The organism is Acidicapsa dinghuensis (genome assembly GCF_025685685.1).
Classification (GTDB): Bacteria; Acidobacteriota; Terriglobia; order Terriglobales; family Acidobacteriaceae; genus Acidicapsa; species Acidicapsa dinghuensis.
In genome coordinates this window covers 57672-115342 of record NZ_JAGSYH010000011.1, presented here as the reverse complement: position 1 = coordinate 115342, position 57671 = coordinate 57672, and the positions used below count along the sequence as shown (strand labels likewise).

The window sequence follows — 57671 nt, the reverse complement described above, 5'->3', positions numbered from 1 at the left end:
TCCGGCGGCATGCGCCAGCGCGTCGGCTTCGCACGCGCCCTCGTCGTCGAGCCAGAAGTCCTCTTCATGGACGAGCCTTTCTCGGCCCTCGATGTCCTTACCGCTGAGAACCTCAGAAGCGAACTCTTAGAGCTTTGGTCGAACAAGACCATGCCCACTCGCGCCGTCTTCATCGTCACCCACAACATTGAAGAAGCCGTCCTGCTCGCCGATCGCATCATCGTTCTCGGCCGCAATCCCGGACACATCCGCACCGACTTCAAAGTCCAGCTCCAGCATCCCCGCGACCGCAAATCCGAGCCCTTCACCAACCTCGTCGACTACATCTACAAAGTCCTCACCCGCCCCGAAATCGCCGCCGCCGCACCCGACCAGACCACCGGCAAGCCCGTCCGCGATCAGCGCCAGATGCACTACCAGATGCTGCCCCACGCGCGTCCCGGCGGCGTAGCCGGTCTCCTCGAGCTCCTCATCGACAAAGGCGGCCGCGACGACATCTACCGGCTCGCCGACGACCTCGCCTTCGAAATCGACGACCTGCTCCCCATCGTCGACGCCGCCCAGATCCTCGGCTTCCTCAAGATCGAAGAAGGTGACGCCTCGATTACCCCCAAGGGCTCCGACTTCGGTAATTCCGAGATTCTCCGCCAAAAAGAAATCTTCCGCGAAGCCGCACTCGAAAACGTTCTTCTCCTTCGCCAGATTCGCCGCGCCATCGAAACCAAATCCGACAACACCGTCCCCGAAGAATTCTTCCTCGATATGCTCGACGAGCAGTTCAGCGCCGAGGAATCCCAGCGCCAGGTCGAGACCGCCGTCAACTGGGGCCGCTATGCCGAGCTTTTCGACTTCGACGCCGCCCGACGCCGCTTCACCCTGCCCGAAGCCGAACAGGAAGAAGCAGAAGCCGCCGACGCCGAGGACGCAGAATGAAGCTGCCTCAGCTCCCCGTACGTTTTCCCGAACGTCTCCAGCCGCGCTTTCAGCCCTTTGCGCGATCTCTGGTTATGGTGCGCTCCTGGCCCGTGGTCATTGACCTCGGCCTCGCCGCCTGCCTTCTCGCTGCCTTCTTCGCTCTCGTCCACACCGGCCACTATGTCTTCGGCACTCCGGTCCCAGTCGTTCCCATCTCGCATTCGCTCAGCGCCCTGCCCCTTTATTCCTTCTACTCCGTCATCCGCATTGGCATCGCCTACCTGCTCTCACTCGCCTTCGCCATCAGCTACGGATACACCGCCGCCTACAATCCCCGCGTTGAAGCCTGGATGGTCGCCACCCTAGACATCCTCCAATCCATCCCTGTCCTCAGCTTTCTCCCGCCTGTCGTCCTCGCCATGGTCGCGCTCGTTCCCGGCCACCAGCTCGGCATCGAGCTGGGCGTCGTCCTCCTCATCTTCACCGGGCAGGTCTGGAACCTCGCCTTCAGCTTCTATTCATCACTCAAATCCATCCCCAAGGAGATGCTCGAGGCCTCCCGCATCTACCGCTACTCCGCCTGGCAGCGCTTCTGGCAGCTTGAAATGCCCTACGCCGCCATCGGCCTCGTCTGGAACTCCATCGTCTCCGTCGCCGGCGGCTGGTTCGCCCTCATCGCCTGCGAGATGTTCACCATGGGCGACCGCAACTTCCAGCTTCCCGGCCTCGGCAGTTATCTCAGAACCGCCTCCGACTCGGGCGACGTCACCGCCCTTATCGCCGGCATCACCACCGTCATCCTCATCGTTGTAGCCACCGACCAGCTCATCTGGCGTCCCTTAATCGCCTGGTCCGACAAATTCAAATTCGAGCAAGTCGAGTCCGCCGACCGCGTCACCTCGCCCATCCTTGAGCTAATCCAGCGCTCTCACCTGCTCAGCACCCTGCCCTCGCGCCTCTGGTCTGGAATCGAAGAGCCCATCTACCGCCGCCTCTCGCGCAGCCGCGACTGCCGCGTCGTCCAACCCATCGATGAAGACGCCGCACGCAAAAAAGCCTCACCAGTCTTCTGGCTCATCAGCGCCCTCATCCTCGCGGTAATCCTCTGGGGAGCCAGCAAAGCCGTCGTCCTCCTCAGTCAACTCACCGGCAGCCAGATCGTCACACTACTCGAAGGCGCCATCGCCAGCTTCCTCCGCGTCAACGTCTCGCTTATCATCTCCGCCCTTTGGACCATCCCCGTAGGCGTCGCCATCGGCTTCAACCCCAAACTCGCCCGCATCATCCAGCCCGTCGCGCAGATCTTCGCCTCCGTCCCCGCAACCGCCTTCTTCCCCGTCCTGCTTCTCGGTCTCGTCAAAATCGGCGGCGGACTCGGCATCGGCAGCATCGCCCTCATGCTCCTCGGCACCCAGTGGTACATCCTCTTCAACGTCATCGCCGGAGCCATGTCCATCCCCTCCGACCTCCGCGAAGCCGCCTCACTCTACAAATTCACCCGCTACCAGCGCTGGACCACCCTAATCCTCCCCGGCATCTTCCCCTACCTCATCACCGGCATGGTCACCGCCTCCGGAGGAGCCTGGAACGCCTCAGTCTTCGCCGAATACTTCAAAATCGGCAACCAAACCCTGCAAACCCTAGGCCTCGGCCAGCAAATCGACATAGCCACCGACGCCGGCCAGTTCCCCATCCTCCTCGCCGCCACCATCTTGATCTCACTAATGGTAGTCAGCATGAACCGCTTAGTCTGGCGCCGCCTCTACCGCCTGGCCGAAACCAAATACAAACTCCTCGCCTAGATCTCAAAAGAGATTTGTCACTCGGTGGAGAGTTATCTCATATATAGAGTTCTCACCCTGTAGAAAGTTGTCATCCTGAGCGCAGCGAAGGATCTGCTGTCGTAGTTGCTTTTTGTCTTTGCTGTTGCCTTTCTGTCTGTCATCCCCGAAGGGGATCTGCTTCTCCATAAAGAAGCCACCACGACCGGCTCGAATCCCCACAACTAGGGGTGCCCCATTCATTTCGCGCCCTATGCGAAATGAGTGGGAAACCACCCCAGAGACTCTCAAAGCAAGTTATTATCCACGACACTCGAGATTTCCGCCCAAAAGCCAATAGGGACCACAGTATATAGTGTGCACCAATCGACGGATACTATTAATCGACACCATCTACATTTGCATGATCGGATTGTGGTATGATCGCTCATCCTCTTCGAAAAGCTTTATTGCTCGGAGGTTGAGGAGCACTGCTTGATAAGGTCAAGGAGGTTCATTCGGGCCTCTGCGCCACCTACCATTGAGTCCAGGATCACAGTGATCCAGTACACAATGTACGGTGTCGCGTTGAGTAAAGCGGTCCTGCAATAAACAGTGCGGATGTAGGCGTCGACATGAGGCCGCCACGAGCTTGCATCCGCTTTCGAAGGTATTGCTCAAGACCTGAGAAGTCATTAATGGAAGAATTCCGAGTCAAGAAATACCCTCATTTTGACGCCCCGCTAACAAAAGCCGAGGCAGAGAGCTTAGCAACTTCCCCTAAAAGAGTTATAAGCCATCCTTTTTATCCATTCATCGAATGGGAGCTGAAATGGTCTCTGTTCAACAAGAAAAACCAGCCATCGGATGAGAAAAAGCGCAGTATAAAGTATGCCGCCCGACGTGACTCATGCATTCTTGCCCACTATCGACAAAAACTCTATGAGCAATACCAGCTTGAACTCAGACGACTTTCACTCGACAATTGCGTTTTAGCCTACAGACACATCCCGATTCCAGGAACTAGAAGCGGAAAGTGCAACATCCACTTCGCCGCTGAAGCATTCGAGTTAATCCGAAGCCTAGGCGACTGCTATGCGATCGCCGTTGACATAGAACGATTCTTCGAAAATCTCGATCATAACCAGATCAAGCGAAATTGGTCTCGGCTCTTGGACCAAGATAACGGCAGCGCAAAGGGTGTCCTCCCCGCAGATCATTTTGCTGTGTTCAAAGCAGTCACACAGTATTCGTATATCGAAAGAGATGATGCCTATGAAGCACTAGGGTTCATCAGTCAAACACGACTGGCGAATGGCAAAAAACGAATCAAATATATCAAGTTCAAAAGAGATATCCCAATTCAAATCTGTAAACCACACGAATTTCGAGAGAAACTCAGCGCACTGATCAAACCAAATCCTTCTCCGTGGGGAGTTCCTCAAGGATCACCCATTTCAGATCTACTCGCCAATCTCTACATGATCGACTTTGACGCGCAGCTGAACACTCAAGTGACCTCCATCGGTGGGAAATATTTCCGCTATTCAGATGACATATTGATTGTCATCCCCAAGCGAGAGAAGGGATGGGAACAAATTCTCGAGGTAGTAGCATCAACATTAAAAAATACAGCACCCAGACTGAAGATAAAGGACAAAAAAACTCAAATTTACTCATATAGCAGAACCACGGACCGGTCGAATCAGACAGCCGAAAACATCGGCCCAACGAAGGGAGCACATGGCTTAGAATATTTGGGCTTCAGATACGATGGCAAAAGAATTTTCCTTCGTAATAGTACACACTCCGGATTCAGAAGAAGAATTACGAGAGTGTCGGAGAGAATGGCTAAGAATCATTTCTTGTTTAATTCTAATCTAGGCACGAGACAACTCATCGACTCATTCAACTATGACGTGCTCTACAAGAAGTTCGGCAGGGTTGCTAACATTTATTTCGAAGAACGTGAATACACTTCCTGGACGTTTTGGACGTACATACAGCGCTCCGTCAAAATTCTGGGCAAAATGAGCTCGCCCATATTACACCAAGTTAATAACTATAAGTCCTTCGCACGAAAGTGTGTCGTCGCAACGCTCGTAGATTGCGCAAAGCGTGCCGGAAACCCGTGACCTCCATTCAGCCATCAAAATGATGTCTCAGGAGTCAGCCGATATTAGCATTAGAGTGCATTAGCACTACATGCTCGTTCAGTGATAGCCGCGACGCCTCAATTTTGTGACGCCACGAATACGCATGAGAAACACGCTCCAACTGCCGACCAAATGCCGCATATCGCCAAAGCACAATTCCCCCGAATTCCCCGCATTCGCTGCTGGCCCGATCTCAATAATCTTTCCAAACCACCGCGCGGGTGTCCCGTCCCTCGCAGTTGGGGACCGGGGAGGAAAGTCCGACCTACCCAACTCATTCCTGCAGGTCGCCCATCTCCTCTGTTCCAGCCCCACCGAGCATGCCCCAGATCCGAGGTAGACATCTCGCTTTTGCGACCTGGAATTCACGTATCCATCAGCCTCCAAATTGCTCCACAACACCACCGGCGGGCAGTAATTACCATTCGCTGTAACAAGGCACAAATGCCCATAATTCTCGGCAACTGGAATCGCATGCAATCACGGTACTTCCAACAAACCTCGCCAACCCCTCGCAGTTCACCCAAAAGTGTTCTACGTAGAGCAATTCTGCTCCGCAAAACCCGGCCGCCAAATTGCTCCACGTGGAGCAAAATTTGCACCCGTAGCGAAGATTCCCCAATCACCAAAATTGCTCCACGTGGAACATTTCTCCACCCCACACCGTACCCACCTATGCAGCCCTTCAGCCCTGACCCGAAGGAGACACCATGCGCAGCTTCGCTCCAGCCTCCAAATTCGCCCTCGCATACGCCCTGCCCTTTCTCCTGGCCATCCCCCTCCACGCCCAGTCCTTCACCACCGATCATTGCCATGGGGACGAAGGCAACACCAGCAACAACAATTTCTTCGGCGGCCACGATAAGGCCTGCGAACTCCGCCGCGCCACCCTGCCCCTCGTCAACGGACAGATCAGCGTCTCCGGCAAAAACGGCGGCATCGAAGTCATCGGCGAAGACCGCCACGACATCGCCCTCGAAGCCCGCGTGATCACCCAGGCATCAAGCACCGACCGAGCCGAATCTCTGCAAAAGGAAATCAAAATCCTCACCGACGGCACCATCCACGCCGAAGGCCCCGCCTTTTCCAATGGGCTGTTTGGCTTCCTCGGCGGAACTAGCTGGTATGTGAACTACCGGCTCCACGTCCCACGCCACCTGGCTGCCCAGCTCCATTCCGAAAACGGCGGCATCGACATCTCCAACGTCGATGGAGAGATTCACGCTGAGACGACCAATGGCGGCCTCTCCCTCCACAACCTCGCCGGAAAAGTTCACGCAACCACGGTAAACGGAGGCCTCGATATCTCCCTCGAAGGCACTCAGTGGCAAGGCGAAGGACTCTTTGCCAAATCCACCAACGGCGGCGTCTCAGTCAAAGCCCCCGACGGCTATTCCGCCCATCTGATCGCAGCCACCGTAAACGGAGGCATCTCCGTAGCCTTCCCCATCACAATCCACGGCTCAGTCAGTCACCACCTCGACACACAAATCGGCCAGGGCGGCCCAACGATCGAGCTGGAAACCACCAACGGCGGCGTCTCCATCAATCGCGGTGAAGTGGATTAGTCCCTTCGTTTCGCGCTCTTTCCAAAGGGATGGGTGCCACGACTGAACGGGCTTGTCCCGGTCTTAAAGATTCGCGCCGAACGCCAGCAATCGCCCGTCGTAATCTTTCGCCACAAACTCACGCGCGCCCCACGGCGTATCGCCAAGTTCCCGCGCAAACTCCACACCCCTGCTCGCATACTCGGCATGCAGCGCCTCCACATCGTCGACCGCGAGATACGCATCCAGTAGCTCATCCGCATACTTCTCCGGATTGGCGGTCGGCGGTGCTGCGCATCGAAAATGAATCGCCTGCCCGTCCCGCGCCACAATCGCATACACCGGCGGATCCATCCAGGTCCCCTGACAAGCAAACCCAAGCTTCTCCTCGTAATAAGCAAGCGTGCGAGGAATATCCGTAGTAAAAAACTGAGGCGCAATCCGTCGAATCATGCACCAAGTCTACGGCTACTCACGATCGATAGCAGTAGCTTTTCCAGGTGATCTTAAGACTCCCGCACCGAACACTGGTCCCTGCGAAAACTACACCCCAAACTGCCGCAAATGATGATCCAGATGCTTATGCATCAGCTTCGACCACTCCTGCGGCTTCAGTGCCCCAAAAAACGCATGCGGATGATTCGTACACCCATTAGGCCCCGCAGCTGAAAAGCGATCGATCATCCCGCATAGCTTCCGCTGCTCCTCCGCAAGTTCCCGCTCGTCCGAGATCAGCAGTTCCTGGGCAGTCGGTGAATTGCGCCGCATTGGCTCGCCATCCTTCAGCGCCATCGGCTTTATCAGAGGACCGAGAATGCGCCCCATCGTTGCTCGCGGCGGCTTTACGTCGCCTAGCGCCATCTGCATGCTCACCGTACAATGAGCAAGCATCTGCGCCGCACTCATCTTTCCCCATTGCCGCTCGCACTGCGGCCCCAGCTGCAGCACACGCTGCTTCACCTTCTCGGCTTCGCCTACATCAAACATGCACTCCATAAACCCTCCGCCACAAACCTCTCAGCCAAACCTGCTCTCCATCCTTAAAGATTCGCTCCAAATGCCAGCAACCGCCCGTCGAATCATGCACCAAGTCTACGGCGTCCTGATGATCTGCAGGAACTTCTCCAAAATCGCACTTCTATCAGCCTCTGCACTCACCGTTACTCCAACACATTGTGAAGCCAAACCACGGACCAAAGGGTTTGTTCCGGTCAGCCAAGATGCGCCATGAGCAAACGCTATACTGAAAACAGGCGGCGGATCTTCGACGTTTTCTACCCCTGCGGAGCATGTGAATGGAGCAATCGCAGCACTCAGATCATCGCGTCTGCGCGATAGTTGTTACCTACCATCCCACTTCGCAGATGATCGATAATCTCACCGACATTCTCGCTCAAACTCAGGGGCTAGTCGTAGTCGACAACGGCTCTGGCGCATCCGCAATTCAGCGGCTGCGAGAAGCAGGCGTGAACCAGTCTTTTCATCTGATTGAAAATGACGCAAATCTGGGACTTGCTGAAGCCCTCAACCAAGGAGTGCGCTGGGCAAAGAACCAGGAATTCCCTTGGGTCCTACTCTTCGATCAGGACAGCAGAATAACCCCAGGGTTCGTGGATCAGATGTTTACTTCTTTGGAATTAAATCCGCAACGCGAGCATATTGGCGCAATGCATCCGAAGCATATCGATCCCAGTACCGGCATCGAGCCAAATGTTTTTCGCGCATCCGATGGAGGCCCTGTCATCTCAATGACTTCCGGCGCCTTGATGCCAACGTGGATTTTTGACAAAATCGGCTTGTTTTCGTCGGAATATTTTATCGATCAAATCGATATAGAGTACGGGTACAGAATCCGTGCCGCAGGTTATGTTAACGCTGATTCGAGAAAGGCTGTATTAATCCACAGTCCGGGACATCCGAAAGATGCATCTCTAATGGGCTTTAGCTTTAAGCCAACTTATCACAGTGCTGGAAGACGCTACTATTTAACCCGAAACAGGTTTGCCGTTTATCGCAAATATTTTCGTGTTTTTCCGAAGTTTATTTTGCGCTCAGCATATTTCGATATCAGAGAGACTCTGAAATGTCTTATTGCTGAACCTGATCGTTTTCGTAAGTTTCGAAATATCTTACTAGGAACTTACGATGGTATCGCCGGACGTATGGGAAGGCGCAACTCTCTGTGAGAAGCTCCGATATAGAGGTACGCCGCAAACCGCATGTTGCTTGCATTGTCCTGAATTGGAACGGCGGCCGAGATACAATCGAATGTCTTAACGCACTAAGCGGGTGCGCTTATCCATCGCTAACAGTCATTGTTGTGGATAACAATTCGACAGACGATTCTGTCGCCAGAATACGAGCTGCCCACCCTGATATTCCTTTACTTCAAAGTGGTGCTAATTTAGGTTTTGCAAGTGGCAACAACGTGGGGATCCGCTATGCTCTTGAGCAAAAGGTTGACTATTTATGGTTGCTGAATAACGACACCAAGCCGGCAGATAACGCATTGTCAGCACTTGTCGATAAAGCTCTGTCCGATGAACGAATCGGGGCTGTTGCTTCAGTGTGTTACTACGCTAACAACCCCTCTATGGTTCAAATCTGGGCCGGTGGACGTGCGAATCTTTGGATAGGTTATACACCTTACAGTACTCAACCACGCACCGATGATTGGTTTCATTGGCTTAACGGCACGAGCCTGCTGGTATCCGTAAAAGCCATAAAAAATACTGGCTTTCTAGATGAACGTTTTTTCCTCTATTGTGAAGATTCAGAATTTTGCCTACGTTTACGAAAAAGGGGATGGAAACTCGCAGCCGCGCCAACCTCTATCGTGCTCCACAAAGTGAGTGCGAGCACAGGCGGCAACAGGCTTCTGTTTGACAGGTACTCAACCGCGTCGACGCTGCTGATTTTGCAGCTTCATTCACCTGCGCCATATCTAGCGATGTCTCTGTTTCTTTTGGTGCGATTTGCAAAACGTCTCCTGAGATTTCGATTCAAGCGCTGCTGGAGTGTGTATCTAGGAATGCGTGATTATGTCAGGACTCTCTCAGCTTCGCCAAACTTTGTCGAGACAAGACGTCCTTTTTTAGCAGCACCAGCCACTAAGGATACTCAACGCGAGGCAGATAGATGAATGACGCGTATGATAGCCCAAGTTATCGTGTGCTTGTGCTATTTGAAGTAATTTTATTTTTGTTGGTTCTTGCCGATGGCCTGCTTCCTCAGATGCAGATGTTTCTATTGGGAGGACAGGTGCTGGTGGGCAGTGTACTTGTCAAACCGATTCTTTTGATTGGCTTAGTAATCGGCTGTCTTTATCGTCCACAATTAAATATAAGCAGCTTACCAATGATTTCATGGTTACTTTGTATTGGCTTCTTAGTGGCTGAAATCGCGTATTTAATAATTGCCTGCGACATATCCTTAATTGATATCCTTAAATCTTATAATTCTTATTACCTTTTGCTACTGGCCGGTCCGGCGGCAGTTGAATTTCGAAATATGGTTTCCGAAAAAACGATCAGCCGGTCGGTTATAGGTCTATTTCTGGTATGCGCGATCATTGGCATCGCCCAGCATGTGCTAAACAAACCTCTTCTCTACACTGAAAGCTCCAATGGCGCCTTTCAAGTACAGAGCTGGGACTTCTTTGGTGAAGTGAGGGCCTTTAGTTTATTCTCGTCGGGACTCAATTTTGGCCTGTTTTGCTCGTTGTGCGGCGCGTTAGGCGTTGCCTTACTCCGTAACAGCCCTTTAAAAGGATCCCTTCTCTGGGTCCTTGCCGCAATAGCATGCTACTCCACCCTGACGCGAGTATGCTATGTAGTCTTTGCTTGTTCGAGTGCATCCGCTTTCGTCTTGACTTTCGGCAAAAATAAGCGTCGTGGGCTTTGGCATCCTGCCCTATACTGCGCACTGGGAATTTCCACCCTACTCTATGGGTTGAATTCAATAGCTACAGGCAACACTGGTGACCTTGGCAGTAGCATATCATTAATAGATCGAATCAATGAGTGGACTTACTATACTGATCTTATAACACATTCAACTCTTTCTCATCGCCTCCTGGGTTTCGGGATATTTCAAAGCGATAAGCTAACTCAATTAACCCCAATGGCCATCGATAATTTGCTGCTGGGGCTGGTTCTCCATATCGGCATGTTGGGACTCTTGTTATTTGGGGTTCTCATGACCAAGATGTGGCTTTACCTGCGCCACAAAGCAATCACTGATCGGCAACCATTCGTCATTGCGGCAAGTAGTATGTGGGCAGCACTACCGTGTGCAGGTCTTTTCAACTTAGACCTGGCCCCTTTTGGCGTTGCGTTTGCTTTAGTGATTCTTTGCAGAACAGGAAATGGATACGATTATTTTATAGATATGAAGCCGCACAGATAACAAATACTGTCTATAGCATTACGTTGAACGGATAAATGGTACACACAACTCAAAATCTGAGGTACACTATTAGTCATGCGAATCGCAAAGCATATTTGCTTGGTGCGAAAGCTAGTAGGCGCGGCGATACTCCCTTGGTCTATCTGGAAAAACTGGCCCCTGGCAAACTCCTGCCGAAGGGACTTTGGTATATTCCTGAATTTGAAGATCTTGTATTTACCAACGGAGCCTGCAGTCTTTAGACGTATCTCACTTTACTTTCCAAAGCCCTTCCAGATGAATCGTGTTATTGACATTGCATACGAGAACAGACTCGATCTGAACATTCACAAAGGTTAGCAAAAATGAAGGCTCTCATTGTGAAATTTGGCCAGATCGGTGACGTCATCATGGCCATCCCAGCAATACATGCGCTTCACGAAAAGGGATTTGAAGTACATTGGGTGTGCGGTAAATCTGTTAAGCCCCTGCTCGAATGTTATTCGTGGATCACGCCGATCACGACTGACGATAAGGGAATCCTCTTTGGGAAACCTGTAGATCGGATTCGGGGTATTCTGAAGCTATGGCGCGAGATTTTGTTTCGAAGGTTCGATCTTTGCGTGACACTGTATTATGATCAGCGCTACCGCCTCCTCACATTGCCGGCCTGGGCGAAGCATAGGATTTCTCTCTCTACACAATTACGCTTCACTAATTTGATCGCTGGACGCCATCATACAGATGAATATGCCAGGATAGTTCTTGGAATCGACGACAGTTGCCGCGAGCAGAGTGCTCCGCCAGTCAGCCCCGACCGTCTGCCACCTTCACCACTTCCAGAAAAGACCGCGTTGCGGCGTATCGTTATTGTCCCCGGAGGCGTTCAGCATCTCGTTCGAGAGCAGGCTACAGGGCATTTGCCTGCGCAAACCCTCCGCCGCTGGCCTATCGAAAACTTCGTAGAGCTTGCCAGGAATTTGGCTGACCGAAATTGTGAAGTCGTGCTTCTAGGGGGGCCTGGAGATGAATGGATTAGACCATATTTCAATGACATCACAGCTATAGACTGCATCGGTACACTTTCGTTGCCTGAAGTTGTGAGTATGTGCAGTGCGAGTGATGCTGTTGTAACTCACGACACGGGACCTCTTCACCTGGCGGGCTTAAGCAACGCCTGTCTGGTGGGAATTTTTGGCCCCACAGATCCGGCAACACGCGTGCCACGGAGACCTTACACTTTGGGTATATGGGGGGGGCAAGGATTTGCTTGCAGACCTTGCTATGATGGTCGCGAATTCGCTCCTTGTACTTTCAACGGATGTATGCACCAGGTGACACCTGAATTAGTTCTGGAACAAATAGACATCCTCTTAAGCGCCAAATCGAGAGGCGTTGAAATACTTTGGCGAACCATTACGCCGGAATCTAATTTGATCCCAGTCACTAGCGTGAAGCAGAGCGAGCGGAGGAACTAGCTCTTTCTGATCCTGAAAGCGGCGCGCAATTCGTTCAAGCGGAAACGATTTAGAGGATCCGCGTTTAACCGTTCTTGTGCATTAAGCACAAAACACCAGCTACAGATCAGAAAAAAACCAAGAAATGTCGCTACGATAACGGTCAGCGTTCTCTTCGGAAAGGACCGCTTATCAGGAGGCACAGCCACATCGGCAACTTGAACAATTGCCCCTTGTTTTGCCTCATCGAGCTTGGCCAGCTCAAACTGTCTGGCAATAAGCTCTTCTATTGTTTCGTCATACTTCAAATCCCGTAATCTGCGTAAATATTCCATTTGCGCCTGCGGAATATTACCCTTCGGAACGATAATGTCAGAACTCGTATTGGAGTCCGACCCAGCAAGTTTCTCCAGTTGCCCCTTCAAAGCCGCGAGCTGTTGCTGTGCTATTAACACTTGTGGATTATCACCTGTAGCATAAGACTGCATAGCTTGCAGCTCAACTTCTTTTGCGGCAATTTGCCCGCGCAGCAGTGCGGCCGACTCAATCAAAGATCGAGCCTGGCTATCCATTTGCAGTACACCCGTTTTTTGCTCTGTCGACTTCATCGCTTCTTCAGCGTTGGTGAGATTATCGTTTGCCTCACGCAATTGCTCTTCAAAGAAGAGTCGCCGCTGCGCAGCTTCCGTCACCGCTAAGTTTGCCGATAGCCTCTTGTATTCCCCCACATAGCCATTGGCTAAATCAGCCGCAAATTTAGGATCTTTGTCAGTCACGTCGATTCGGATTAAACCATCTTTGGAACCTAAAGATACTTTTGCGGCATGTTCCAAAGCTTTGCGCGTATCGACCATTGTCTTTGTTTTATAACGTTGCATCAATGCAAACCGCTTCACTACGGACTCTTCAACCGTACGCGTTTGAAACAGTGACACATACAAGTCACCTGAATTCTTAATTCCCAAACCGGCCCCAGCCACGGCGGCCAAAGACGAACCACCCCCCATTTGACTAAGCAACGAAGAACTCAGCGATGAGTTTTGTGATGGCGGCAACACTACAGTTTCTGCTGTATAACGGCTTGGAAGAATAAGTACGATGATTGAAGTAAGTACAGCCACCCCAAAAGTCACCGCAAAAATGAGCTTACGGCGCTTTGCAAGGACAATGAGTATATCGAGAAAGTTAATTTCCCCAGCCTTCTCTTTCACGGCATATGCATCTAAAGCTTCTTTTATGTATACGTCGGGCTGGTCGCTCACGTTGGCTCCGTACCCTATTTTAGCAACGGACCGACGCACAAATTGAAGTCTTTTCTAATAAGGAATAGTCTCGACCGAAATACCAGAAAATTTGAATATTCCATATGCAGAACACGGCATCATCGCACAAAGGCTTTAACGGTGATGCATTGCATTCCTGACGACGCTCCACGCGGGCGGACGGAGTATTCGCTCACGACAGCAGGAATAATGAAGGTCTCGGCATAGTGCACGATAAACGGGTCGAATGCCTTCGTTGGGCTTTCTACAATGACCTCATCACCTTCGACGAGGTTGAGCACATTCACGGTTCCATTCGGCATATGCAAGACTGTGTCGCTAAATATGTGCCGTCGAGTCTCGATAAACTCGCTCTCGTGCAGGCCAGTTTTCTCCTCACGCCATCCGTTTCCCTCCTCGATCAGTTCGGTGCGATTGATCAGTTCCTTCCTTACCCATTCGGTCGTACGATCCCACTGAATATTCTTTAAGCCATCTTCGATATGAATCGGACGAGGTTTACCGTCGAGCCCCAACCGCCCCCAATCCCATAGCTTGAACGTGAAAATGTATGGCGTAGCGCTGATCTCAAGCACCATGCTGTTTGCGCCAGAACAGTGGATTGTGCCTGCAGGAATCAGAAAGTGATCGTGCTTTCGTGCCTCCCAGCGGTTCACATACTTTTCCGCATCAAATTGAATCCTGCCTTGTTCCGCTTCTCGTAGTTCCTGAGCCATCTCGGATTGAGAGATGTGTTCCTTCAGGCCAAGGTACACGCATGCATCTGACCCGGCATCGAGCAGGTAGTAGCTCTCGTCCTGTGTATAGGCCATGCCGTATTTCTTCTGGATATACTCCGTCAGCGGATGGACCTGCAGCGAGAGGTTGCCGCCGCCCATCGTATCAAGCAAATCGAAACGGATCGGGAACTCAGCGCCAAAACGATCCATGATCGCTCGGCCCAGAAGCGCCTCAGGCTCAGAAAAAACCAGATCGATTGCAGGTATTTGGACTCGATACTTCCCAAATCCCAATAGAAGACTATTCTCTTCAGGAACGCAGTCAAAGCACCACGCGTGGTTGGGCACATCGCAAGGAAGATCGCATACCTCTTCCATCCAGTGACCGCCCCATGGGCCGGGATCGAAGTACGGCACAACGCGAAAAGGCTGATGGGCAATGGTCTTCAGCGCTTTGCGAAAGGCCTCGCCAGTGATAAGTTTCGGTTCCAGTGGCTTATTTAGATCGAGTAGAAAATTCAGCGTCGGCAGCAGAGTTCTCTTGTGAGCATCAGCCGCTCGCCACTCAACGAAGTAGCCACATTTGTATTTGGCTGAGAACTCCTCCTCTGTATTAGCCAATCCCAGGTTGCCGATTTCGTTGCGGCGCCATCGCAGTTGAATTTCCCAGCGAGCGAGATCGGCATAGACAATCGGCGTTGTCTCGGAAACCAGAAACGCAGCGCCGGTTCCCACGACGATCACCGGGTTTCTGAGCATTGCCTCTTCGATTGCATCTCGTTTGGCGCTCAGCTCCTCATGATCAAAATAATTCTCAAGACGCAGATCGCTCATGCGTCCAAACACTCTATCTGTTCCAAGCAGAGGACGTAGCAATGTTTCCAGCTTTGCAGGCGATTTCAAACATTCTTCCGCGAGAAACACCGTTGCATCCGGTAGATGGTTTTGCAACGCCCGATGTATTTCCGCGACATTCGTGCCTGGATAGCATTCGATGGCCAGCACGCGATGCTCGCGTAAAGGCTCAATTATTCGAGCGGCAACCGCGCTCCAGCCAACACTGCAATCATCTTCTGAACCCACAGGTATATATGGAAATTTATCGTAATTCGATCGACGGCTCATACCAGATCCTCATTCAGTAGCGGAATAGCTCCAAGTAACGCGGCATCTGTTCCTAGTTCAGCCGCACAAACTTTCGGCGTACCCCATGTCGTCCATGCGTAGCTTTGAACATGCTTCTGCACATAGGGCACAATTACATCGCCGCTTTGCATCACGCCCCCGCCCATAACGATCACTTCGGGGTCATAGGCATGAACAAGTGAGACCGCATTCGCAGCCCAGACTTCAAGACAGCGCTGCCGTGTGGCAATTGCAAGCGCATCGCCGCGTTGCGCCTCTTCAAAGAGCATCCTGAAATCCAGGATCTCTGCTTGGGACAAAGAGCTTTCTTCAAAGCCCTCGTCTTCGCGGATGATTTGAGGCAAGGACCATCCGCTAGCCTCGGCCTCGGCACAACCGATGTTGCCGCATGCGCATTTTCGTCCGCGCCAATTCACGGTGAAGTGGCCTCCCAGACAGCCTCCCTGCGAATGTGCACCACGCAGCAGCCTGCCCTGCATCATGGCGGCTCCGCCGATTCCAGTGCCGAGAGTCATCATCACCACATCGTCTATTCCACGCGCCGCGCCTGCATGTTTCTCTCCGAGCAACGCCATGCGCGCGTCATTCTCGATCCGAAGCGGGATGCCAAACGCGTCTCTGCACCAGGCGTCAAGGTTCAGCTCCTTCGCGTCTTCGTATTTCTTGAGTGTTGAGATAATGCGCCCGGAGCGAATATCGATGATTCCGGGAAACCCCATAGACATCCCGATGCATGAAGATGCGTTGGCATTAGCTTCCTGCAATAGCGTCCGCAGGGTCTGCTCCATCTGAGGCAACAATGCTTCAAGACTGGCCGCGCCTGCGGAACTGATCGTTCTACTGGCGCGAATATGTTCGTCATCTACCACGGCGCATGCGATATGAGTTCCACCCATATCGAGGGACAAAGCAAGCATTCGATATACCTCTTACAACCTCAAATAACAAGCCTGCTTGAAAGAGCCAGGCAGAACACAGCAAACACCAGCAGAGATACGCCGATCCACTGAATGCGCAGTGGCGCGGCGCCGCTTCCTTTCCATTCGCCCGTAAAGATGCCCAGAAGACTCGCGGTGATCACAATAAGTGACATAAACAGCGGCCAGCCAAATACTGGCCCCCATGAGCCAAGTACAGTGATCGAGACCCCATATAGTACTGTGCTGCCAAACCAGAAAACCGCCATGATCAACGCCAGCAGCCAGTAGGCAATGCCTCCACCGCTAAACTTTGATGTTGTCTTATTCGCCCGCAGCAACCACAGGCAATAGAGGAGATTTGGAATTGCTCCCGCAAGCATGAGCGGCAGCCACACCGCATTCGATGATGCAAATGTACTGGCTCCGAGAGACCGCGCTGTTTGCATCAGTGGAGCACCAAAGGATATCCCAAAATTGACGAACGACGCCCCAAGGCCACAGAGCAACGCGAACACGATTCCCAGAGAACTACGACGATTTGGCAAAGCCTCCACGCGAGTTGCACGCTCACGCTGTTTGCCCGCAACGGCAGACACCGCGACTCCAGCAATCATCAACGCTACTCCGGCAATTACACCGTGGCCTGCAGACGTCTTGAGGCTGTCGTGATGCTGTTGCAATAACGGCACAAGCGAACCAACGGCGGCTGAGGTTCCCATTACCAGAGAAAATGTAAGCGCAATGCCTATTGCATCAATCGCGAGCCCGAAGAGCACCTGAGCGACTCCCCAACCTGCACCGAAAAGAATTACCTCGACTAAAACACCTGCGGGCGCCGAGGAATATAGCTCCCCAATTTTGGATACAGTGCTCACCGTGACGACAAAAGGAAGCACCAGCAAGGCAAAGATCGTCCACGCAAACCAGGTGTTTTCCCACGCCCATTTGCGCGTAAACTTCATGGGCAACGTAAAGCACGCATTGATTACCCCCGCCACTACCAAAAGCAGGAAGCCCATCACGAAGCCGTCGTTATTCACCTTCTTGTCTACCTCCTGCGATACACGCATCTGGGGGCATAACTCGTATAAGAACTTGCAACCAGCGCACTTTCACGAGTGATATGCTCTGGTTGTATGCCTCCCAAAACGGACAATCTTGTTGCGCGCCAGGAATATATTCTCCGCCAACTGCAGGAGACGGGCGCTGTAACGGTCGATAAGCTCAGCAGTCAGCTAGGGGCTTCGATCGCAACGATACGAAGAGATCTTGAAGATCTGGAAACACGGTCTCTTCTGCGACGAACGCGAGGCGGCGCCGTCGCCATTGGCCCTCTGTTTTATGAACCGTTCCGTCACGATGCCTCCTTTCAGGATCGCGTCAGCAGCTTTGCTGAAGAAAAGCGCCGCATCGGAATCGCAGCAGCGAAGCTGGTACAGACAGGCCAAACTGTGGCATTGAGCGGAGGCACAACTACAACGGAAGTGGTCCGCGGCTTAAAGGGGTTGAGCGGCATTACCATCATCACCAATACCGTCAACGTTGCAATGGAGCTTAGCAACAGAAAAGACATTGAAGTCATCGTGACCGGCGGACATCTGCGTGGAAACTGGTTCACTCTGGTTGGCCCTCTTGCAACAAACGCGGCAAAAATGATCTTTGCGGACATCATGTTCATCGGTGTCGACGGCATCGAAGCAAAACGTGGACTAACGAGCACAAATCCAGCAGAGGCAGAACTGCTGCGAACACTGGAAGAAAACTCGACGACCAAAGTTGTCGTAGCCGATCGCAGTAAGCTCGGCACAATCAGCAAATTTCTCATTTGCCAAAGCAGCGAAATCACGATGCTGATTACAGACTCGGGAGCAAGCGATAAAGCGATCGCTCCGTTTGCAAAACTTGGTATTGAAGTGATGCGAGTTTGATTGGCTCAAACCGCATCACTTCTATGCCATCGATCATGTTTAATCGTTTGTCTCGATGCGTAAGGTGATCAGTTCCAGCCCTCCTATCGAAACCTGTTTTCCTGCTGGCTCCAAAGGCTCTTCGCTAAGATTGCTGCGCGAAATTTTGATCGATTCATTTCCCTCCCAGGCAATCTCCGCAGTACGATCCTCACCTGAAGCGCCAAACAACCGCACAATCCAGGCGTTGCCATCGGCACTTCGCATACACTCCTGTACCAGCACATCCTCGGGAGTAACACGCAGCTTCATCGCCGAAGGCGAAACGATGCCGGCGTTGGACGCTACCAGCGGCTGCGACAACCCCGTTGCGAACCGGCTAGCCTCCGCGGCGTTATAGCCCGCATGCGGACGTACTGCATATCGAAACTCGATAATGCCCTGCTGATACGCGCGATAGTTCGTTCCCCAATGGTTATTGATCGCCCATGAGTAAAACTTCTGCGTTGGCTCGATGTGCTTTCGCCATATCTCAGGATGTGTTTGTGAACCAAGCATTGTCGCAGACACTTCACCGACTTCGATCAACGGTGCGTCGAGCGTTGCCCACGTAACACCACGCTCTCCGTTGGCAACATCTACCCAGCGCCCAACCGGAAGCCAGTTTTTGCAGGAACCCGGAAGCTGATCGATCTCTGGACGCATCACGCCGAGCGGAATGTCTACGTGAATCTGCCCTCCATCCACCGCAAACGGAAACGCAAACTGCACGCTTTCTTTCGACTCATGCTGCGCAAACTCTCCGCCCTGATTTCCCTCGCCTGGATGCGGATTGAGAGGCACGCGCTTCTTGTCAAGAACGTTGGACATTTCAACCCAGTCTGCGTGCGCCTTGAGAGACACCCGCCGAACCAAACTATTGCAACCAGGAGCCGACGACTCGATACGAAGCGTCGCGACCAGTGGCCCCGGCTCCTCCATCGAGATTTGCACTGCACCACTCGTCTGCAGTTTGGATATATCCTTCCCCTCAAGATAGAGATACTGATTCGCCGCCGAGCTTTGGCTTGTATCGATGAGATTCCTTCCAGTCCCACCGTGTACAAGCTCAACAATGTCGCCGGTCTTGCTATCCAGCCGCACACGCAGCAGGTCATTGTCCAACACGCCTTCATGCACGGCTACTTTTTTCCCAGCCTTATGTGGCTTGCCTGCCGACAGGTGATATCGCGCAGAGCCGAATGCTGGAACATCTTCGGCGAGGAAAGCGAGCTCTCCAGTCGAAAGACGCTGTGAAGGAACAGAAGCGCCGTGCGCGCTCTTGACATGATCCTTGCCAGCTGACATTTCTTTCGAAAGAAGCACCACATCGGTTCTTGGCCATGAGTTCGAATTGTGTATATCGATGGCCGAAGAATCCGCGCCACTCGCATAAGCCTGCAACACACTTTCCAGCAGCTTTTTTGACTGGCTGTCCGCGTCCAGCGCAAACTGGCGTTTCACCTGCCACTGCTTTGTCACAAACGGATTCTCCGAATCCGACACGCTGTTCCAGGCGCCCCATGTGTGCTCGGAATAAAGCAGCACATTTCTCCATGCCTCATGAAAATCTGCGGACACATACGCCTTCGGCGCGAGCATCGCGGCCAGAGTCGATGCCTGCGTGATGCGCTCCGCTGCCATGCGGCTCAGGCTTGTTTCTACGGCAGACGATCCAGCGCCATCCTCCCAGTACGGCGTCAAATCTCCTTTGCGCTCGGGAATCTGCGATCCATAGCGCTTTTCAAAGGCAGCAAAGGCATCGCCGGTTCTGGCAATCGTGAACTGCGGCCACTCGTACTCCGCATTCCATTTCTTTATGAACTCGCATATCTCCGGATCGGGCACTGCATTGTCCCCATGTCCCGACCAGCGAATGTAGGAGATCTCATACGGGAACGAGACTTCATCCAGCCTCGCCTGATATTTGCTCACCCATTCGGTATCGAGCTTCATGATGTGCGACATGGCATAGCCTGTCCACGGAACCCAGAAGAGCACCTTTTCTTTGCCCGAGGGTGATACCCACCAGAAAGGCCGGTCCTGCCACGCAACCATGAAGTCGCCAATGCGATCGAAAAAATTAGGTGCAGCGGAAAAATAACGGATGCCGGCCTGCACCATCGCTGTGACCGTGCCCCACGTATATCCAGGCACATCGCTGATCATCGCGGAATTCACAGGCACGCCACACTGCCTGCCCAGTTCATTGCCGAAGCGGAACAGTTGCACAAGCTCTTCAGGACGGCAAAGGCCGGTCAGTTCATTGGCATACATGCCATTGATACCGATCCATCCCTTGCGAATAGCATCGACCAACTCGTCGCGCTCTGCCTGTGACTTTCTGCGCATGTACTGATCCGCGCCCCAGAGCACTTCAAGATTCCAGATAAACCGCGCGCCTTCCGGATAGCTCGCTGTGTTTCGCGCAGCCTCAATTCCTCTGGTGATATTAGCCATCTGCTTTTCAACGACGTTGGCCTGCAGATCGGTATACCCAAGGTCATGATGCGAGTGCGGTAGAACGTAGATCTGCACTTTACGCACCGGCTCAATCTGAATCTCAGCAGACTGCGACTTGCCGCCGCATTCGCATGTAACAACAGCCTTGCGCGCGGCGCTGACAGCATCCGTATAGACCAGGAATGTCTGCGCACCCGCGGAGAGAGTTCGCCGATCTACCTCTTGCTGATCTACGCGCGTGATGCATTCCGCACTTGCTGCCTGCGCGTCCACGGTGATCTGTATCGGCTGCACCTGCTTTCCATCGCGGCGCATCAAACCGCGAATCGGCATCGCAAAGCTGGCCTTCTGCTTAGCGTCTTTGTCTTGCCCAAATGCAAATACGCGCGGTTGCCATGAGAAAACCCCAGCAGTCGCAGCAAGTCCCTTGATAACATCACGTCGTTTCATGGCTCGATAAGCCTCTCTCGTTCAATGCTTGAGGTGTGAAAAGCGGTTTCATCGAAACCAACCCGGGCAGCTCCGTTCAATCACAACGCTTCCGAGCAACTGCTCCCACGAATTCAATGAAGTAGCTTTCGAAACAGAATCCTAACGAGGGATATGAGCGATTGTCAATTAAATCATCACAAATCAAGCATCGATCCGCTTTTTTCAATCACAATCCTCTACGTCGCCCGTTTTCTTTTTCCGCAGGTATGTTCCGCCGTATAGCAAATGGGCCAATAGGTTTGGAAAGGATCACGGCAATGGCAACCGAAATTCAGGCAAATCTTTCAAACATTCCTTGCTTTACAAGAAGGCAGTTCGGGGGAAATCGATTACTTCACATTTGCTGTTGCCCGGACTTTGCTTGTGTTTTTGACCCGTATCGTTCGCATCAATCGCTGCATGCACCTGCTCAAAGTCCTGTTTCTTTTCTCGAAAACGCCGTGCACTTTGAACGGGATTCTTTCGTGTTCACAGGTTTTCTTCCATATCAGGCCAACAGACCGATACCAGATTCAGATCATTTGGAAGGAGAGGGATCGTTCCGGAATAATTTTGCAGCATGGGCTCATTGAGAACGACTGGAATCGCGAAGTTTTCGCGCCAAAGCACCATTCTTTGGCAATCTGCCAGCTCTTTAAACATAGGAGCGCCCTCATATTTTCAGATCTTCGGCACCAGCTTGCCGTGATCCTGGAAATAGTGCGCAGCTGCGGCAATTACATAAAGCTGGTAGGGCACTCTTTGCATGACATCAACCCTGGGCGTGGTCGATGCTTACAATTGATTCTTGATTCCTGCCAATTCGCCAAGTGGATGAGTGACTCAGCCTGTTATCGCTGGCCGGCTCTTGCAGGGTTTCCTCCGACCGTAGAATTTAGGTTTGAGTTTGCTGGCAAGGTGTCAATCTCATGCAGGCGTTCCTCGCTATGGCTAGTTCTCCACCCGCCAAGCCAATAAAGTCGTTTGCACCGCGCTGGCATTCATGTTCTGCGTGCCTAGCAATAACTCGAAGTGAGGAATGCTATGGTCGGGATTCTCGATCTTCTTCAGAAATGGGAGCAGCTCTGCATCGTCGTTGATAAAGTCCCATGCTCCTTCGGTGCCAGACATCGAGGTGCCCTCGATAATCAGCGTATTTCCGTCTCGCGAAAGATTGGGGAGATAGGCGATCAGGCCATAGACGCGTCGCTGGGGATCATTACGCGCGGAGTCCCATCGAGTTGGTTCGCCGTTCTTCGGAAACCGGTTCTGGACCGAAAAGACACCTGCCTGATAGTCGTTGTGAAAGGTGAAGTTCATGGAGCGTTCAAAGAGTGTAACCCAGGGATTAGACTCGTTCGCACCCAGCAAAATGGCGTTGCCCGACTTCAAGTCGTTAGGACGCACATCCCGCGCGTAGCGCACATGCATCTCACTGTCGAGAGTCTTCGCCTTTTGTGCCAGATTAAGGACGACATTGAGATCGACGATAGATGTATAGCGCCGACTGGCAATATCTGTCTCCCAAGCCTTGGTCGAAGCACCAGGAACGGTTGGCGGAGCGTTGGCCGGTGCAACGCGATAGCCGCCTTGCAGATACTCATCGAGCCCGAGCATCTTTCCCGTCATGTTATGGAAGATGACGAGTCCTGAGTCCGCCGGAACGACCATCGTTGGACGGCCCGCAATAAAAATTTGGCTCCAAAGAGGATGCGATTTTGAGACCACCGCATCCTCAGAGTGAAGCCTGTGCCGATCACGAAGTACTTGAGCGGCTACGATCACCATCAAAACAGCGCAAAGCGCCCATGGCAGCCATCGCCAGCCAGACCATCCTTTCGAGAGAGGTGCAGCCTCTTGCGGTGCTGCGATCGGCTGCGCTGGCAGGACTTCTGGGTTTGCCGTAGGCAACTCCGTTTCACTCAGAGTAGATATTTCTTTCGGCTGGAGCTCTGGCCGCGGTTCGAATACCGGCACATAGCCACCACGCGGAATGACGAGCCGCACCGGTTCATTTGCGCCCTCTTGCTGGAAGTAAAGATCGAGGCGCTGGCGCAGGCGGCTGGCCTGTGTGCGAACGATCCCATCGATCGTCGAATCGTAATCGCGCGGACGCCCAAAGACGGCGTGACCGATCTTCTGCTCATTGATTTCGGACTCACGCCCCTTGAGCGTCATATCGCAGACATAAGTAAGAAGCGCGATGAGCCGTGCGCTGCGAGCAAAGGTGGGCGAGACTACGATGCGGTCAACGAGCTCGCGATGCGCGCGCCTCTGCCAGCCAGCCAAGAGCTGCGAAGTCTCTTCGGCTGCCGAATCAGCCACATGCACTTCGCGCTTGGCGCCGATCATCGCAGTTCCTCGAACATCTTGTATTCAAACAAGGCTATGTGAATAAGAGATAAACGGATTTTGTAATCGTGCATTCACTGTATCGGGATACATGGGCAACAGGTAGGCATATGAGAACAATACGTTTATGCCATGTATCTGATAAGTCGCGGTGAATTCTGTACGGAGATTCTGGAATGCCTGTTAGTTGTAAACCTGCGCCGCGCAAATAACGCATCAAGGCCTGCGCGGATACGTCTGGAGAAGCCGTGGCTTATGGTCCTGCCTATATCCAGACACAAATTTGATGGCTGACATACATGGATCAACACATTTTTATGGAGCGCACGCAATGATCTTGGAGTCGCACGATCGAAAGAAAACCTGGGAAAAGGCGAGACTATCGACAATCGCTCGATTCGCTTTGCTTCTGTTTGGGTTCGTTGGATTTTTATTCAACGCCAGCGCGCAGTTTGATTCAGGCGCTGTGCTGGGAACCATTCATGATCCATCGGGAGCGGCGGTTGCCGGGGCAACGGTGGAATTGACGAGTGTTGCGAAGAGCGTCAAGGTCGTCCGTCAGACGGACGGATCAGGAAGCTATGAATTCGACAGCGTGCAGCCGGGCGAGTACACGATCTCGGTGACCGCAGACGGATTCGAGATATCGAAGACGGATGCCTTCACGGTGAACGTGGGTGCGCGTCAGCGCGTCGATCTGGCGCTTAAGCTCGGAGCCATCAGCGACACAGTTACAGTCACCGGAGCCGCCGCGCTGCTCGAGACAGATACCAGCGACCGTGGCGAGACGATTCAGGGCGCCGAGGCAGTCGCGCTTCCTCTGAATGGCCGATCCTATGCTGATCTGGCTCAGCTCACACCCGGCGTTCGCCGTTCGTTAATCGCCACAGTGGCCTCGAATCCGCCGCGCGACGCTTCCTATGACGTCAATGGCCTCACCTCCATGGATAACAACTTCACTCTGGACGGCATTGACAACAACGCTTATCAGGAAGCCAACCAGGGTTATTCCAACGAAGCGGTGATTCCCTCCCCCGATGCGCTGCAGGAGTTCAAGGTGCAGACGGACAACTATTCGGCCGAATACGGCCGGGCCGGCGGCGCAATCGTCAACGCCAGCACCCGCAGCGGTACGAATGCATTTCATGGCGGCGTTTACGACTACCTGCGGAATACAAACCTCAATGCTTTCGGCCCCTTCGAAGGAACTGGCGTAAAGCCCACGCTGGTGCAAAACCAGTTCGGTGCAACCTTTGGCGGTCCGGTACTTAAGGACAGGCTGTTTTTCTTCACCGATTATGAAGGGCTGCGCACCGTAGCGCACCAACTCACTACAGCGACATTGCCCACTCCCACGGAACTGACCGGCCTCTTCACATCGGATGGAACAGCGGGTGGCACACCTGTGCCGATCAAGAATCCATATACTGGGGTGGTCTATGCAAATGGCCAGGTACCGCTTGACGATCCGAATATCGATCCCGTGGCTTTAGAAACCTTCAAATATCTTCCTGCACCAAACATCCCGGGCGCCGCTCTAACCGCCGCTAATTTTCAATACCTGCCGGCTGCTACGACAACTGACGATAAGGGCGACGCACGCGCCGATTTCATTCTCAATCCGAAACAAAATGGATTCTTCCGCTACAGCCAGCGCGCCGTTACGTATTACCAACCCGCGCCGTTTCCAGGAGCAGCCGGCGGCAACAATAACGGAACCTTGTATGCCCGCACACGTCAGTTGGTAGCTGGATGGAACTGGGCTCTCACTCCCAACTCGATGCTCGAGCTTCGCTTCGGCCAGACATGGACGGACAGCGGCAAGAGCCCCATCTTCCTCGGCGCAACCAATTTCTACACCGCTGTTGGAATTACCGGTGTGAACATTCCCACAGATCCGGCCTACACCGGCGGCCTCAATGCCCAGGCGGTCACTGGCTTCACCGCCTTTGGCGAACAAACAACCAACCCGCAGTTCAACAATCCCACGCAATCGAACCCGAGAGTCAATTACACATGGAACAAAGGCCGTCACAGCCTCAAGGCCGGCTATGAATTCGGCTTGCTCAATCAGGCCATCTCGGACTTCCATCCCAAGTACGGCGACGATATTTACGCTGGCGCTTTCAGCTCAACTTTGGGGTCCACGGCGCAGGCAGCCAACCTCACTGACTTCCTCTTCGGAGCGCGCAATAACTACTCGCTCAACGCCTACAACGAGATCAACTACGAGCGTTATTGGCACATGGGCTATATCCAGGATGACTGGAAGCTGCTGCGCAATCTCACCATCAATGCAGGCCTGCGCTACGAATTCGTCTCGCCAAACTATGAGCAAAACAATGAACTGCTGAACTATGACCCCGTGAACATGCGGCTGTTGCACGCTGGCAGCGGCACAGATGTGACCAGTACCACGCCTGGACATATCTATACGTTGCACTATGTAGGCGGAAGCTCTCTCGCCGATCGTGGACTGGTCAACCCTGACTATCACGACTTCGGGCCGCGCCTTGGTTTTTCTTATCAGCCCTTAGCGAAAACAGTAGTGCGCGGCGGCTATGCAATCAGCTATGCGTATCTCTTCCGGTTTGGCGGAGAAGGCATGCTGGGTTACAACGGACCGAGTAACTATGATGCAACCATCAACCAGACACCAGGCGAAGGGCTCTGCGTCACCCAGGCAGGCTCCGTACAGGGTTCATTGACGCTCGATCCAAGCACCTGCTTCCGGCGCACACAGGATGGATATGAAAATAGCTTCGATGGACCGGTAAACTTCTCTACGCTGAAAGCGCAGACACGCTATCAGCTGCGGGATTTTAAGACCCCTTACGTCCAGTCCTATCACCTATCCGTGCAACAGGAACTGCCGTATCAGTTCACGCTGGAAGTTGCTTATGTAGGAGAGCACGCGGTACACGTTCCCGCTCTTGCAGACAGCAATCAGGCACGTACTTGCCTGCCGAGCGAACTTTCCGCCAATCCGTCGCTGCAAGGTGAGTGCGCAACCAATCTGCAGGGTCGCCGACCAATCTCAACCTTCACCGATATTCTGACCGAGACCAATCTCGGCTTCCTCGACTACAACTCGCTTCAGACAAAGTTGGAGCGCCGCTTCACCAACGGCGTCTTTCTCATCAATTCCTTCACCTGGTCGCACGGCATCAATAACTCGTCGGCTGATCTGGAAGCGCAAAATGGCGACGGTGCTGTTGTGAACATCTACAACCCCGCAGGCGATCGCGGACCTTCCGGATACAATCAGCCGCTCAACAATACAACCTCAGTCATAGCTGATCTTCCCTTCGGACACGGAAAGCGCTTTGCCGCAAACATTCCCGGCTGGCAGCAGCAGATTATCGGCGGCTGGCAATTAACCGGCATCAATATCGTGACCAGCGGTGTTCCTATTGACCTTACCTACTCTGCGAGCACAAACCAGATCGTATCAACCACCAGTTCGGCATACTCGTTGCGGCCCAATCTTACCAGCACACCTGGCGCTGTGTATGGCAAGACTCTCACCAAAACCACCAGTGCACTGAACGGCTATCTGGTTGAAGCAGGCGTATCCGTTCCATCGGGAACGCAACTCTTCGGCAACGCGGGACGCAACGATCTTCACGGGCCCGCCTTTGGTCAGTTCGACCTTGCCGCGCATAAGAAGTTCATGCTTCCCAACGATCGTTACAATGCCGAATTTCGCATCGAGGCCTTCAACGTTTTGAATGCAACCAACTACATCAGCCCTGGCTCTTCGGCAGGCAGCATCAACAGCACCTCTGGAGCATTCTCCGCCAGTGGCAGCTTTGGTCAATTCACTGGCGCAACAAGCGTCTATCCATCGCGTCAGGTGCAATTGGCTCTGCGGCTTGCATTCTAACGCCTTCGAATTGAGTAGGGGCGGTTGTCTGCATCTCACAACCGCCCCTCTCTCAGGCCTCAAAGCTTAGTGCCGGCAAGAACACAGCCCTACCGCTTCGGAAGGTTAAGATCGTTGAGACCTTTATATTTCTGGTATGCTTCAACCTTTTTGGCATCACCTGTATCGACAGCTATCTTTAGAGGAGCCGCCGTCTTTGTGACGTCCTGAGACGAAATGCCGCTGTCGATGGCGATCACACCTTTGCCGCCGGCATCCTTCGTATACGTGACTTGCCCCGTCCCGAAAAGCTGCTCCGAGCTCATGCTTTGTAGCACTTTGTCCATGTTGGCCGTCTGCTGATCGTCAAGATGAGAGACGACGTTCCCACCCTCAGCTTTGAAATGCATGGTCTTGGCGCCTATCTGCTCCTGAGCGGTGAGATTATCCATCGTGGCATTGACGTTCTGAATGAGCGCAATTTTGGCCGGGTCGCTTGTGCCGAGGTCCGTGTCTGCCGCACTTGCTTGTAGTGAGCTATAGAGTTTGTTGGCTTCGTCAGATTTACCCTCTGCCAGTAGTTTGATCACCGGAGCGTTCTGCTCAATCGTTCTCAAATCAGAAGGGTAAAGATTTGTTCCCTTGAGGTAATGATCTCTTCCACCTCCTGCCAGTTCATTCAATTTCGCAAACTTACCGAGAGTGCTGCTCGTGCTCTTTTCTTCCATGCTGCTTCTATTTTCCGGATCGTATGCCGTAAACTTCGGACCAAGTAAATCAGTTATCGTCAGGCCACTTGCGCCTTTAGCGTCATTGTTCTTCCGCTTAAACTTTCCCATGATTCCGCCGCCGACCTTGTCGCTGGCAAGAGCATTGTCCAGTCCAGATCCGGTGAGTTTAATCTGAACACCTGCTCCATCTTTCGATATCTCAAACTTAATCGGCTTGCCTTTCGAATCTGCGCCGAGATCCAATTGATCCAGTCCCTGCTTAACACCCTGTGCTTGCAGCCAATCCGCGCCGTTGACTGCGTCCTTAGGCGAAACAACCCTGTTCTGTTCAACAATGCTGGGCTGTTGAGCTTGCGCCGCGAGCATGACAGTGCCTGGTTGCAGCAACACGGTCAGGCCGTCATGCATGGCATGGACTCCGCTCGCAATCAAAATCGAATGCATTTGCGTGGGAATATCCGAGAGAACAGCGTGCTGCGCTTGCGTTCCCACTGAGAAGCTAAAAATGACGAGCGGCGTGAATGTGATGAATCGTGGAATGGGCCATTTCAGCATGAGCAACTCCTTAAGGGGCACTTGAGTAAACGCATCAGCGGCGATGGCGTTATCTGAATCCGTACGTCCCGTACATGAAAGTGTCCGGGGTTATTTGGTAACCGTCAGGCTGACCGATGTCATCTGCGAGACACCGCCTCCAGAAGCGGACACGGAGACACTGTAGCTCTGCGGTTTGGTTGTTCCGCCGCATCCGATTACGGTTAATCCCCCGATAAGCAGAAGTGCCAATACCAGGCGATGCCACGATCTGCGTTTGTTGAACGGCCACAGAACCAGCGCCAGAGCGAGTCCACCGCCGGCCTTTTCCCAGAGCAGTAATCGAGAGTTTGCGGCGTTTGAACTGGAAGAAATCGTCATGGTCGATGTGACCGCGGCGCCCGCTGGAGTGACCTGAGATGGCGAGAACGAACAGGAGTCGCCTGAAGGAAGGCCAGAGCAGCTAAAGTTCACTACCTGGTTGAAGCCATTCTGTGGCGTGACAGTTAGCGTAAATTTGGCCGACTGGCCGGAACTGATGGTTGTACTGGTTGGCGAAGCAGCCAGGGAGAATGTCGGCGAAGGCAGATTGATAGTGTAAGCAGCCTCTGCTACTGCGCTGTTGCTGTAGCCAGGTGCAACCGCGATAGCCTCAAGCGTCTCTGTACTACCGACGGTAATGGCCCCAGAATATTTGGTCGAGCTTGTTGTCGGCGTACTCCCATTAGTGGTGTAGTAAATAACTGCGCCTGAAGTGGAATCTGCGATCGTCACCGACTGAGCGGAGGTGTAGGTTCCAGCAGCAGGCGAAAAAGTGGGCATCGCTGCCGCTGACGGAGGAAGGTTGATCGTGTACACCGCGCTGGCCACGGCGCTATTGGCGTAACCGCTGGCCACGGCTATAGCTTCGATGGTCTCAGTGCTGCCCACAGTGATGGCTCCTGTGTACTTGGTCGAAGCCGCGGTAGGTGTCGTTCCATTTGTCGTGAAGTAGATAGTCGCGCCCGCTGTCGTATCGGTGATGGTGACGGATTGGACCGAAGTATATGTTCCCGCCGCCGGGCTAAACGCCGGGGACGCAACCTGGTACTGCACCGCGCGAATCCGGTTATTGATCGCATCGGCGATAAGGAATCCCCCTCCTGCGGGGTTGGCCACAACCCCTTCCGGCGTGTTAAGTGTCGCACTGGTCGCCGGGCCGCTATCCCCGCTGTATCCAGGTGATCCGCTACCTGCAACAGTGTTGATCACTCCCGTCGTTGCAGTCACCTCGCGCACCACGTTGGCGGCAACATCTGCGATATAAAGGTTGCCCGCACTGTCCAGAGACACGCCTTCCGGGAAACCGAGCTCGGAGCTGGTCGCTGAACCGCCATCCCCGCTGTAGCCATAAGTATGTTTACCTGCGACCGTGGTGATGATGCCCGTAGCCGCGCTCACCTTGCGAACGACGTAATTATCGGTATCCGCAATATAGACATTTCCCCCGCCGTCGACAGCCACGTCTACGGGGTAGTAGAGCGTAGCGCTGGTAGCCGGACCGCCATCGCCTGCATAACCTGCGCCTCCATTGCCTGCCACCGTAGAGATGACCCCTGTGGATGCGGTTACCTTGCGGATCACACCAGAGATCCAATCTGACGTATAAATATTGCCCGACGCATCGATGGCAATGCCATACGGATACGTCATTTCACCACTGGTAGCCGGACCGCCATCCCCACTGTTCCCGGCGGTTCCGTCTCCGGCTACAGTCGTGATGGTGCCGGTGGCTGCATTTACTTTGCGGATACGATGATTGCTCGTATCTGCGATGTAAAGATCTCCAGCACTATCCACACCGATACCGTAGGGATAGTCGAGTTCCGCGCTGGTTGCCGGACCGCCGTCGCCACTGTAGCCCGGAATCCCATTGCCCGCCACTGTGGTAATCACCCCGGTCGCCGCATTTACCTTGCGAATGCGGGAATTGAAGGTATCCGCAATATACAGATTGCCCGCAATATCCTTAGTCACGCGCCATGGTGTATTCAGTTCCGCTCCGGTTGCCTGTCCGCTGTCACCAGTAAAGCCCGCGGTCCCGGTTCCAGCCACCGTCGTGATGATCCCTGAAGGTTGAGTTGTCCCCGATCCAACGCCCGTAAGCATAAACTTCACAAAATTGTTAACGCCGCCGATGTTGGCCGTTACGGTGAAAGTTCCAGATGCGGTGGGTGTCGCTGTTGTCTCCGCAGTGCCGTTTGCGCCAGTTGTCACCGAAGCGCTCGAAAAAGTGATGCCGATGCCAATGAAAGAAACGCTCACGCCGCTCGCCGGGTTTCCACTGCCGTCCTTCACCACCACTACGAGAGGCGCTGCAAACGCTGTTCCCACCGTCGCGCTTTGTCCAGACCCCGAGACAATCGAAATGGTGTCAGGTCCTGAACTCGCGCCAGTTATACTCTCGCTGATCGATGCTCTGCTTGCTGTGTAGCTTGAGTCGCCTGAATAGCTTGCCATGATTGTGTGGCTCCCGACAGCAAGCGTGCTCGTGGAATAGGTAGCTTTTCCGCCGCTCAGTGTTTCCGATGTAGCGGCCCCACCATCAACGCTGAACGCCACCATTCCGGTGGGTGTTCCGGTGCCACTGCCGGGCGTCACCGTTGCAGTAAACGTTACGTCAGTGCCCGCCGCCGCCGGGCTTCCGCTCGAGACAAGCGTTGTCGTGGTAGAGGTTTTGGAACTACTCGTACCGATCAGAAATTTGGAGATGAACGCGCTGCCATTCGCAGGATTAGTGGTTTGAAATGCGCCGGAAGTTGTCGGAAAGTTTGACGAGACCGCGCTCCCGGTCAGATATGCGTTACCTTGAGAATCGACGGATATGCCGTACCCGTAGTCGCAGGTTCTAAAACTCGTCCCTTCGACCACACTCACGGGACCGCCTGTTCCGCCAAAATAGGTCGAGTAAAGAAGCGCAGTGCCGCTGCTGTTGATTTCTGAAAGCACCGGACTGGTGTACTCGGTCACAGATCCCGAGGTGGCGAGTGCGCACGCGGGAGACGTCTGATAGGCGTTGGATGAGACGGGAAAGTCGGTAGCCAATACGTACCCTGTGATATACGCGTCGCCGCTGGAATCCACAGCCAGACCGTTCGATCCTGGACTGAGGCTCGGCTGACTTCCACCCAGGTATGTGGCATAAACCAAATCCGATCCTGATGGATTGACCTTCGCGATGAAGTAGTTTGGGGCACCCGATGCAAAGGCTTTGTTCGAGGATTGAAGTACGCCTGCTGTAACCGGGAAATCCTGAGACGAAGTCAACCCGTAGACATAGGCGTTATTCGCTGAATCCAGCGCGATACCAAGGGCCGCATCGCCGTTGTTATTGCCGCTCGGACCGTTCGCATTACCCGAACCACCCAGATAGGTTGAATACACCAGGGATGACAGAGTCGAGTTCAGTTTCGTGACGAATCCGTTCGAGCCAACATCCGCCAAAGTTTTGTTGGTGCCTTGCAACGCACCAACAATAGGGAAATCCGTGGAATATGTAGCCCCGTCAACATAAACATCTCCACCTGAATCCACGGCGATGCCCGATCCGCCATCTCCTGTGCTTCCTCCCAGGTAGGTCGCGTAGTCCAGAGCAGTTCCCTGCGGATTAACCTCTGCGACAAACGCGTTGGGATGCCCTGTCGATGCACTCTTATTCGTGGCCTGATAAGCGCTGCCAGTCACAGGAAAGTTCGTCGAATACGCCGTTCCCGTTACATAAGCGTCCCCGGATGCATCGATGGCAATAGAAGCGCAACCGTCGCCTCCAGGGCCTGGTATATTCAACGATGCCTTGCCGGCATATCCGGTGATGCCGCTTCCCCCGAGGTAGGTGGAATAAACCAGCCCAGATCCAGCAGCATTAATCTTGGTCACAAATCCATTTGAGACGCCATTTGCGCCGCCTTCATTGGTCTTCTGAAAGGCTGTGCTGGTCACGGGAAAATCGACCGAGTACGCAATGCCGGCAACGTATGCCTCACCGCTGCCATCGACTCGAATCCCCGTAGGATAGTCCCCGTGATTCAACGTGCCGGCAACGCTAGTATTTCCGCTGCCGCCCAGATACGTCGCATAGACCAGCGCTGTGCCGGTTGGATTCAGCTTGGCGACGAATGCGTCGAATGTAGATGCGCTCTCATTGTTCGAGGTCTGATAGCTGCCGCTTGTCGCAGGGAAATTGGTCGCGTATACCACTCCTGTGACATAAGCATTGCCGCTGCTGTCGACAGCGATAGCCGTGCCGTAACTCGCTCCATTGCTGCCGCCAAGATAAGTGGAGTAAGACAAGGTCGGATCAATCACCAGTGGTTTCGATCTGTCATATGTACCAACCGCAAATCCGACTGCCCCGTCTGCCAGCAACGTGAAGTGGCCGTTGACGGGCAGCCGTGCTTCATCTTTTTGCTGATATGCAATCGGTTTGCGAAACGTTATCTGGCCATTCGCTGCGATGATCTCAAGATCACCGTTCGCGTCCAGCATTAGCCTCTTCGCTCCTGCAAAACGCAACCGTATCGTCTTCACATCCGCATTGGGCGCGACAACAAAGTCGTATTCCAACTGCTGCTGGTTGCCGTAGTAGACGAGGTCCACGCCGGGATACACGCCTTCGTACTCGACCTTGCCGAAAGTGGGCACGTCACTATGCCACTGCGCGGGATCATTGCCGATGAAGTAGTTAGCCGTTCCTGGCAGCTTATCCGCGCCCGCAACGCGTATACGGGAACGAGCCCCCGCCAGTTGCATTCGCACCACGTCGCTTCGGAAACTCGCATCGCTTCCCTCGTCCGCGTCTGCATGCGCAGGATTAAGCGAAGCTGCGGAATGAGCCATTTCCGTTTTCCGCAAAGTCAACACTGCTTCTTTGTCTGTAAGAAAGAGCGAGTAGCCGTTGCCTCGGGAAAGAAAACGCACCTGTGGATCGGCCTGGCCCTGGTTAACTTCGAAGCTGAGCGGAAGCTTGCCGTAGTTCTTGGCGATGGAAGGACTAGCTGGTTTTGTCTGTCCGCTCAAATGCATACTCGACAGCAGCAACAGAGTTATTACCGTCCAGATTGCACGGCTTGCAAAACCACGCGCCTTAAGCGGATGAACATGAGAACAGAAAACGCAGTTGCTCGAAAATAATGCCCGAAGATGTGGAACACGCACAAAGCCTCCGTAGCGGATAGTTTCTGGTTGAGTTTCGAGGGGGTTGGCTGTCAAGCCAGAGAGAATGGCCCCACACTTCCGGTAGCGCGAAAGCTTCTCTTTAGCGCCAAACTATCTTTCGAAGGCTTTTGCGGAAATCGATTTTCGAGCGGTTACAATTTTGTTACAAATTTTTCCGAATCCTCAATCGCACAGCGAGTTACCAAAGAATTCGAAAGTACTTTCCGAATTGAATTGAGTTGAAGCACGAGTTCTAGGTAAAGTGATCGCTATGCAGACAGCCTACTCATTAACTCGGCAGCTACGCCTTTTTTCCAACGGACACAGAGATGTGGGTGATTCCATGTTGCGCGAGATGTTTCCCCGGCTGAGGCAGATCGCGGCCCGAAGACTGGCAAAGGAGCAATATCCGTCTTTTACTCCTACCGAATTGATTGGAGAAACGTGGCTCACGCGTCTTCATCGGGGCGGATGGAAAGTCGAAAACCGGGAACACTTTTTTGGGATTGCGAACCGGGCCATGAGGAACGTGCTCACCGATGCGGCGCGTAAACGGCTCTCCGGTATTCGCGGCAAGGGCGCTGAACATATTTGTGTTGAGGAAGCAGCAACAGAATTGCGATCTTCAGCGCCGGACGCCGAGCAAGTTCTGGCCATCGGAATGCTGATGGAAAAGCTGAAGGAAGTCGATCCAGGAGTAGCGCTTGTAGTTCACCTGCATTACATAGCTGGCTTTGATCTGCAGGAGATCGCGGCTGAGACAGGACTCTCTCTTCGTCAGGTGAGGCACCGGTGGCATAAAGGCAAGACTTGGCTGGCAACGCGGCTGCTTTCCAAACGGCGGCAGGTCAGGGTAGCTGTTCCATATCTCGGATGATTGGTCTGGCAAACGCCCAGACATCCTTTGGCCTCTTTGCCGGGTCGAAGGCAATCGCCGATACGATTTGCTCGATAGAATCTGCGCAGAAGATATCTGAATTCTTCGAGAAATAGCCGGCAATCCGGTCGGGAAGATCAAGGGTCGCATCAGGAAATAATTCTGTCCAGCGCAAGCCGGTGAGCATTTCCAGTATGACCTTCGCGAGGCTGTAGATATCCGTCGAGGCGTCCGCGTAGCCGATCACTTGCTCCGGAGCCATATAGTCAAGCGTTCCCGCAACACGGGAGATGCCATGAAACGTCTGATTCGGGGACTTGACGATGGCGATTGAAAAGTCAATCAAAACGATCTCTGGCCGTCCGTCTGCATCCGAACGGATCATCAGATTCTCCGGTTTTAAATCTCGATGGTAGATCGCCTTTCGATGCAACGACTCAAGCGCTCCTGCGATTTGGCGCAGGAATACGCCGATCTGATGCGGCGGTATCGCCCCCTCTTGTAGTTGCTCACGCAGGCTGCGGCCTTGAATGAATTCCATCACCAGGTAAGGTGCGCCGGTATCGATCGCACCATGTCCGGTGATCCGTACGATGTTCGGGTGCGACAACTGCTCCAGTGCCGATATTTCTTGTTCGAAGCGATGACGGATCCAGGCCCTGTCCCCGAATTCATAGCGGAATATCTTCACCGCGCAAAGCGCGCCGTTGCGTTGCAAATCGCGCGCCCTGGCAACAGTTGCGAATCCTCCTACGGACAGAATGTGGCCAATCTCATAACGGCCATCCAGACAGGTTCCAGTCAGATGTTCTGTTTCCGGAGAGAGAGCGTTCATTCGCCACGCTGAAAGGTCTGGAAGTGTAAGTTCGCGCTGGAATCGCTGGTGCTTCCTCCATTGAGCAGCGCCCAGTCCGATTCCAGTTCCACCTGCGCCATAGAGCAGCAGCACCGGCCAGGAAAGCCAGACCGGCCACTCCACAGTTAGAGATTGCTCCACTACCGGAGACCAGGGACCATCGGCCAACTGCGCCTGCACCTGCAAGGTATGACGTCCCAAGGGCAGTTTACCCAGTGAAGGATCGAAACTCGTTGTCTCCGTCCACTCGCTCTGTTGAGGTAAAAGCCGGTAGCGGAAATGGAGTGCATTGCGGCGATCGAACTGCAGAGAGCCGAAATGCGCGGCGATAACATGACCACCGCGAACCTTATTTTCAATCGAATCGAAATGCAGGCCACTTCCGTCGAAAGTGAACCCGGTGATGAAAACCGCAGGAGCGAATGCAGGGTGCACAAGATCGTCCGGTGCAGTGAGATGAATGATGTCATTGTCGGCGCCGTACCAGATAGAGCCATCACGATCCTCAAAGAACGAATTCGCATTCGTATCAAGCGTCGGCAAGCCGTCGGTCCGTCCGAGTCTCAACCAATTGCCTTCGCGGGCCTGTTGCGGGGTAGCAACATAGAGCGCCTCAGCGCTGCCAAGCCATACCCACCCCTTCCGATCAACAGCAATAAAGTTGAAGTGAGTTACGCTCTCGGCATTTCCTTGAGGAAGAGCCCGTGCAACGAATTTTCCACTCGAGGCCCGCTCAACAAGGTAGGCCCGTCCTCTCGAATTCGACGTATACCATACCTTTCCATCCACGCCGACCGCCAGCGATGAACAACCGAGGTTTGCAATTTCAGATAGGACGAAGTTCCATCTTCCACGATCCAGCTGGAGCAAGCCACTGGGACCGCAGGCCCAAATACTTCCGTCAGGTCCCGCTTCCATTCGCACGATATCCGTGAGATTGCCAGCCGGTTCCAGCAATTCAAGTTCTCGTCCGCTGGTCCCTATCTTGTAGGTAGTGTCCCCTGAAGCCCAGACAGTGTTGTCTCTAAGGTGAAACACCTTACTCAACCCAGCAGGCCTGGAACGCTTCACAACTTGCCCACCGGGTGTGATCTCTTGCAGAGCACCCTCGCTGGCAATAAAAATTGACCGGTCGTTGCCCGGAGCCATGCTCTCAACAGAGCCCTTTACTAGCCGCCAACGATTTCGATCATCATCAAGCACATAGGCAGTTTCGTCGGCGAAAGCATACATTTTTGATCCCTGACGAAATACAGACCACGTGTTACCACCGAGCCCATCCGAATCAGCCCAATACTCAACTCCAAGGCGTCTTGGTAGATAAACAAGGTCATTCAGGGCAACGGCCAACACCCCGCCGTCCCGTAGAGGAATCACCGCGCCATGTGTGGTGATTGGCACTGTCTCCATTCTGTCGGGACGCCCAATAGCGATCTTGGCAAAGCTCGGGATCAGGATCGATCCGTCCTTCAGCTCATAAAGTAAGGGAATACCATTGCCGATCGCCGTAGAATCAAGCCGGGACACCGGACCATCCGTGCGGCATTGATAGATGACGGTTGTGTTGTCTCGGAGCCAGACACAACCATACCGGTCGCGCAAAACCGCAGCCGCACGGCGCATGTATTGTTGCCCTGTCCCCAGTCGATGACTCCGTACAGCGAGTTGTTGGCCCTGCCTCCATCGAATGATGGCCGAAGCCGGAAGCTCGCAATAGCCATCGTCGCAACCAAAGAGAACATTCCCTGACGCATCGGACTGAAACTTTACATCTCCAATGCTTGTAAGCACATTGTCAAGACGCCATCCCTCACCCGATCTGCTCACCCGTACTGCATCAATTCCGCTTTGCGATGTTCCGTCCTCGCGTTTCATCGCCAACAGAAACACATCTGGCGCTACATTTGTAATGCCAGATCCAGCTACCCCGTCAAAGATCTTGGCAATTTTCCCCTGGCTGATCCGAAATAATCCACGGGACGACGCGAGCCATATCCCTCCAAGCGTGTCCTCGACCATCCCCGAAACGGTTCCTCCACCAGCATCGCCCTCGGGAGACAGAAACCGCGAGCCATCAAACAAGTACACTCCCTCCCGTCCGGTCTCGCAGCCGGCCAGCCATAGTCTCCCTCGACTGTCCTGAAATGGAAACAGGCAACCCCGCGGCGAATCCGGTCCACTGATGGGCACAAGAGGGTGTTGTTGGCCGCCACAGACAGCTGCCGGCAATAACACGCAGCAGAACAGTCCGGAGAGGAATCGCCGGATTCTCTTGGCGTCACACATGATCTCGGTTGTCGCTTCGCCATCTTGCATCTCCGAAAAAATGCCCTGATGGGAACTTAGTACCGGTACGAAGTGGCGGCGTCGCACGGCGGCTGCTATCTCGGCCATCACCGTTTGCCATGAGAACCAGGTTTGTCGGACCCATCGCCACACTAACCGCATATTGGTTCTTGCGTAAATTCTGCCATTTTCCGCCAGCAATAACGATCACAGATGGCTCGCCTGGCTCCTCACACGCCAGTCCTGTTCAGGGACTTCGTCGTCGAGTCACCGTAACGATGAGCCTGATCGCTCGTATCTTCCAGTCCGTTCCCTCTATCGCCATCAAAATTCGGCAGCGTGAAGCTCTTCGGTCGAGTTTACGTCCATTTGCCTTGGCCTTCGACTATCGTGATGTAACGGTCGATGGGCAGATCCGTAAAGCGCTCAGTTTTACCGCCAGGCAGCGGCCACTTGATTTCAACCCAGTCCAACTTCGCGCGCTTGCCGATCCCCAGAACCATGCGTGGATCATGGCTCGAAAGATAACTGCCACCTCCCACTTTCATCCGGCTCTGTTTTAAGTCCTGCGCCTGATACGTGATCCGTGCTCCGACCGCGTCACGATTCGATCTGGTCCCGACAAGCTTGATTCCAAGCCAGTGATTCTGACTGCCGGCCGCGTTTCGCAGCAGGACAGGGGCGCCGTCATTCACTCCCAGCAGAACATCTATTGCGCCGTCGTTGTTGTAGTCACCGATTGCCAATCCGCGCGCCGCAAGCGGCCGCTCGAAGATTGGCCCGCTTTGCTGGCTGATATTGCGTAGCCCCTTACCTGTGCCCTGGAACAGCAGAGGACGCTCTTCATACGTCACTTGTGAGTGGATGCGGTCGATCAGATCGTCGGGGTTTCCGTTCGCTAAAAACAGATCCAGATTGCCATCGTTATCGAAGTCGAAGAACTTAAGCCCCCAACCACTCATTAGATAGGTAGCGTCGGCAATGCCGGTCTGACGGCCATTATCGTCGAAGGTTTCGTCGTGATTGTTGTGGTAAATCGAGTACTGTTGACGATCGAGGTTGGCTACGAAAAGGTCCATGAAGCCATCCTGATCGTAATCCGCGGAGTCTACGCCCATTCCAGATCGAGCGCGCCCGTCTGCGCTGTAAGCTATGCCAGCGATTTCTCCGATCTCATCAAACTTTCCTTTTCCACGATTGCGGAAAAGGAAATTTCGAACCGTGTCGTTGCCGACGAAGAGATCCATCAAGCCATCGTTGTTAATGTCAGTTGCAACCACTCCCCACGCTTTCCCCAATTGACTGGCGATGCCTGACTCTTTACTGACATCTGTAAACGTGCCATCACCGTTGTTGTGAAAAAGCCAGCTCGGCATGGGCGTGTAAACCGTAGGAATGCAGTAGTGCCGCAGGCCGTCTTCATGGATGCCGCAGGGTTTATTCAGCTCTTTGCTGAAATCGACAAACCGGCAGACAAAGAGATCCAGTAATCCATCGTTGTCGTAATCAAACCATACCGCGCTCGATGACCACCCCGGAGCCGCTACTCCCGCTTTCTGCGTCACATCGGTAAAGGTTCCATCACCATTGTTGTGGTAGAGGATGGATCTACCGTACTGCGTCACGTATAGGTCGGGGAGACCGTCGTTATCATAATCACCGACTGCGACGCCCTGGCCATATCCACCACCGCCAACGCCCGCTTTTTCGGTTACATCGGTGAAGGTTCCATCTCGATTATTGCGATACAGCGCGTTGCGAAGGGGCGAACTGGGTTTATAGAAATCGCATTTGCCGCTGTTCACAAGATAAATGTCCATCCAGCCATCATTGTCGTAGTCGAGAAAAGCGCAGCCCGGTCCTGAGCTTTCGGGAAGATACTTTTCGGGAGATTTCCCTGCAGTATGCATCCACTTGATGCCCGATGCTTGAGGAGGAACCACCACAAAAGGAAAGCGTGTTTCGTCGGGCAATGCGAAGAGCTGACGCTCCGAAAGCAAAAGGGTACTTGCAATCATCTGTGACACAAAACGGCGCCGTGTCAGCCTGGCTGTGCGAAATCGATTCATCGTTTGGTCGGTCGATACCCAGATATTCCCGAGTCTGAGACGAAATATACCGGAGATAAGAATCTTACTGCGGTGGACTCCCAGCTTGTGCGCCCGCGTGATCCGTAGAACTGAGACTCCTGAGAATCGCAAATTCCTTTTCTGCTTCGGCCTTGTTTCCGGTCCTCACCAAGGCGGTAGCCAGCGCATTGTGAATGTCGGGATTACCGGGTGTAAGAAGCTCAGCGTGCTTCAAAGGGGGGATTGCTTCTTCATACTTCTTCTCGCCGATCAGGGCAGCACCCCATCCGAGGTAAGCTTCTGCAAAATTCTGATTCAGTTTTGCTGCTTGCGAAAAACGAGCAATTGCTTCGTCAAAGTCTTGAGCACGTTGCGCGAGGACTCCGAGGACGTAAGCTGCATCCGCATTACTTGGGTCGATCTGAAGTTCTTTCAGAAACTCCTCTTTAGCGCGAGCCGGAGCGTCCGAGCCGGCATCGGGCCGCGAGAGCAGCAACCTGCCAATCAGAAAGTGAATACCACGGCTATTGGGGTCTTTCTTGAGTATCTCCTCATATTCAAGCTCTGCCGGTTCCCACTTGCCCTGTTCTTCCAGCGCTTCCGCGTTTAATTTGTGAGCAGCCGTGGATTGCGGCGCGCTTCGGCCTAGATCCAGCGCGGTGCGTGTCGATAAGTCCGAGTATGCATGAACGATGACATACAGCACATCGGGATCACGGCCAAAATCCCTGCTGAGTGCATGGATGAAATTCAGGGTGGCAGCCCGATCGTCGATGGCGAGAGAGCAGCGAATTCCAACTACGCCCGCGAGCTTTCGCGTCTCCGAAGGAACCTGAGCCGTCATAGCCCGCTCGAGGGCGGAAATCGACTCACGACAGTGGCCTTGGTTGGCCAGGGCGATGGCTTGTTCTGGGGAAATAGGAGTTGTTGCAGAAGCAGAACTAGCGTGCTGAGCGCTGGAACTAGATCCAGAAAGCGCGGCAACTAACGAGAAAAGAACGAGGAGTGATTTGACCGGGTAGCTGCCCATTTCTGCGCAATCTGCTTTTCAAAGGCGTTCCGATTCAAATTAACAAATCGCCGCTACAGGTGCAATCTGCACTTGCAGCGGCGATTTGCGATGTTTGATTTCTCAGTAATAGATTTTTAGAGCCAACTGGATATTTCTTGGGGGTTGAGAGCTGGTAATCTGTCCCATCGTTGATCCGATCGATGTATTCGGAGCATTGTATTGAACGTGGTTGAAGGCATTGATGAAGTCGGTGCGGAACTGCACACGGAAACGTTCCGAAATTGAGAAATCCTTGTGCACACTAGCATCGACATCGGTGTAACGCGGCGAGCGGAGGCCGGCAAGCTGCGGCGAACAATCTCCGAAGGTACCAACTGCCGGTTGAGTGAAGTTGCCGTCGTTGGTAAACCACTGCCTGCCAATCCCTGGAAGAAAACTATTCTCGATGGATGGCAGTGCGCCGCAATCTGCCCGTGCGCCACGGCTGAATGTACCGGAGTTATCCGACGCCCCAAAAATCGGCATTGGCCAGCCGGTACGGAACGAGACGATCGGGCTCACTGCCCAGCCACCGATAATTTCATCGACCGGCTTGCGGACGCCGCTGGCGAATTGCTTACCTTGCCCGAAGGGCAGTTGATATACCGAATACGCAGACAGCACATGAGTGGCGTCGTAGTAGCAAGGCGCCCACTCCGCCCTCTGGTCGTAGACATTCTGCCAGTACGCCGAAGCGCTCAAGGCATTATTCCACGCACCGTAATATCCGGTACTGTCAGACATACACTTGGAGTACGTATAAGAGAGTTGTCCCTGAAGCCCGTGAGACGCTTCCTTCTGCAGGATGGCTTGCAGGGAGTTGTACTCCATGTTCCCGTTCGATTTGGTGCCGGAGATGGTTGCCCCTTCGTTGATTCCATTATTTACTGATGTCAGAAGAACCTTTCCGCTAGTGTCCGTCAGACCCGGATTGCCTAGCACACTATAGAGACCCAGGTTCTTCGCAAAATAAGGGCTGTCGGTTGTACACGCCAGATCGGAGGGTAGAGTGCCGCAGGACGAACTGGAAGCCAATACTCTTTGACCATAGTCAAACGGCACCATGAGATGTATACCCTTTTGCCCCACATACCCAACCTGGAATGTAGTGCCCTTCGCAATTTGCTGCTGAACGGTCAAGTTCCATTGATACGCGATCGCCGGCTGTACGTTGGGATCCCACACCCTCAGCAATGCCTGGGCATAGCAGGCATAAGCCGGTGCGGCGCATGACGCGTTGGTTCCTGAACCTACGATGCCGTCGGTTGTATCCGTTTGCGGCAGGTTCACATTGTTGTAAGTCGCATTGATTTCAGCCGGAGTGAATGGCGGGTTGAGAGTGAGGCGCAGGTTTGTGCCCGTACCTTCAAGATAGGAGGAAACGGTGAACGCGCCACGTACCACAGTGCGTTCGTGCAGCATTGCCGGTGTCCACGCAAAACCGACACGAGGCTGCAAGTCCCTAGCGCCATAGAAACCGTTATAAAGCGCGCCGCTGGCTCCATTCTGACCGGCGAGATCGATATTTCCAGTATTGATGTTGTAATTGGCTTGTTGATTGTTGCTTTCAACCCATGGTGAATGCGTGTCATAGCGCAGGCCAAGATTCAGGGTCAGGTTGTCGGTGATCCGCCAGGTGTCTTCGGCGTAGATACCGATCACGTTCTCGTACTGCTGCCATGTAGCGCCTGTGCTGACGCCACGGCCATACGATTGCGGCAGACCGAGCACAAAGTCTGCGCCACCGTCGCCCGTTCCGGTTCCGGCCGAAGCCGAATTGACGGCGGTAAACTGTCCGTTGAAATCCAAAAAGCCCAGCTCACCGTTGTTACCGGCATAGAAGGTCTTGATGATTTCGCGCCAGTATTGGCCACCGAATTTGAAACTATGCCGTCCATGTGTCCAGCTCAGTGAATCTTCAACCTGCCAGACGTGGTCATCAAAACTCTGGGTTGATTCCGTCGTACCCAGGTTGTTCAGGGTGGAGTTGGAAAAGTTGAGCGCCAGTAATCCGTCTAAACTCCCTGGGTTCCCATTTCCGATGCCCAGCGTGTTGCCCAACTGCCCCACACCCGAAGCCCAGCTGTTGCCGGAATTGAGCGTAATGTGGCTCCAGCCAAAGCGAAAGCTATTTAGAAGGTTGTTCGATAACGTTCTGGTCCAGTTGCCTACCGTGTTGTAAATCGGGGTAGTTGCATAACTGTTGGACAACAATGCCACTGAGTTGTTCGCGGGATTGTTCTGATATGCCCGCGTGAAGCGATAGGAAATGTTGTCCTTCGAGTCGACCATGTAGTCGATCTTCAAATCGCCCTGATCCACATTCTCGGCTGAAACTGAGGTGTTGATCGCATTGTTTTGCAGGTTGGTGTTTGCAGCGGTTGGGTAGAGACTGGAAGAGAACAGCGCCGTAGCCACAGGGCTGATCATCGCAGTAGGAATTTGGTTATTCGGGAAAGGATTACGCGGCGAGGCTGGCGTAGATCCCGGAGTGCACGGCGCGCTGAAGGATGCGCAGGGGTTGTACAACTGCCCGGTCCCTTTGCAGTTTCCCGAATCGTCAAAACCCGCACTGCAAAGAGCGCTGTAATCGCCAGTGCGTTCAGCTGCGGTAGCAACTGTTATCTGTCCCTCTGAACTCGGTATGTCGAATCGCTGTCCCTGATAATCGGCGAAGAAGAAGAGCTTGTTCCTCAGGATCGGACCACCCACGGTGAAGCCGAACATATTCCAACGAATCTTGCTCTTCTCCAGGTCAGTCAGGTTATTGGACCAGCTGTTCGCATTCAAGACATCGTTGCGGAAATACTCCCATACATCGCCATGGATTTTATTTGTCCCCGACTTGATCGTGGCATTGACGATGCCACCCTCAAAATTGCCGAACTCCGCAGGAGCATTGTTCGTGATCAGGTTGAACTCCTGAATCGCATCGGGTGCCGGCGTGTAACCCAGCAGGTTATCGGAAACCTGGTTGTTATCCATGCCGTCCAGCAGGAAGTTATTCGCCTGCTCGCGGTTGCCGTTGATCAGTGGACGGCCGCCATAACCGGCGGTATTGTTGCCGTTATTGAAGCTGCTCGGATCGGTCGTAACGGCCCCCGGGGCGAGCAGAGTAAGTTGCACGTAGTTGCGCGAAGCGAGCGGAAGGTTATCGTTCGTCTCCGCGTCTATGACCGTGCTGACCTGCGTGGAGTCCTTTTCCAGGACTGGTGGCGCACCGGTCACTTCCAGCGTTTCCGTTACCTGCCCGACCTTGAGCGCAAAGTCGATGCGGGCAACCTGGTTGACTGCAAGAACGAACTGGTCGTGGGAGACGCTGGCAAATCCGGTTTTCTCGACCGTCAGGGTGTAGCTACCCGCAGGTAGTTCCGAAATCCGATAGAGACCAGCATCGTTGGAAACAGCGTTATAACTGGTGCCACGATCCACCGAGGTTGCTTTGATCGTAGTCCCGGCGATGGCCGCGCCGCTTTGGTCAGTGATGTTGCCGACAATCGTTGCTGTGACTTCCTGACTCCATGCCGTGGGGGCCAAAACGGTCAGGATAGCCAACAGGGTACAGAATATCGAGAGTTGTCTCTTGCTCATCTCAAAGTCCTCCAAAAGTCTTGAACTGCGCAACTACGTCAACTTCTTTGGTCCTACAAATTGCACTCGAGTCACCACAGGATGAAGGCGTGGCAAATCTACACGAACGTGATCGAGCCCATAGGTAAAGAACCTGAGCGATGCGCTAGCTGTACTGCCTTGTCTGGACAGCCTAAGTTCTGATAGAGAGAATTGCTGCTACAGAACAGTGAGAATGAGGGTCAGCAATTTGGGAGACAGCATATGGCGAATTTAACCAAAATGCAACAACGAATTGATCAATTTGTCGGTTTTTGTGCAAATCCCTACTCCAAACAAGACACCGGAAGGTGTTTACGGACAACTCGGAGTGCAAAAACAGGACTCCGGCGCCGGTGCAATTCGTGAGGAATTCGATGGGTGCTTATCAGCGGCGATGAATTCAGACCGCGATTCCGCTCGTATCGGCGGTGAGATAACGCCACTTTGGAATCCCGGGCAAACCAGCTTCCCGGATGCCGGCAAATACAAGCGCACGGACCCAGGGTTACATCGCGAATCGATCGCCGCCCATAGGGAGGCTGGCGTACGCGACCGAATGCTAGGACAACCCCGAAGCGATTTTCCAGGGTTCTATTAGAAAACGCTCAAAGTTGCAGGAATTACAGTGCCAGTTGAAGAAGAACCGGCGGAAGCGCCCCAAGAGCCAACGAGATACCACCCCAAAGTACAGCCCTGCGATCAACACGACTCGGTGCAAACCAGGAGGCGATTACTGCCACCATCACCACAGCGATTATTTGGAAAAGCTGTCAGCTTCAATATCCCTACAAACCTTACAACGAGTGGTTGTTTTTGGTGATAAAGAGCCAGACAAGGCCCAGCAAATTGACCACAGCCAATGCGATGGAGCCCAGGAAGACAGCGTAGCGCTCTACGTTTTGTTCGCGCGATATGATCGGCGCTGCCAGGCTTAATAGAAATCCAATAGTCATCGCGGTAGAGCAAACCAGAAAGGCAGCGAAGCTGTCCTTCTCGTCATAAGGGATGAAAGCAAAAGCACAGAAGCCTAATGGGTCGACACAGATCGAAGCCGTCAAAACGCACAATGCTTTGGGGAGTACACGCTCGCTGACAGTACGCGATTGACCAACGATTCTGCACCATGCAAATAGGACAGGAATGCCTCCCGCCACCAAAGTACCGAGGGTAACGAGCAGCATCGGGATTCCAAAATAAAAGCCATCAAACCCCATCGCTTTATCCAATCACTTCTGGAATCGGTTGCTCAAAAACGAAGCAAATCACAACGAACAAACGGCGTCTTCCGTACATCGGCGGTTTGAGCAGCTCCAGTAGGCTTACCATGCTAGCCTCCTTTTACGTTAAAGCCCAGAAGGATAAACAATGCGATTTCAGAACAATGCATTACTAGTTGGCCAATTGTTCCCCACTACGCCGCTCGATTGCGTGTCGCTCCTTCTTTGACTAAGAACCAGCCAGCAGCAAAAATCAGGGCAAAGGAAACCAATTGCCACTTGTAAAAGAAGGGTTCAAGACTTCCCCCATAGGCCGTCATCGGAAACAATTTTTCACCAAGAACGTCATTTAGAACTGCTGTGCCATCGCACAGAACACCGATGGTAAGCGCTATGAGTGAACCTGGCACACGAAGTGGTCTTTGAATTACGACAGACAGCCATGCAATAAATGTTAGCCCTCCAACAATTATCACCGACACAAAAACCGGCAAATCGAAGTAGAAGAGCGACCACAGATTGTCAAACATCTCTCGTCCTCTTTCCAGAAGGGCTAACACACATTCATGGCTCTCGCGCTAGGTCGCTTCATCGCAAAGACATATCGGCCCTGTCCTGCTGACAAGCTAACAAACCCACACCAGTCTTTTCGGGAGAGATTATGGACACTCTAAGTTATGGATTCTATGGTGACCCCGGCAGGATTTGAACCCGCGACCTCCGGTTTAGGAAACCGATTCAAGCCGACTCGCACCGAATCGCAATGTTCTGCACTCCCTATATATTTATCTTGTTTTCAATGATTTGCACTATCGTAATGACTGCATGAGATCGCACGTAGCCGCAGGCAAGTCTAAACCAAACCGACACCACAACCGACACCAGTTTTTTTCTCAACTCTCTCTTCTGTTTGACCTGCTCGCTACCCGGACCCAGCACTCAACTTGTGTTGGTGGCATGTCCGTTCGACGAGGAGTCGCAACTGCTTCTGCTTTTTCGATAGCCCACCCGCAAAGTGCTCGAAGCTGAAACGCACTCTTTTACTGGAAAATTCATTGATTCTGGGTAAAATTCCTTATCACCCCAAGTGCATTGGGCTGATACCTCAACATTTCAGCGATCAGGATGATCGAGACGCGTGGCGCTATCGGGCACTGTCTCTCGAGAATCGAAGATCTCAGCGTAAATTCGAGTTGACTAAATTCCATCTGGCGGAACGACGGCCGCTAAACCACAACTCACACCCCAAATATAGGTGGGCTTGCAATCCTCGGAGACGATCCTATTTAAGCCAAAGAATGCGTCCAAGCTCTTACTGGTACCACCGTGGCAAGAAAGGGCATACAACCGTATGCCCATCGAAGACCTCGTGCGAAGTCTTTATTGTGCAGAACCAAAGTTCGACGCTCAGGTGCTTTCTAAAGAGGAGTAAGTTGAAAATCTACATAGGGGACATGCTACTTCGCTTGCGTATCCGGTTGTTTAGCGGTGATAGGCGCTGGCTTTCGCCACCAACGCCAGCCTCGGCGGATTGAAGAGGTTTGGACCATAGCACCAGAAAAGCTTTGAGCGCTTTCATATCTTCCTGGCCTGGCTTCGCGCCTGTATGGAACCACTGTGAATTGCACCAACCTTCAATCGGCGCGTCACGTGCTACATTTGAACGCTTGTCTCATAGAAGCGGTACATGTGGCTGGCGATATAACGTAGACAATCCTCGACGGCAAAGTGGCCAGCATCCAGGCGATGGAGTTCTGCAGTCGGAAGATCGTTCAGAAACGCCTCGCCGCCCTCGCGCGTGAAGAAGATATCGCCTTGTCCCCAGAAAATGATCGTCTTCGGTTTCTGTTCTCTAAGGAACTGCTGCCATTTATGGTAAAGGCCGACGTTCGTCCGGTAGTCATAGAAGAGATCCAGCTGTATCTGCCGGCCGTGCCGACGACTGAGAGTAATTCGGTAGTCAAAGTTCCAGTTGTCCGGGCTAATCAATTCGGGCTTCGACGAACCGGTGAGATACACGGCCTTGACGACGTCAAGCTCAAGAAGCGCCACCACACCGACCTCGTTCTTCTCATTGCGCTCTAGCCAGTATGCGTTTCGGAGGCCTCCCCACGCGTCTGTGAAGCCGATCTCGTATGCGTTGGTGTTCTGGATCGTGATCCATTCGAGCTTCTCAGGCGACTTTGTAAGGATCCGGAAACCGACCGGGCCGCCGTAATCCTGCATATAGACGCCAAATCGGTGGAAACCTCTCCTATCAAGAAACTTCTCAATCACCGCCGCGATGTTGTCAAAGGTGTACGAAAACTCTGCGGGATCGGGTGCATCACTGTCTCCAAAGCCAGGATAATCGGGGCAGATAACATGGAAACGATCTGCCAATGCCGGGATCAGGTTACGGTATTGATGAGAAGAAGAAGGCCATCCATGGAAGAGTACAAGCTTGGGATTGGCAGGATCGCCAGCCTCCCGATACGCGATGGATAGCCCATCAATCTTCTCGGTTCCGTAGCGCAAAGAAGTGAAGTTTGCAGTCGGTGAATAAACGGGGTTCATGCGAATTCCTTTCTGTCTTAGCGAGTTCTATGCATCTCAGTGCCGGGGATGCAGCCAGCCGGCGCATGAAGGCTTCTTCCTTCCTCTGCGACCGCCAGATTCTGAGCCCCCATCTGGAGGACGCGAAAAGTACTACCTATCCTGGCAGAGCCTGATTCAATTGAGGGGCTTGAGCAGGTTGACCGCTTCTCTGAAGCTCAGACCTTCGGAGGAAGTCGCTGTGTCGCCATCGGCAAGCTGCCTGGCTGCGACCTTCAGATCGGCCATAACGCGCGTGTAAAGCGCTACCCCCATGCTGATACGCTTCACGCCGGTCTTTTGGAGCTCGGCCACTGATACAGGCCCTTCCATGGTGCCAACAATGACATTGACGGGTTTAGGAGCTACCGCCTTCACAATTGCTGCAACATCGGACATGTTGTTGGGATAAGGGGCGTAGAGCACATCGGCGCCGACCTCGGCGAATGCCGTGAGCCGCTTGATTGTGTCCTGGAGATCCGGATTGCCCTGAATATAGTTGTCCGTTCGGCCAGTGAGAACAATGCGCCCCTTAGCAACCTTGGCTGCAGCGGCAACACGAGCAACGGCATCGTCGAAGTCACGAATCGGCTTGTCAGGATTGCCCGATGTATCTTCGATGCCGATTCCTGCAAGTCCAGCAGCAATAGCGGCTTCGACAGTTCCTGTGACATCGTCAGGAGTTTCACCGTACCCATCTTCAAAGTCGCCGTTGATAGGCAGATCGCTAACAGCATTCAGAAGAACAGCGTGCGCAAGATGTTCTTCGCGGCTGATAGCATGGCGTCCATCTAGGCGGCCGAGCGCGAATGCGAGTGCCGCCGATGAGGTACCTAGAGCCTGGAACCCGGCATCCTTTAATAACAAGGAAGAGAGGCCATCCCATGCATTCGGCATCACAAAGCCGTTGGGTTGCAAGTGAAGATTCAAGAAGCGCTCATAGAGCTCCGATTGTGACTTCTTCATTACTCATCTCCTTTAATAATTCAGAGAAAAACGTCGGCACCGATCTGGCAGAGACCTAATACGCGCAGGTAAAACTGATCAGTAGGTAGCCTAATTCGAAGGCTGCCAACCACCACCAAACGACCTGAATACCACAACAGCTGCGCGTGCCTCATCCGCCCGACTAGCATCCAACTGATCCTGTGCTGTAAGTAGCTCACGATCTGCATCTAAAACGTCAGTGAGCGTGATCGAGCCAGCCCGATACGCCTCTTGCGAGAGATCACGAGCCCACGTCAAAGACTGCACCTCGGCTTGAACTTGCACGCTATATGCCTGAGTCTCAGTAAGCAAGGCAATGGCGTTTTCAACGTCCTCCGCAGCTTTTAAAACGGTCTGCCGATAATTCACCAGGGCTTCAGCGTTTGCACCGCGGGCTTGTTTGACCTCGGCATCGACTCGACCAAAATCAAACAGTCTCCACCGCAAACCAGCCACAGCAGCCGATTGAAAGCCACCGCCAGTGAACAAGGTCCCGGAGTTCAAGCTATCGAAACCAAGAACACCCGCGAGAGAAATCTTGGGATAATACTCAGCGACAGCTATGCCAATTCGCTCATTCGAGGCTGCGAGCCGTCGCTCTGCCGCTATGATGTCGGGGCGACGGCGCAGAACGTCAATGGGTGTCTGGCTGACAATACGAGGAATAGACGGTATTGGCGCGACAATCTCGAGTTCATGAGCATAAGTGCCAGGCTGCTGGCCCATGAGAACATCCAAGCGGTTGAGTTGTTTCTCCAATTCCAGTTGGAGTACTGGAATCGTGGAACGAGCCTGGTCCAAAAGGGCTTCCGCCTGCGCGATCTCACGTCGGGTCGCAGCGCCAGCTTCATACCTGTTCTGCACCAGTTTCAGCAGGTGTTCATCCGTCTCAATCTGGTTTTTCGCAACGACAATTCTTGCCTGATCGCCACGAACCAAAAGGTACGCATCTGCTGATTCAGCCGCGACAATAATTCGCGTTCCAATCCGGTCCGCCTCAGCGGCCTGTACTTCATCCTGCGCTCCCGCTGCATTGTGACGAATGCCACCGGCCACATCGATTTCCCAACTTGCTGCCGGCCCTATTGTGTATTCATGAATGTTGCGTCTGAAGGTGGGGACCTGGCGAGAGATCGTGCCCAAGTTTCCTTCCAGGCTCTGATGTTCTGCAGCCTCGGATGCGTCGAGTTCACCTGAGGGATAAAGTCTCGCGCCAGCCCCCGCAGCAACAGCACGCGCCTGATTAACCCGTTCAAGCGATGCCGCTAAATCGAGGTTCTGAGTCAAAGCTCGCTGCACGATCGTTACCAGCATCGGATCGTTAAACCCAGTCCACCATTGGTCGAGAGGTGTAGCGAAGTTGTTATCGCTGATTGAAGTTTCCACATTGTTATGAAAGGGAGCCAGAGCTGCGCCTGGTAGAGACGGAGCCGTATATTTGGGACCCACTGAGCAGCCCTGAAGCAGCAGGCCAAGCAGTAAGGCGCCTAGGCTTACTCTTGCGAAGAATCTGGATTTGTGGGTCATACTCTCCCCCCAGTCTCTCCAACAAGTTCGTAGACCGTTTGCCCGCTCCTTTTGGTTCTGCGTACGAGTGCGTAGAAGGCCGGGGTGAATAGGAGACCAAAGATGGTTACACCTAGCATTCCGAAGAACACTGTAGTACCCAGGGACTGCCGCATCTCTGCCCCTGCTCCATGCGCAACTGCGAGAGGAGCCACACCAGCAATAAATGCAAAGGAAGTCATTAGAATTGGACGGAGACGAACATGTGCTGCGTGCACCGCAGCTTCTTGCGCGTTGACTCTGTCGTGATCTTGGCGCTGTTTGGCAAACTCTACGATCAGAATGGCATTCTTAGCAGCTAGCCCGAGTAAAACGACGAACCCGATTTGTGCAAGGATGTCAATCGGCATCGCTCGAAGGTTGAGGCCTGTACATGCCGCCAGCAGACACATTGGAACAATCAACACGATCGCCAATGGGATCTTCCAGCTTTCGTATTGCGCGGTTAGCACAAGGAACACGAAGAGTGCAGAAGCGCCGAAGATCGCTCCTGTTGGAATACCTTTCTTCGCCTGTTGATATGCAAGATCGGTCCACTCGAAGGTTATGCCGGGAGGAAGGTTTTCCGCGGCGAGCTCTTCGATGCGTTTCAACGCGGCTCCCGACGAAACACCGGGCGCAGCTTCGCCCATCACTTCAGAGGCGGGGTAGAGGTTGTAGCGTGGCACGCGATAGGGGCTGGTCCTGCCTTGAAACGATGCAACTGTACTGATCGGTACCATTTCACCGCTCGCATTGCGAACCTTGAGCCGCGAGATTTCCTCCGATGTTTGGCGGAACCGCTGATCTCCTTGCACGAATACTGGAAAAGTGCGCCCAATGAAGTTGAAATCGTTCACGTATTGCGAGCCCATGTACAGCTCGAGAGTTGAGAACACGTCTTGCGTCGAGAGGCCGACCTTTTCCGCCTTTTCACGATCGATATCCGCATAAACACTCGGCGAGCCTGCGTTGTAGAGCGTAAAGACGGCAGCGAACGATGGATCTTTCCTGGCGGCCGCTACAAGTTTGTTCGTGGCGGCGGCAAGAGCTTGCGGTCCGACTCCAGCACGATCTTCGAGCATCATTTTGAAGCCACCGGCGGATCCAAGTCCCTTCACTGCAGGTGGATTAACGACAAGGATGTTGGCGTCTTTGAAATCTGCGAATTTCTTCCGAAGAGTAGCCACCATACTCGCAGCGTTGACCCCCTTCATATGCTCGCCATAGAGCGAGGGCAACGAGGTGAACACAGTACCGACGTTTGGGGCAATAGTATTTGTCGTCACATCGAGCCCGGCCACCGGCGAAGTGTGCCGTCCTCCCGGAGTATCGAGCGTAATCTCATTTACCTCGCGAAGCACCTCATCAGTTCTGGCCAGGCTAGACCCCGGAGGCAGTTGGGCCACAACAGCGAGATAACCGATGTCCTGTTGGGGAATAAAGCCCGTACTCATTCGTGACATTTGGAAGCCGGTAAACCCGATGAAGCAGAGGTAGATCAAAAACATGACGCCAGTTACTCGGACGAAGCGGCTTGTCATTGCGCCATAGTTGTTGGATAGCCACTCGAAGGCCTTGTTAAAACGGCAGAAAAAGGGATGGAGAATTTTGGCTAAGTCAGTAGGAGCGCAATGCATATCTCCCGCCGGGTGCGGCTTAAGAAGAATTGCACACAATGCGGGACTAAGAGTAAGCGACACGAAGCACGATATGATCGTCGAGCCTGCGATCGTCATAGCGAACTGCTTAAAGAACAGACCAGGGATGCCAGAAATGAATGCGACGGGAACGAAGACCGCACACAACGTCAGCGCAATCGCAATGAGCGCGGCCGACACCTCTGTCATCGTTTCGTGGGCGGCTTCGCGAGGCGACATGCCCTGTGTCATATTGCGCTCGACATTTTCGACCACAACAATCGCATCATCAACAACGATGCCAACTGCGAGGACCAAGCCGAACAGCGACAGGTTGTTGATAGATCCGCCGAAGATCGTCAATATCGAGAACGCGCCGATCAAAGAAACCGGAATTGCGATGACGGGAATAATCGTTGCTCTCCAACTCTGTAAAAAGAGGAAAACAACACAAATGACGAGGAGAATCGCAATGACAACGGTAACTGCCACCTCATGGATCGACTGACTGACGAAGGTACTGGGGTCGTAAATGTCCAGATAGTCAACGCCAGGCGGGAACGTTTTTCTGAGCTCCGCCATCTTCTTCCAAATCGCGTGCTCAAGATCTACTACATTGGCTTCTGGTGTTGGGACGACGAAGAAAGGGGCAGCCGGATGTCTATCCACGTAAGCAACCGAGCCGTAGTCTGTGGATCCAATTTCGGCACGGCCAACATCGCGAATTCTGGTGATGCGCCCCTCCCCATCCGACTTCAGAATCACATCCTCGAACTGCGCAGGTGTACTGAGGCGACCTAACGCCTCGATGTTGATTTGATAGGCGCCTTTCGTCGTCACAGGCGGCTGATTCAGGAGACCAGCGGATACCTGCGCATTCTGCGCGCGAAGCGCTGCAAGAATATCGCTTGCGCTGAGGTTGTAAGCAGCGGCCTTGTCTGGATCAATCCAGATGCGCATCGCGTATTGGCGGTCGCCGAACAGTTGAAAATCCGCGACGCCGGGAAGACGGGCAATTTCATCCCGGATGTGGATCATGTAATTGGAAAGGTATTCGGGAGAACGAGAGCCATCCGGCGAATACACGTGCACACCCAGCAGCAGATCATCAATGGTTTTCTTTACCTGTACTCCTTGAAGCTGGACTTCTTCCGGGAGGCGTGAGAGCGTGTTCTGAACTCGTGTGTTGGTGCGAAATAGATCCGTATCGGCGTCACTTCCGATTTTGAAGATCACTGTGATCGTAAGTTGCCCGTTGCCTGTGGACTGGCTGGTGATGTATTCCATACCCTCCACGCCATTGATCGCCTGCTCAAGAGGCGTTGCGACAGTGCGGGCAATAACGTCCGCAGACGCGCCGGGGTAAAGTGTTGTGACCTTGATCGTTGGCGGGACAATGTTCGGGTATTGCGCAATAGGCAACGTCAGCATCGTTGCCAGCCCACCCAAAACAATGAATATGTTAAGAACTATGGCAAAGCGCGGATGTTCGATGAAAAAATGGGAGAGCTTCATGGCAAGTCTTAAATACCCCCTTCATCCGGCCCAGGATTGATCGTTCCTTCTTTAACGGAGACTTTTGTTCCTGGCAGAACAGGGGGCCCGGCGATGATCACCCGCTGCGAAGCAGAAAGGCCGGAATACACCACGCGCAGACCATACCTGAGCTCGCCGATCTGCACTTTTATCGCCTTGACTACTTCGTCAGAGCCGACAGTCAATACCATGCGGTCGGTCTGATCCGCACTCACAGCAGCATCGGGCACCAGCAGCACTTGTCTTTCGGGGACAAGGTTTAGGCGTACCCTGCCAAAAGCACCCGGGGTCAGAAGCAGATCTGAGTTAGGTACAGTCGCACGAGCATGAATGGTTCCACTCGATCTATCAAACGTATTGTCGAGGAAATCCAAGATACCTTGCCGTGCGAAACGGCTCTCATCACTGAGCGCGATTTCGACTTTGTTAGCGAGAGCGACTCTCTTCGCCGCCCGCTCCCGTTCGAAGTTGAGGTAGTCGGCCTCGCTCATGTCGAAGTTTAGATAAATGGGATTGATCGATACGATCGTGGCGAGAAGAGTCGGCGCGCTTCCGCCGCCGCGATTGCCCAATACGAGATTGCCAACCGAAACGAGATGAGTGCCCATACGTCCAGTGAAAGGTGCGTAGACGTGTGTGTGATCCAGATCGAATTTCGCGTCGCGCACTAGCGTTTCCGCCTCGTCAAGTGCAGCTTGAGCCGATCTCAGTTCCGCAGAACGTTGTTCTACGTTCTCTACCGTTCCGGCATCGGTTTTCCGTAGCGTTTGTGCGCGTGCCAGTTCAGTGGTAGCAAGCTCTAGCCGTGCTCGAGCGCGCGCTACTTGAGCAGTCCCTTCGTCGAACTTGATCTGGTATGGTGTGGGATCGATGGTGAACAGAAGCGCGCCACTTCGAACAACATCTCCATCCTTGAAGCCGATGTAAGTAAGCGTCCCGCCAACCTGCGCGCGGAGATCGACGCGATCCACAGCCGAGAATTGACCCAGGAACTGCATGCGACCGTGAATATCTTTTGGGAAAGGCTGACTCACAGTGACCAACGGTGTTGCATTCCCCGCGGCACGAACCCTTGAGTCTTTGAACAACTTCGGTCCTACAACTGCGGCTACTGTGGAAACGAGAATTAAAGCCGTGACACCTGCATAAGGTCTGAGTGTGCGTCTAGTTTGACCGCCACTACCGGCAGACTGTTTTTGGCCTCTGTTTAACATGATCCCCATGGTTTTCTCCCGCGTGTGGGTTCCCTTCGACTTGTTCAATGACCGGCGGTCCGTCCGCCGTCCACATACGAGATTTCGCCTGTCACGAAATTGGAGTCCTCGAGATAGAGGACCGCTCGAACAACGTCCGAGACCTCGCCATAACGATTCAGCGGAGCGAAGGACTTCTTCGATTCCAGCGATTCAGGTTCATGGAGTGGCGTTCGAATAATCCCGAGGGACACTGCATTCACCCGTATATTGTCGTGTGCGAGTTCCATAGCAAGACCACGGGTCGCTGCGGCGCAAGCCCCTTTCGACAGAGAGGCGAGTACCGCCGGCACGCCTTGCACAGCGTGCTCGACAAGGCTCGTCAGGACTTGCACGATATGCCCTCCGCCCTGCATTTGCATCGCCGGCACTGCAGTCTGGGTAGCGAAGAATACACTGTCGACATTCGTCGCCATCACTCGTCTATACAACTCTTCAGTGATTGAGCCAATTGGACCAGGCCGCCAGATGCCGGCATTATTGATCAACGTATCGACACGCCCAAAGCGGTCCAGCGCGGTATTGACTACTCTTCTAGCGATTTCGGGATCGCCCACATCGCCAGGCACCGTGATGTAATCGGAATCATCGGACGCCTTAATCGAACGTGAGTTTCCCACCACGCTCCATCCCCGTTCCCGATAGGCATTGACGAAGCCTTCGCCCAAGCCCTGTGACGCACCCGTCACAACCAGTACTTTCCGATCAGTATTCATATGAGCACCTCATTACAGTTTTGTTGGAGCACATCGGGACGGGAGCTACTGAACGTTCAGTGTCTGCAGCTTGTCGAATCCAATACCGCGGATCATTTCAGCCTGAATGGGCTTGACTACGGCGTTCACCGCGTCGGCGCCATATCCGGCGCCAACAAGGACGCGATCGGGGCGTCTGCCGGCAGGAGTTCCGATCAGTTCTACGAGTGCCTTCGCAATGTCGTGCGAATCAGGTGCATCCGCACTGCTGAAAGTCCCTTTCAGAAAGTCTGCAAACACGCCTGGAAGAGTTGCAATCTCGCCGTATTCTGCCGCGCGGTCCGCGTCTGCGGCTTGCTGCGTAGCCGCGTACAACCCGGTTGGATAGGCGCTTGGCTGAATGAGAACAACGTCGACACCCAGTTGTGAGAGCTCATAGCGATAGCTTTCGGTGAGTGCTTCAACTGCAAACTTTGACGCCCCATACAGTCCGATAAATGGGATAGTCACGCGCCCCAGAATCGATCCGATGTTGACAATCAATCCCGATTTCCGCTTGCGCATGGAGGGTAATGCGGCGCGGGTAACGCGCTGAATTCCGAATACATTCACGTCGAACATCTCGCGGACCTGCTCAGGGGTATATGTCTCTGAGATTCCATGTGCGAACAAGCCTGCATTGTTGATCAGGACGTCTAGCTTCCCGTCAGTCTTGCTGTAGAGTTCCTCGAAAGCCACATTGACGCTCGCGTCCTGTGTGACATCGAGTTCAAGCACTTCGATGTTCTTTGATCGCAGTTCATCAGCCGCAGAGCGATTACGGCCATTCATATCCCGCATAGTTGCGAAGACCTGATATCCGGCCTCGGTGAGTGTCTTGGCCGCATCTTTACCGAAGCCGTTTGAAGTGCCAGTAATCAAAATTGTCTTGCTCACTTTGAGCTCCTTTTTAACGTTATGGCGGAGTGAATGCCGGATTTTGAGTGCAACAGGGGCAATCGCCCACAAAGTGGGCGCTGTTGATATGGGGAAAATCACGTATGGGTTGCAGAGATACTGACGAATCGGGGAGGCGCTTTACGCAGATGCCGCAGCCTTCATCCGGCCCACTGCTTCTTCGGTTGTCCACAAGGCATTGCACATGAAACGGAAGTTAGTGATCGCGGCTGCGTACCCGTCGCCTTCATCATTTACTGCCCCCCCAATCGCGTCGCGTACTACAGCAACTTCCATCCCCGTTTCGATGAGGTCGCGGACATGTGATTCGAAACAGATGTTCCCGGCTGGACCCGCCATGATTACCTTTTGAACGCGGCGCATGTGCAGTTGCTTAATCATGTCGTTGGCGATGGTCCCAAAGTGCTTGTGTGGTGAGCAATTACAAGTGTGCCCGTCCATTAGGTACTTTTTGAAGGGTTCGTAGTAGTCCGAGCGAGAATCCTTGAAGCCCTCTAAATCGACCGGATCCTTGCGGCCGCAGAAACCAATTCCAATGAGATAGTGGCCAATTGCTCCAGGAGGCACATTCCATTGAAGATCACTCGGATAGTACCAATGCGGCGAATGTAGGATGTAATAGCCCAGATCCTGCGCGGTCTTCAAAAGTGTCTCGGTGTTTTCCGCCACGTT

Annotated in this window: 36 protein-coding genes (2 of these 36 cut by a window edge); 11 read left to right on the top strand and 25 right to left on the bottom strand. The window is 53.4% G+C overall.

Translation table 11 applies throughout. The features are described from left to right. The 4 genes from OHL22_RS24135 to OHL22_RS24120 all read left to right on the top strand — a co-directional run. Positions 1–933 carry the 3' portion of an ABC transporter ATP-binding protein gene (locus OHL22_RS24135; RefSeq protein WP_263342407.1) on the top strand. The gene continues 402 nt to the left of window position 1, outside the view, so only the last 933 of its 1335 coding nucleotides appear in the window; its start codon lies off the left edge, out of view; the stop codon is at positions 931–933. Then, positions 930–2717, top strand: a complete 1788-nt coding sequence (locus tag OHL22_RS24130) for an ABC transporter permease (RefSeq protein WP_263342399.1) — start codon at positions 930–932, stop codon at positions 2715–2717. The genes OHL22_RS24135 and OHL22_RS24130 overlap by 4 nt, the downstream gene beginning before the upstream one ends. 656 nt (positions 2718–3373) lie before the next feature. Further along, on the top strand, positions 3374–4810 hold the full coding sequence (locus OHL22_RS24125) for a reverse transcriptase domain-containing protein (protein WP_263342398.1): 1437 nt from the start codon (positions 3374–3376) through the stop codon (positions 4808–4810). 731 nt (positions 4811–5541) lie between these two features. Further along, positions 5542–6399: a DUF4097 family beta strand repeat-containing protein gene (locus OHL22_RS24120; protein WP_263342397.1), complete on the top strand. Its 858-nt coding sequence runs from the start codon at positions 5542–5544 to the stop codon at positions 6397–6399. A 63-nt stretch (positions 6400–6462) separates the two neighbouring features. On the opposite strand, the gene OHL22_RS24115 is transcribed toward OHL22_RS24120, so the two are convergent. Together OHL22_RS24115 and OHL22_RS24110 are read right to left on the bottom strand one after the other, a co-directional pair. Continuing rightward, complete coding sequence (locus OHL22_RS24115) at positions 6463–6831, bottom strand: VOC family protein (RefSeq protein ID WP_263342395.1); 369 nt, start codon at positions 6829–6831, stop codon at positions 6463–6465. A 90-nt stretch (positions 6832–6921) separates the two neighbouring features. After that, complete coding sequence (locus OHL22_RS24110; protein ID WP_263342394.1) at positions 6922–7374, bottom strand: DUF1569 domain-containing protein; 453 nt, start codon at positions 7372–7374, stop codon at positions 6922–6924. 299 nt (positions 7375–7673) lie between these two features. Between OHL22_RS24110 and OHL22_RS24105 the strand changes: the two genes are divergently transcribed. The 4 genes from OHL22_RS24105 to OHL22_RS24090 all read left to right on the top strand — a co-directional run bounded on the left by OHL22_RS24105 (position 7674) and on the right by OHL22_RS24090 (position 12242). Then, positions 7674–8564: a glycosyltransferase family 2 protein gene (locus OHL22_RS24105; protein ID WP_263342392.1), complete on the top strand. Its 891-nt coding sequence runs from the start codon at positions 7674–7676 to the stop codon at positions 8562–8564. Then, positions 8561–9520, top strand: coding sequence for a glycosyltransferase family 2 protein (locus OHL22_RS24100; RefSeq protein ID WP_263342390.1), 960 nt, complete (start codon positions 8561–8563; stop codon positions 9518–9520). Before OHL22_RS24105 ends, OHL22_RS24100 begins: the two co-directional genes overlap by 4 nt. Next, entirely contained in the window at positions 9517–10785 is a 1269-nt protein-coding gene (locus OHL22_RS24095; protein ID WP_263342389.1) for a hypothetical protein, read from the top strand. The genes OHL22_RS24100 and OHL22_RS24095 overlap by 4 nt, the downstream gene beginning before the upstream one ends. A 344-nt stretch (positions 10786–11129) precedes the next feature. After that, positions 11130–12242: a glycosyltransferase family 9 protein gene (locus OHL22_RS24090; protein ID WP_263342388.1), complete on the top strand. Its 1113-nt coding sequence runs from the start codon at positions 11130–11132 to the stop codon at positions 12240–12242. Here the strand turns inward: OHL22_RS24090 and OHL22_RS24085 are convergent. The 4 genes from OHL22_RS24085 to OHL22_RS24070 form a co-directional block, all read right to left on the bottom strand. Then, positions 12239–13483 (bottom strand): GumC family protein, encoded by a 1245-nt coding sequence (locus tag OHL22_RS24085; protein ID WP_263342387.1) that lies wholly within the window; start codon positions 13481–13483, stop codon positions 12239–12241. The two genes, OHL22_RS24090 and OHL22_RS24085, sit on opposite strands and share 4 nt — an antisense overlap. A 119-nt stretch (positions 13484–13602) precedes the next feature. Continuing rightward, on the bottom strand, positions 13603–15348 hold the full coding sequence (locus OHL22_RS24080) for a class I mannose-6-phosphate isomerase (RefSeq protein ID WP_263342373.1): 1746 nt from the start codon (positions 15346–15348) through the stop codon (positions 13603–13605). Next, positions 15345–16286, bottom strand: coding sequence for an ROK family protein (locus OHL22_RS24075; protein ID WP_263342372.1), 942 nt, complete (start codon positions 16284–16286; stop codon positions 15345–15347). Before OHL22_RS24075 ends, OHL22_RS24080 begins: the two co-directional genes overlap by 4 nt. A 20-nt stretch (positions 16287–16306) precedes the next feature. Beyond that, positions 16307–17359 carry an L-rhamnose/proton symporter RhaT gene (locus tag OHL22_RS24070; RefSeq protein ID WP_263342370.1) on the bottom strand — a complete coding sequence of 351 codons (1053 nt, stop codon included), beginning with the start codon at positions 17357–17359 and terminating at the stop codon, positions 16307–16309. Positions 17360–17425: 66 nt separating this feature from the next. On the opposite strand from OHL22_RS24070, the gene OHL22_RS24065 reads away from it, so the two are divergent. Further along, the gene (locus OHL22_RS24065) at positions 17426–18217 is read left to right on the top strand and encodes a DeoR/GlpR family DNA-binding transcription regulator (protein WP_263342368.1); all 792 of its coding nucleotides are present in this window, start codon (positions 17426–17428) and stop codon (positions 18215–18217) included. Between the two features lie 39 nt (positions 18218–18256). Here the strand turns inward: OHL22_RS24065 and OHL22_RS24060 are convergent, their stop codons facing one another. The 3 genes from OHL22_RS24060 to OHL22_RS24050 all read right to left on the bottom strand — a co-directional run bounded on the left by OHL22_RS24060 (position 18257) and on the right by OHL22_RS24050 (position 23521). Then, complete coding sequence (locus OHL22_RS24060; protein WP_263342366.1) at positions 18257–21148, bottom strand: glycoside hydrolase family 38 N-terminal domain-containing protein; 2892 nt, start codon at positions 21146–21148, stop codon at positions 18257–18259. Positions 21149–21658: 510 nt separating this feature from the next. Further along, complete coding sequence (locus OHL22_RS24055; protein ID WP_263342365.1) at positions 21659–21832, bottom strand: hypothetical protein; 174 nt, start codon at positions 21830–21832, stop codon at positions 21659–21661. Between the two features lie 288 nt (positions 21833–22120). After that, entirely contained in the window at positions 22121–23521 is a 1401-nt protein-coding gene (locus OHL22_RS24050) for a hypothetical protein (RefSeq protein ID WP_263342364.1), read from the bottom strand. Between the two features lie 331 nt (positions 23522–23852). Here OHL22_RS24050 and OHL22_RS24045 point away from each other — a divergent pair, with 331 nt between their 5' ends. Next, positions 23853–27407, top strand: a complete 3555-nt coding sequence (locus OHL22_RS24045) for a TonB-dependent receptor (protein ID WP_263342363.1) — start codon at positions 23853–23855, stop codon at positions 27405–27407. 89 nt (positions 27408–27496) lie between these two features. Here the strand turns inward: OHL22_RS24045 and OHL22_RS24040 are convergent, their stop codons facing one another. Together OHL22_RS24040 and OHL22_RS24035 are read right to left on the bottom strand one after the other, a co-directional pair. Then, on the bottom strand, positions 27497–28525 hold the full coding sequence (locus tag OHL22_RS24040; protein WP_263342362.1) for a hypothetical protein: 1029 nt from the start codon (positions 28523–28525) through the stop codon (positions 27497–27499). Positions 28526–28762: 237 nt separating this feature from the next. Next, positions 28763–33706, bottom strand: coding sequence for a DUF7948 domain-containing protein (locus tag OHL22_RS24035; protein WP_263342361.1), 4944 nt, complete (start codon positions 33704–33706; stop codon positions 28763–28765). A 409-nt stretch (positions 33707–34115) separates the two neighbouring features. Between OHL22_RS24035 and OHL22_RS24030 the strand changes: the two genes are divergently transcribed. Next, the gene (locus OHL22_RS24030) at positions 34116–34721 is read left to right on the top strand and encodes an ECF-type sigma factor (protein ID WP_263342360.1); all 606 of its coding nucleotides are present in this window, start codon (positions 34116–34118) and stop codon (positions 34719–34721) included. Here the strand turns inward: OHL22_RS24030 and OHL22_RS24025 are convergent. From OHL22_RS24025 to OHL22_RS23960, 14 genes are all read right to left on the bottom strand, one after another. Then, complete coding sequence (locus OHL22_RS24025; protein ID WP_263342359.1) at positions 34693–37659, bottom strand: protein kinase domain-containing protein; 2967 nt, start codon at positions 37657–37659, stop codon at positions 34693–34695. The genes OHL22_RS24030 and OHL22_RS24025 overlap by 29 nt on opposite strands. Positions 37660–38222: 563 nt before the next feature. Next, entirely contained in the window at positions 38223–39881 is a 1659-nt protein-coding gene (locus OHL22_RS24020; RefSeq protein WP_263342358.1) for a CRTAC1 family protein, read from the bottom strand. A 115-nt stretch (positions 39882–39996) separates the two neighbouring features. Then, a complete protein-coding gene (locus OHL22_RS24015; RefSeq protein WP_263342357.1) occupies positions 39997–40776 on the bottom strand; it encodes a tetratricopeptide repeat protein in 780 nt (259 codons plus the stop codon). Positions 40777–41064: 288 nt separating this feature from the next. Then, on the bottom strand, positions 41065–44574 hold the full coding sequence (locus OHL22_RS24010; protein WP_263342356.1) for a TonB-dependent receptor: 3510 nt from the start codon (positions 44572–44574) through the stop codon (positions 41065–41067). 815 nt (positions 44575–45389) lie between these two features. Beyond that, entirely contained in the window at positions 45390–45809 is a 420-nt protein-coding gene (locus tag OHL22_RS24005) for a hypothetical protein (protein WP_263342355.1), read from the bottom strand. Between the two features lie 197 nt (positions 45810–46006). Continuing rightward, a complete protein-coding gene (locus tag OHL22_RS24000) occupies positions 46007–46342 on the bottom strand; it encodes a hypothetical protein (protein WP_263342354.1) in 336 nt (111 codons plus the stop codon). A gap of 1123 nt (positions 46343–47465) precedes the next feature. Continuing rightward, on the bottom strand, positions 47466–48368 hold the full coding sequence (locus OHL22_RS23995) for an alpha/beta fold hydrolase (protein ID WP_263342353.1): 903 nt from the start codon (positions 48366–48368) through the stop codon (positions 47466–47468). Positions 48369–48524: 156 nt separating this feature from the next. Continuing rightward, on the bottom strand, positions 48525–49352 hold the full coding sequence (locus OHL22_RS23990) for an isocitrate lyase/PEP mutase family protein (protein ID WP_263342352.1): 828 nt from the start codon (positions 49350–49352) through the stop codon (positions 48525–48527). Positions 49353–49442: 90 nt separating this feature from the next. Continuing rightward, positions 49443–50900: an efflux transporter outer membrane subunit gene (locus OHL22_RS23985; RefSeq protein WP_263342351.1), complete on the bottom strand. Its 1458-nt coding sequence runs from the start codon at positions 50898–50900 to the stop codon at positions 49443–49445. Continuing rightward, positions 50897–54073 (bottom strand): efflux RND transporter permease subunit, encoded by a 3177-nt coding sequence (locus OHL22_RS23980; protein ID WP_263342350.1) that lies wholly within the window; start codon positions 54071–54073, stop codon positions 50897–50899. The genes OHL22_RS23985 and OHL22_RS23980 overlap by 4 nt, the downstream gene beginning before the upstream one ends. 8 nt (positions 54074–54081) lie before the next feature. After that, complete coding sequence (locus OHL22_RS23975) at positions 54082–55308, bottom strand: efflux RND transporter periplasmic adaptor subunit (RefSeq protein ID WP_263342406.1); 1227 nt, start codon at positions 55306–55308, stop codon at positions 54082–54084. A gap of 44 nt (positions 55309–55352) precedes the next feature. Beyond that, on the bottom strand, positions 55353–56063 hold the full coding sequence (locus OHL22_RS23970) for an SDR family NAD(P)-dependent oxidoreductase (RefSeq protein WP_263342349.1): 711 nt from the start codon (positions 56061–56063) through the stop codon (positions 55353–55355). A 45-nt stretch (positions 56064–56108) separates the two neighbouring features. Then, complete coding sequence (locus OHL22_RS23965; RefSeq protein WP_263342348.1) at positions 56109–56978, bottom strand: SDR family oxidoreductase; 870 nt, start codon at positions 56976–56978, stop codon at positions 56109–56111. A gap of 141 nt (positions 56979–57119) precedes the next feature. Further along, positions 57120–57671: the 3' portion of a cysteine hydrolase gene (locus OHL22_RS23960; RefSeq protein ID WP_263342347.1), read on the bottom strand. It continues 144 nt past the right edge of the window; 552 of the gene's 696 nt are visible here — the last part of the coding sequence; its start codon lies beyond the right edge, outside the window; it ends in the stop codon at positions 57120–57122.

Bases quoted from the DNA above. Each gene is read 5' to 3' on its own strand.
- OHL22_RS24115 (WP_263342395.1), bottom strand. From the start codon at position 6,831: ATGATTCGACGGATTGCGCCTCAGTTTTTTACTACGGATATTCCTCGC.
- OHL22_RS24040 (WP_263342362.1), bottom strand. From the start codon at position 28,525: ATGCATGACGGCCTGACCGTGTTGCTGCAACCAGGCACTGTCATGCTC.
- OHL22_RS24080 (WP_263342373.1), bottom strand. From the start codon at position 15,348: ATGAGCCGTCGATCGAATTACGATAAATTTCCATATATACCTGTGGGT.
- OHL22_RS24070 (WP_263342370.1), bottom strand. From the start codon at position 17,359: ATGCGTGTATCGCAGGAGGTAGACAAGAAGGTGAATAACGACGGCTTC.
- OHL22_RS24055 (WP_263342365.1), bottom strand. From the start codon at position 21,832: ATGTTTAAAGAGCTGGCAGATTGCCAAAGAATGGTGCTTTGGCGCGAA.
- OHL22_RS23975 (WP_263342406.1), bottom strand. From the start codon at position 55,308: ATGTTAAACAGAGGCCAAAAACAGTCTGCCGGTAGTGGCGGTCAAACT.
- OHL22_RS24050 (WP_263342364.1), bottom strand. From the start codon at position 23,521: ATGATCGGCGCCAAGCGCGAAGTGCATGTGGCTGATTCGGCAGCCGAA.
- OHL22_RS24125 (WP_263342398.1), top strand. From the start codon at position 3,374: ATGGAAGAATTCCGAGTCAAGAAATACCCTCATTTTGACGCCCCGCTA.
- OHL22_RS24000 (WP_263342354.1), bottom strand. From the start codon at position 46,342: ATGTTTGACAATCTGTGGTCGCTCTTCTACTTCGATTTGCCGGTTTTT.
- OHL22_RS24005 (WP_263342355.1), bottom strand. From the start codon at position 45,809: ATGGGGTTTGATGGCTTTTATTTTGGAATCCCGATGCTGCTCGTTACC.
- OHL22_RS24130 (WP_263342399.1), top strand. From the start codon at position 930: ATGAAGCTGCCTCAGCTCCCCGTACGTTTTCCCGAACGTCTCCAGCCG.
- OHL22_RS24060 (WP_263342366.1), bottom strand. From the start codon at position 21,148: ATGAAACGACGTGATGTTATCAAGGGACTTGCTGCGACTGCTGGGGTT.
- OHL22_RS24065 (WP_263342368.1), top strand. From the start codon at position 17,426: ATGCCTCCCAAAACGGACAATCTTGTTGCGCGCCAGGAATATATTCTC.
- OHL22_RS24045 (WP_263342363.1), top strand. From the start codon at position 23,853: ATGATCTTGGAGTCGCACGATCGAAAGAAAACCTGGGAAAAGGCGAGA.
- OHL22_RS23995 (WP_263342353.1), bottom strand. From the start codon at position 48,368: ATGAACCCCGTTTATTCACCGACTGCAAACTTCACTTCTTTGCGCTAC.
- OHL22_RS24030 (WP_263342360.1), top strand. From the start codon at position 34,116: ATGCAGACAGCCTACTCATTAACTCGGCAGCTACGCCTTTTTTCCAAC.
- OHL22_RS24120 (WP_263342397.1), top strand. From the start codon at position 5,542: ATGCGCAGCTTCGCTCCAGCCTCCAAATTCGCCCTCGCATACGCCCTG.
- OHL22_RS24010 (WP_263342356.1), bottom strand. From the start codon at position 44,574: ATGAGCAAGAGACAACTCTCGATATTCTGTACCCTGTTGGCTATCCTG.
- OHL22_RS24105 (WP_263342392.1), top strand. From the start codon at position 7,674: ATGGAGCAATCGCAGCACTCAGATCATCGCGTCTGCGCGATAGTTGTT.
- OHL22_RS23985 (WP_263342351.1), bottom strand. From the start codon at position 50,900: ATGACCCACAAATCCAGATTCTTCGCAAGAGTAAGCCTAGGCGCCTTA.
- OHL22_RS23970 (WP_263342349.1), bottom strand. From the start codon at position 56,063: ATGAATACTGATCGGAAAGTACTGGTTGTGACGGGTGCGTCACAGGGC.
- OHL22_RS24110 (WP_263342394.1), bottom strand. From the start codon at position 7,374: ATGGAGTGCATGTTTGATGTAGGCGAAGCCGAGAAGGTGAAGCAGCGT.
- OHL22_RS23980 (WP_263342350.1), bottom strand. From the start codon at position 54,073: ATGAAGCTCTCCCATTTTTTCATCGAACATCCGCGCTTTGCCATAGTT.
- OHL22_RS24075 (WP_263342372.1), bottom strand. From the start codon at position 16,286: ATGCTTGCTTTGTCCCTCGATATGGGTGGAACTCATATCGCATGCGCC.
- OHL22_RS24090 (WP_263342388.1), top strand. From the start codon at position 11,130: ATGAAGGCTCTCATTGTGAAATTTGGCCAGATCGGTGACGTCATCATG.
- OHL22_RS24095 (WP_263342389.1), top strand. From the start codon at position 9,517: ATGAATGACGCGTATGATAGCCCAAGTTATCGTGTGCTTGTGCTATTT.
- OHL22_RS24020 (WP_263342358.1), bottom strand. From the start codon at position 39,881: ATGATTGCAAGTACCCTTTTGCTTTCGGAGCGTCAGCTCTTCGCATTG.
- OHL22_RS23990 (WP_263342352.1), bottom strand. From the start codon at position 49,352: ATGAAGAAGTCACAATCGGAGCTCTATGAGCGCTTCTTGAATCTTCAC.
- OHL22_RS24015 (WP_263342357.1), bottom strand. From the start codon at position 40,776: ATGACGGCTCAGGTTCCTTCGGAGACGCGAAAGCTCGCGGGCGTAGTT.